At 60.9% G+C, this 57671-nt stretch carries 50 protein-coding genes, 1 tRNA gene, 2 rRNA genes and 3 pseudogenes (1 of these 56 running past the window's edge); 14 read left to right on the top strand and 42 right to left on the bottom strand.

Going from position 1 to position 57671, the window contains the following annotated elements; translation table 11 throughout:
* The 5 genes and pseudogenes from VIZ63_RS02350 to VIZ63_RS25330 all read right to left on the bottom strand — a co-directional run.
* Positions 1-184 carry the 5' portion of a hypothetical protein gene (locus tag VIZ63_RS02350; RefSeq protein ID WP_331607877.1) on the bottom strand. The gene continues 20 nt to the left of window position 1, outside the view, so only the first 184 of its 204 coding nucleotides appear in the window; the start codon lies at positions 182-184; the stop codon falls past the left edge of the window.
* A gap of 445 nt (positions 185-629) precedes the next feature.
* The gene (locus VIZ63_RS02345) at positions 630-1397 is read right to left on the bottom strand and encodes an enoyl-CoA hydratase/isomerase family protein (RefSeq protein WP_331607876.1); all 768 of its coding nucleotides are present in this window, start codon (positions 1395-1397) and stop codon (positions 630-632) included.
* Positions 1397-2671 carry an acetyl-CoA hydrolase/transferase family protein gene (locus VIZ63_RS02340; protein ID WP_331607875.1) on the bottom strand — a complete coding sequence of 425 codons (1275 nt, stop codon included), beginning with the start codon at positions 2669-2671 and terminating at the stop codon, positions 1397-1399. The genes VIZ63_RS02345 and VIZ63_RS02340 overlap by 1 nt, the downstream gene beginning before the upstream one ends.
* A complete protein-coding gene (locus VIZ63_RS02335; RefSeq protein WP_331607874.1) occupies positions 2668-3549 on the bottom strand; it encodes a CoA ester lyase in 882 nt (293 codons plus the stop codon). The genes VIZ63_RS02340 and VIZ63_RS02335 overlap by 4 nt, the downstream gene beginning before the upstream one ends.
* A 40-nt stretch (positions 3550-3589) precedes the next feature.
* Positions 3590-3846 (bottom strand): annotated as a pseudogene (locus VIZ63_RS25330) (acyl-CoA dehydrogenase family protein); the annotation flags it as partial.
* A gap of 370 nt (positions 3847-4216) precedes the next feature.
* Between VIZ63_RS25330 and VIZ63_RS02325 the strand changes: the two are divergent.
* Entirely contained in the window at positions 4217-5344 is a 1128-nt protein-coding gene (locus VIZ63_RS02325) for an acyl-CoA dehydrogenase family protein (RefSeq protein ID WP_331607872.1), read from the top strand.
* A 43-nt stretch (positions 5345-5387) separates the two neighbouring features.
* Positions 5388-5563 (top strand): annotated as a pseudogene (locus VIZ63_RS02320) (nitronate monooxygenase); the annotation flags it as partial.
* 327 nt (positions 5564-5890) lie between these two features.
* On the opposite strand, the gene VIZ63_RS02315 reads toward VIZ63_RS02320, so the two are convergent.
* From VIZ63_RS02315 to VIZ63_RS02260, 12 genes are all read right to left on the bottom strand, one after another.
* Positions 5891-6208, bottom strand: coding sequence for an enoyl-CoA hydratase/isomerase family protein (locus tag VIZ63_RS02315; protein WP_331607870.1), 318 nt, complete (start codon positions 6206-6208; stop codon positions 5891-5893).
* 163 nt (positions 6209-6371) lie between these two features.
* On the bottom strand, positions 6372-8492 hold the full coding sequence (locus VIZ63_RS02310) for a CehA/McbA family metallohydrolase (protein WP_331607869.1): 2121 nt from the start codon (positions 8490-8492) through the stop codon (positions 6372-6374).
* A 5-nt stretch (positions 8493-8497) separates the two neighbouring features.
* Positions 8498-9763, bottom strand: coding sequence for a M20 family metallopeptidase (locus VIZ63_RS02305; protein ID WP_331607868.1), 1266 nt, complete (start codon positions 9761-9763; stop codon positions 8498-8500).
* Between the two features lie 22 nt (positions 9764-9785).
* Complete coding sequence (locus VIZ63_RS02300; protein ID WP_331607867.1) at positions 9786-11261, bottom strand: M24 family metallopeptidase; 1476 nt, start codon at positions 11259-11261, stop codon at positions 9786-9788.
* 5 nt (positions 11262-11266) lie between these two features.
* On the bottom strand, positions 11267-12991 hold the full coding sequence (locus VIZ63_RS02295; protein WP_331607866.1) for a DUF885 domain-containing protein: 1725 nt from the start codon (positions 12989-12991) through the stop codon (positions 11267-11269).
* Positions 12992-13314: 323 nt separating this feature from the next.
* Positions 13315-13980: a GntR family transcriptional regulator gene (locus tag VIZ63_RS02290; RefSeq protein ID WP_331607865.1), complete on the bottom strand. Its 666-nt coding sequence runs from the start codon at positions 13978-13980 to the stop codon at positions 13315-13317.
* A gap of 106 nt (positions 13981-14086) precedes the next feature.
* A complete protein-coding gene (locus VIZ63_RS02285) occupies positions 14087-15532 on the bottom strand; it encodes a M24 family metallopeptidase (protein WP_331607864.1) in 1446 nt (481 codons plus the stop codon).
* Between the two features lie 53 nt (positions 15533-15585).
* Positions 15586-18483: an FAD-dependent oxidoreductase gene (locus tag VIZ63_RS02280; RefSeq protein ID WP_331607862.1), complete on the bottom strand. Its 2898-nt coding sequence runs from the start codon at positions 18481-18483 to the stop codon at positions 15586-15588.
* 2 nt (positions 18484-18485) lie between these two features.
* Positions 18486-19676, bottom strand: a complete 1191-nt coding sequence (locus tag VIZ63_RS02275) for an ArgE/DapE family deacylase (RefSeq protein WP_331607861.1) — start codon at positions 19674-19676, stop codon at positions 18486-18488.
* A gap of 8 nt (positions 19677-19684) precedes the next feature.
* Positions 19685-21103 carry a dihydropyrimidinase gene (hydA, locus tag VIZ63_RS02270; RefSeq protein ID WP_331607860.1) on the bottom strand — a complete coding sequence of 473 codons (1419 nt, stop codon included), beginning with the start codon at positions 21101-21103 and terminating at the stop codon, positions 19685-19687.
* Position 21104: 1 nt separating this feature from the next.
* Positions 21105-22001, bottom strand: coding sequence for a dihydrodipicolinate synthase family protein (locus VIZ63_RS02265; protein WP_331607859.1), 897 nt, complete (start codon positions 21999-22001; stop codon positions 21105-21107).
* Positions 22002-22124: 123 nt separating this feature from the next.
* A complete protein-coding gene (locus tag VIZ63_RS02260; protein WP_331607858.1) occupies positions 22125-25067 on the bottom strand; it encodes a TonB-dependent receptor domain-containing protein in 2943 nt (980 codons plus the stop codon).
* A gap of 380 nt (positions 25068-25447) precedes the next feature.
* Here VIZ63_RS02260 and VIZ63_RS02255 point away from each other — a divergent pair, with 380 nt between their 5' ends.
* Positions 25448-26440, top strand: a complete 993-nt coding sequence (locus tag VIZ63_RS02255; RefSeq protein ID WP_331607857.1) for a DUF1028 domain-containing protein — start codon at positions 25448-25450, stop codon at positions 26438-26440.
* Positions 26441-26473: 33 nt separating this feature from the next.
* Here VIZ63_RS02255 and VIZ63_RS02250 read toward each other — a convergent pair whose 3' ends face one another.
* Entirely contained in the window at positions 26474-27208 is a 735-nt protein-coding gene (locus VIZ63_RS02250) for an amino acid ABC transporter ATP-binding protein (protein ID WP_331607856.1), read from the bottom strand.
* Between the two features lie 159 nt (positions 27209-27367).
* Between VIZ63_RS02250 and VIZ63_RS02245 the strand changes: the two genes are divergently transcribed.
* Together VIZ63_RS02245 and VIZ63_RS02240 are read left to right on the top strand one after the other, a co-directional pair.
* Positions 27368-28144, top strand: a complete 777-nt coding sequence (locus tag VIZ63_RS02245; protein WP_349261104.1) for an ABC transporter substrate-binding protein — start codon at positions 27368-27370, stop codon at positions 28142-28144.
* Positions 28145-28175: 31 nt separating this feature from the next.
* On the top strand, positions 28176-28880 hold the full coding sequence (locus VIZ63_RS02240) for an amino acid ABC transporter permease (RefSeq protein WP_331607854.1): 705 nt from the start codon (positions 28176-28178) through the stop codon (positions 28878-28880).
* Positions 28881-29037: 157 nt separating this feature from the next.
* Here VIZ63_RS02240 and VIZ63_RS02235 read toward each other — a convergent pair whose 3' ends face one another.
* Both VIZ63_RS02235 and VIZ63_RS02230 read right to left on the bottom strand, forming a co-directional pair.
* Positions 29038-29424, bottom strand: coding sequence for a cytochrome c family protein (locus VIZ63_RS02235; protein ID WP_331607853.1), 387 nt, complete (start codon positions 29422-29424; stop codon positions 29038-29040).
* Positions 29425-29772: 348 nt separating this feature from the next.
* The gene (locus tag VIZ63_RS02230; protein ID WP_331607852.1) at positions 29773-30405 is read right to left on the bottom strand and encodes a hypothetical protein; all 633 of its coding nucleotides are present in this window, start codon (positions 30403-30405) and stop codon (positions 29773-29775) included.
* Between the two features lie 506 nt (positions 30406-30911).
* On the opposite strand from VIZ63_RS02230, the gene VIZ63_RS02225 reads away from it, so the two are divergent.
* Positions 30912-34421 (top strand): amidohydrolase family protein, encoded by a 3510-nt coding sequence (locus VIZ63_RS02225; RefSeq protein WP_331607851.1) that lies wholly within the window; start codon positions 30912-30914, stop codon positions 34419-34421.
* Between the two features lie 72 nt (positions 34422-34493).
* Positions 34494-35282: a uracil-DNA glycosylase family protein gene (locus VIZ63_RS02220; protein ID WP_331607850.1), complete on the top strand. Its 789-nt coding sequence runs from the start codon at positions 34494-34496 to the stop codon at positions 35280-35282.
* A gap of 15 nt (positions 35283-35297) precedes the next feature.
* On the opposite strand, the gene VIZ63_RS02215 is transcribed toward VIZ63_RS02220, so the two are convergent.
* Together VIZ63_RS02215 and VIZ63_RS02210 are read right to left on the bottom strand one after the other, a co-directional pair.
* Positions 35298-35867, bottom strand: coding sequence for an RNA polymerase sigma factor (locus tag VIZ63_RS02215; protein ID WP_331607925.1), 570 nt, complete (start codon positions 35865-35867; stop codon positions 35298-35300).
* A gap of 23 nt (positions 35868-35890) precedes the next feature.
* Positions 35891-36304 (bottom strand): hypothetical protein, encoded by a 414-nt coding sequence (locus VIZ63_RS02210; RefSeq protein WP_331607849.1) that lies wholly within the window; start codon positions 36302-36304, stop codon positions 35891-35893.
* A gap of 197 nt (positions 36305-36501) precedes the next feature.
* Between VIZ63_RS02210 and VIZ63_RS02205 the strand changes: the two genes are divergently transcribed.
* The gene (locus VIZ63_RS02205; protein ID WP_331607848.1) at positions 36502-36738 is read left to right on the top strand and encodes a helix-turn-helix transcriptional regulator; all 237 of its coding nucleotides are present in this window, start codon (positions 36502-36504) and stop codon (positions 36736-36738) included.
* A 55-nt stretch (positions 36739-36793) separates the two neighbouring features.
* On the opposite strand, the gene VIZ63_RS02200 is transcribed toward VIZ63_RS02205, so the two are convergent.
* The 6 genes and pseudogenes from VIZ63_RS02200 to VIZ63_RS25560 all read right to left on the bottom strand — a co-directional run.
* Positions 36794-38212, bottom strand: a complete 1419-nt coding sequence (locus VIZ63_RS02200; protein WP_331607847.1) for a carotenoid oxygenase family protein — start codon at positions 38210-38212, stop codon at positions 36794-36796.
* Entirely contained in the window at positions 38209-38844 is a 636-nt protein-coding gene (locus VIZ63_RS02195; RefSeq protein WP_414703737.1) for a lactoylglutathione lyase, read from the bottom strand. The genes VIZ63_RS02200 and VIZ63_RS02195 overlap by 4 nt, the downstream gene beginning before the upstream one ends.
* Before the next feature lie 204 nt (positions 38845-39048).
* Complete coding sequence (locus VIZ63_RS02190; protein ID WP_331607846.1) at positions 39049-39660, bottom strand: hypothetical protein; 612 nt, start codon at positions 39658-39660, stop codon at positions 39049-39051.
* Positions 39657-40769: an SMP-30/gluconolactonase/LRE family protein gene (locus VIZ63_RS02185; protein WP_331607845.1), complete on the bottom strand. Its 1113-nt coding sequence runs from the start codon at positions 40767-40769 to the stop codon at positions 39657-39659. Before VIZ63_RS02185 ends, VIZ63_RS02190 begins: the two co-directional genes overlap by 4 nt.
* A 138-nt stretch (positions 40770-40907) precedes the next feature.
* Positions 40908-41789, bottom strand: a complete 882-nt coding sequence (locus VIZ63_RS02180) for an AraC family transcriptional regulator (RefSeq protein ID WP_331607844.1) — start codon at positions 41787-41789, stop codon at positions 40908-40910.
* Positions 41790-42462: 673 nt separating this feature from the next.
* Positions 42463-42549, bottom strand: a pseudogene (locus tag VIZ63_RS25560) (VPDSG-CTERM sorting domain-containing protein); the annotation flags it as partial.
* 1010 nt (positions 42550-43559) lie between these two features.
* Between VIZ63_RS25560 and VIZ63_RS02175 the strand changes: the two are divergent.
* From VIZ63_RS02175 to VIZ63_RS02165, 4 genes are all read left to right on the top strand, one after another.
* Positions 43560-43883, top strand: a complete 324-nt coding sequence (locus VIZ63_RS02175) for a hypothetical protein (protein ID WP_331607843.1) — start codon at positions 43560-43562, stop codon at positions 43881-43883.
* A 257-nt stretch (positions 43884-44140) separates the two neighbouring features.
* Entirely contained in the window at positions 44141-44278 is a 138-nt protein-coding gene (locus tag VIZ63_RS02170; protein ID WP_331607842.1) for a hypothetical protein, read from the top strand.
* Positions 44279-44392: 114 nt separating this feature from the next.
* Positions 44393-44500, top strand: a complete 108-nt coding sequence (locus VIZ63_RS25320) for a YbhB/YbcL family Raf kinase inhibitor-like protein (RefSeq protein ID WP_349261102.1) — start codon at positions 44393-44395, stop codon at positions 44498-44500.
* 188 nt (positions 44501-44688) lie between these two features.
* Positions 44689-45741, top strand: a complete 1053-nt coding sequence (locus VIZ63_RS02165) for a hypothetical protein (protein ID WP_331607840.1) — start codon at positions 44689-44691, stop codon at positions 45739-45741.
* A gap of 281 nt (positions 45742-46022) precedes the next feature.
* Here the strand turns inward: VIZ63_RS02165 and VIZ63_RS02160 are convergent, their stop codons facing one another.
* From VIZ63_RS02160 to VIZ63_RS02145, 4 genes are all read right to left on the bottom strand, one after another.
* The gene (locus tag VIZ63_RS02160) at positions 46023-46622 is read right to left on the bottom strand and encodes a plasmid pRiA4b ORF-3 family protein (RefSeq protein ID WP_331607839.1); all 600 of its coding nucleotides are present in this window, start codon (positions 46620-46622) and stop codon (positions 46023-46025) included.
* A gap of 368 nt (positions 46623-46990) precedes the next feature.
* On the bottom strand, positions 46991-47566 hold the full coding sequence (locus VIZ63_RS02155) for a hypothetical protein (RefSeq protein ID WP_331607838.1): 576 nt from the start codon (positions 47564-47566) through the stop codon (positions 46991-46993).
* 70 nt (positions 47567-47636) lie between these two features.
* Positions 47637-48101, bottom strand: a complete 465-nt coding sequence (locus tag VIZ63_RS02150) for a hypothetical protein (protein WP_331607837.1) — start codon at positions 48099-48101, stop codon at positions 47637-47639.
* 270 nt (positions 48102-48371) lie between these two features.
* Positions 48372-49115 (bottom strand): hypothetical protein, encoded by a 744-nt coding sequence (locus tag VIZ63_RS02145; RefSeq protein WP_331607836.1) that lies wholly within the window; start codon positions 49113-49115, stop codon positions 48372-48374.
* 65 nt (positions 49116-49180) lie between these two features.
* On the opposite strand from VIZ63_RS02145, the gene VIZ63_RS02140 reads away from it, so the two are divergent.
* Entirely contained in the window at positions 49181-49660 is a 480-nt protein-coding gene (locus tag VIZ63_RS02140; protein ID WP_331607835.1) for a hypothetical protein, read from the top strand.
* A 305-nt stretch (positions 49661-49965) separates the two neighbouring features.
* Here the strand turns inward: VIZ63_RS02140 and VIZ63_RS02135 are convergent.
* From VIZ63_RS02135 to ctlX, 7 genes are all read right to left on the bottom strand, one after another.
* Positions 49966-50041 (bottom strand) — tRNA-Thr (locus tag VIZ63_RS02135).
* Positions 50042-50136: 95 nt separating this feature from the next.
* Positions 50137-50868 (bottom strand): hypothetical protein, encoded by a 732-nt coding sequence (locus VIZ63_RS02130; protein ID WP_331607834.1) that lies wholly within the window; start codon positions 50866-50868, stop codon positions 50137-50139.
* 22 nt (positions 50869-50890) lie between these two features.
* Positions 50891-51211 (bottom strand): hypothetical protein, encoded by a 321-nt coding sequence (locus VIZ63_RS02125; RefSeq protein ID WP_331607833.1) that lies wholly within the window; start codon positions 51209-51211, stop codon positions 50891-50893.
* Positions 51212-51235: 24 nt separating this feature from the next.
* Entirely contained in the window at positions 51236-51988 is a 753-nt protein-coding gene (locus VIZ63_RS02120) for a type III pantothenate kinase (protein WP_331607832.1), read from the bottom strand.
* A complete protein-coding gene (locus VIZ63_RS02115) occupies positions 51985-53007 on the bottom strand; it encodes a biotin--[acetyl-CoA-carboxylase] ligase (protein ID WP_331607831.1) in 1023 nt (340 codons plus the stop codon). The genes VIZ63_RS02120 and VIZ63_RS02115 overlap by 4 nt, the downstream gene beginning before the upstream one ends.
* A 7-nt stretch (positions 53008-53014) precedes the next feature.
* Positions 53015-53659, bottom strand: coding sequence for a glycerol-3-phosphate 1-O-acyltransferase PlsY (gene plsY / locus VIZ63_RS02110; protein ID WP_331607830.1), 645 nt, complete (start codon positions 53657-53659; stop codon positions 53015-53017).
* A 59-nt stretch (positions 53660-53718) separates the two neighbouring features.
* Entirely contained in the window at positions 53719-54621 is a 903-nt protein-coding gene (ctlX, locus tag VIZ63_RS02105; protein WP_331607921.1) for a citrulline utilization hydrolase CtlX, read from the bottom strand.
* Positions 54622-54781: 160 nt separating this feature from the next.
* Between ctlX and lexA the strand changes: the two genes are divergently transcribed.
* Complete coding sequence (gene lexA, locus VIZ63_RS02100) at positions 54782-56017, top strand: transcriptional repressor LexA (RefSeq protein ID WP_331607829.1); 1236 nt, start codon at positions 54782-54784, stop codon at positions 56015-56017.
* A gap of 767 nt (positions 56018-56784) precedes the next feature.
* On the opposite strand, the gene VIZ63_RS02095 is transcribed toward lexA, so the two are convergent.
* From VIZ63_RS02095 to VIZ63_RS02085, 3 genes are all read right to left on the bottom strand, one after another.
* Positions 56785-57063, bottom strand: a complete 279-nt coding sequence (locus tag VIZ63_RS02095) for a hypothetical protein (RefSeq protein ID WP_331607828.1) — start codon at positions 57061-57063, stop codon at positions 56785-56787.
* A 6-nt stretch (positions 57064-57069) separates the two neighbouring features.
* Positions 57070-57185 (bottom strand): 5S ribosomal RNA (gene rrf, locus VIZ63_RS02090).
* Between the two features lie 144 nt (positions 57186-57329).
* Positions 57330-57671 (bottom strand): 23S ribosomal RNA (locus tag VIZ63_RS02085); the annotation flags it as partial.

The following is a 57671-nucleotide window of genomic DNA, read 5'->3' as shown; positions in this document are numbered from 1 at the left end:
CTGCCGTGGCCATCGCAAAGCTGTAGCGAAGGTGATCGATGTGCCCCCACGGCACGATCGAAAAGACTCCGGACGAATCCGTGCTGCGAATGGTGTCGATGTTGCTCGTCACGTCCCCGATCGTCCAGGCAGGACGACAGGCGCCGCAGGATTCCACCGACAACGCCCGCGCAACCCGACCCACGACGGTTGATCAGTTCACCCGATATGGCGCAGCTCTCGCGCCATGCAGGTAACCGCCGGCGCGATCATCGCGGGATCCATCGACGGAAACGCGCTGGTATCGCCCCGCGCCCGTAATGACGGCGACACGCTTGCAAGAGCCGAGTTCCGGCACGGATACATTCCCCCAATGCTGACGTTATAGCAGCTGGCGCGTGCACGAACTTCTCAAGCCACGACCTTCGAGGCACGTAGCTTGGTAATTTTCGCCAACGAGAGACCGCATCTGTCTCCTGGATTCGCGCCCCCCGAGGCTCGGGCCGCGAGTCTACCAATGCGAGCCTTCTGCCTCATTCCTCCGCCGCAGGCAGACGAAGCCGCAAAAGACCGCATGCCTTGGGCGCTGCCAGAACAGGCAGTCCCTTGTCCGGTCTCCGGCCAGCAATCCGGAGCCCAGCTGCCTTTCGTCAACGACCCTTCCACTGCGGGCGCCGCTTCTCGGCAAACGCTTTCGGTCCTTCCTGCGCATCCTCACTGTGATACGCATATTCAGACGCGTGTCGCGCCGCCTGCAGGGCCGCCGAGCGGCCCATTTCGGTCGCGAGCATTACCGTATCGAGCCCTGCCTCCACGGACAGCGGTGCACCGTCGAGAATCTCGGCAGCCAGCTCCAACGCCACCTCCATGAGCTTGTCGGGCTCCGCAAGCCGGTTGACCAGTCCGATCTCGTAGGCGCGCTGCGCGGTGATCGGCTTTCCGGTCAGGATGATCTCCATCATGATCCGCTGCGGGATCATGTGGATCAGTGGCGCCGCCCACGGCGAGCTGCGACCCACTTTCACTTCGGTGATTGCGAATCTGGCGGACGTGCTCGCGACGCAGAGATCGCAGGCCTGCGCAATCATCCAGCCGCCCGCAAAGGCCACGCCGTTGACTGCTGCGATCGTTGGCTTGCTCAGCTCGATGTTGTCGCCGGGCACCGGGAACATGTCGCGCGGCGGCACGCGCAGCTGGCGCTCGACCATTTCTTTGAGATCCCCGCCGGCGCAGAACGCCTTGTCGCCGGAACCCGTGAGAATCGCCACGCGCAGTTTGGGATCGCGCTCGAACCGATCCCAGGCGGAAAACAGCCCATCGCGAATGTCCCTGATGAGCGCGTTGCGCTGCTCCGGACGATTCAGAGTAATGATCGCGATCCCGTCGTCGCGCGCCTCGAACAATACTGCGTCGTTCATCAGAAACCCCTGTGCTGAATGGCGTGAGCCGCTTTGTCCAGCTCCTCGCGAAAATCAGGATGCGCCACGGCGATCAGTCGGCGCGTGCGCTCTGCGAGCGTCTGGCCCTTGAGTTCGGCGGCGCCGAACTCGGTCACGATCACGTCGACATCGGAACGCGCCGTGGTGACGGGCCCGGACAAGGTCGGCGTAATGCGGCTGATCTTGCCGCCCTTGGCCGTCGCTGGCAAAGCAATGATGGAGTGACCGCCGCGCGAGCGCATGCCCGCACGCACATAGTCCACCTGGCCACCGGTCCCGCCCAGGTAGTGCGCCCCACTCTGCTCCGCATTCACCTGACCGGTCAGATCGACTTCGATCGCCGAATTGATCGTGATGAGCTGCGTCAGTTGCGACAACGTGGCTTCACTATGCGTGTAAGACGTCTTGCGCATGCCGATCTGCGGATTGCGCTGGACGAACTCATACAGGCGTTTCGTGCCGATCAATGCGCCGGTGATCGACACGCCGGTGTCGATGGTCTTGCGCGCATTGGTGATGGCACCCGCTTCGACCAGGTCGACCAGGCCGTCGCCGATCATGCCGGAATGCACGCCCAGGTCGCGGCGGTCGTGCAGCAGCCGCAGAATCGCGTCGGGTGTCGCACCGACGCCCGTCTGCAGCACCGAACCATCGTCGATGTAACCCGCAACGATTCTGGCAATCGCCAGATCGGTATCACTGATCTTCGCGGGTGCCACCTCGACCGGTGTGCGCGAGACGTGCACCGCACAATCGATCTTCGAGCCTGGCAGCACGCCATCGCCGAGCGTGAACGGCACTTGCTCGTTCACCTCCGCGATCACGACACGCGCCTTCGCCACTGCGGCCTGCACGAAATCGCTGATCAGACCAAAGCTGTGATTGCCGTTTGCATCCGCCGGACTCACCTGCACGAACGCGACGTCGCAACCGATCAGCCCCTGCTCGATCATCGGCCCCACCTGGCTCACATGACAGGGAATGACGCTGAGGCGACCGGCGGCAGTGAGCGTGCGCAACGCACCGATGGCCCCCATGCTGGACAGAGTGAATTTTGCCGCCGCATCGGGCGTCAGGATTCCGGAGAAGCTGGTCGCAGCGAATGCCGACAGATCGCCGATGCTCTCGGCCTGGGCGATCAGCGCCTCGACCAGTGTCGTCGGTTCACCGCAGGCCTGGCCCCAGACGATGCGATCGCCGCGACGCAGGAACCTGCCCAGGTCGAGGCCCGCGGCCTCGGTCCTGAGCGTCATTTGCGTTGCACCAGCGCGAGCAATGCCTGCGCGCGCGCCAGATGCGGCCGATCGAGCATCGCACCCTTGTGACCGATCGTGCCGGCGCCGGGATTCGCGGCGAAGACAGCGACGATTTCCTGGGCATGTGCGATCTCATCCGCACTCGGCGAGAAGGCTTCATTGATGACATCGACCTGCGCCGGATGGATCGCGAGCATGCCGCGCCAGCCCGCGCGACGCATCGCCGTCGCACGCTTGCGCAGACCTGCTTCGTCCTTGAAATCGCCATGAATCGTTTCGATGGCAGCGATGCCTGCGGCCGCAGCGCCGACGAGGCACAGGCTACGTGCAAGTTCATACGTGTAGTCGTAACCGCCGAAGTCGCCGCGGTTGTCGCTGGCGCCCAGCGCGGTTGCGAGATCTTCGGCGCCCCACGACATGGCAACGACACGCGGCAGGCCCGCATAACTGCCGATCGCAAGCATGCTCGATGGCTCTTCGGTGGCGAGCAGCATCACTTTGGTCGAGCCCACCGGCACGCCAGATGCAGCTTCGAATGCAGTGAGGTAGTGATCGAGCAACTCGGCGTCGGCACGGCCGCGCGGCTTCGGAAACATGATGCCAGCCGGCGCGCCGGGCATGACGGCCGCGAGATCGTCCAGTGCGTAGGGACCCTGGATCGGATTGATGCGCACCCACAGGCGCTCGCGATGTTGTGCGTTCGCCTTCAGGAACGATGCAACCAGTGACCGGGCTTTGGGCTTCTCCGTTTCGGAGACCGCATCCTCCAGATCGAAAATCACGACATCCGCCGTGCTGGCGGTGGCCTTCTCCATCTTGCGTTCGCTATCGCCCGGCGCAAACAGCCACGAGCGTGCGTTGAACACTGCTGTCATCAATTCCCCCCGAACCAACCGCTGACGCGGCATCAATATGCTTTTGGAAGTCCAGAACTTTCCCGGCGAGGAAGTTCTGGATCATCTGTGGGCTGACCGGCGCCGTTCCCGGAATGAGAACTTCGCGCAGCAGACGCCCGACATGATACTCCTGCGCATAGCCCATGCCGCGCAGGGCCCGCATGGCGGTGTGACAGGCCTCGAAACCAGCCTCGCCCGCGAAATATTTCCCGCATTGGCCTCGGCGTCGCAATCTTTTCCCAAATCGAACAGCGTCGCCGCCTTCATCGCCATCAGGATTGGCGGCCGCGGGCTGCGCGCCGTTGACTTGCCGCTTACGACAGACATCACGCGAGTCGCAAACAGCTCCGGCAACACGGCCGGCAGCGCCGTGCTGGATCCTGTCGCACTTGCGGTGCAACACACCGAGCCTCTGCTGAGCTGCGCCAGCGGGTACGTCGGTCAACACCACATATCCGCGTGTCGTGCGACGAGTGGCAGGGTGAATTTCTCGCCACCACGGTCACGGCGCAGCCGACCGGCAGATCAAAGTCTCGGGGTTCTTGTGCAAAGAAGCCGTTGCACGCGCCCGGTTCAGCGGCCATTCTGCGCGTCCTGATTGCGGAGGCCACCCCGGCCTGCCCGCTCGATGACACGGTTGAAGATCATGCTTTTGACAGAGACCCAACAGACCATTGCGGACTCCGTACGCGAGTTCGCGCAGGAACGAATCCGCCCCCACGCGATGCGTTTCGAAGCCGAGCGCGCCTATCCGTCCGAGCTGTTTCAGGAACTCGCCGAACTCGGCCTCATGGGCATGATCGCCCCCGAGGACAGCGGCGGCGCTGGCGCCGACTATGTGAGTTATGCACTCGCATTGATGGAGATCGCGGCGGCCGACGGCGCGCTCTCCACGATTCTCTCCATTCAGAACAGCCTCATCGTCTCCGCGTTGTTGAAGGACGGCACGCCGGAGCAGCAGCAGCGGTTCCTGCCTGATCTGCTGAGCGGTCGCATGCTTGGCGCCTTCGCACTCACGGAAGCCGAGGCGGGCTCCGATGCTGCTGCGCTGCGCACGCGCGCCACCAGGACGAGCGATGGCTATGTGCTGAATGGCAGCAAGCAATTCATCACCTCCGGGAAAATCGCCGGCCTCGCCATCGTCTTCGCGGTCACGGACCCGAGCGCCGGCAAGAAAGGTATTTCGGCGTTCCTGGTCCCGACGGATCGCAAGGGCTATGTCGTTGACAAGGTCGAGCACAAGCTCGGTCAGCTGGCGTCCGATACGTGCAGCCTGCGCTTCGACGACGTGCAGATCGAAAACGCGCTACTGCTGGGCGCCGAGGGGCAGGGCTATCGCATCGCGCTGTCGAATCTCGAAGCCGGCCGTATTGGCATCTCTGCCCAGTGCATCGGCATGGCCCAGGCCGCTCTGGAAATCGCCGTGGAATATGCCCGGGACCGACGCTCGATGGGCAAGGCCATCATCGAGCATCAGGCGGTGGGCTTTCGTCTCGCCGATCTTGCCGCACGACTGGAAGCGGCAAAGCAACTCGCGCTGCACGCAGCCAGCATCAAGGATTCCGGTGCGCCGTGCCTGAAGGAAGCATCGATGGCGAAGCTCGTCGCCTCCGAGACCGCAGAAGCCGTGTGTTCCGGCGCGATCCAGACGCTCGGCGGTTACGGGTATCTCGAAGAGTTCGGGCTCGCGAAAATCTACCGCGACGTGCGCGTCTGTCAGATCTACGAAGGCACATCCGACATTCAACGCATGGTCATCGCACGCTCGCTTTGATGAACGCCACAACAAAACTCGACACCGGACAGCAGGGTCTGCAATGCAGCTTCGAACCCGTTTCACCGAACTCGTCGGCATCGATTATCCGATCGTGCAAGGCGGCATGATGTGTGGATCGGACGCGCCGAACTCGCGGCAGCTGTTTCCAACGCCGGCGGTCTCGGCATCCTGACCGCGCTGACGCAACCGACACCCGACGCTCTGCGACACGCGATACCGGGTTCCATCACTGCGGTCGCAATGCGCTTGAGTTCGAGATTCGTCAGGATCTTGGTCCAGCGAATCGCCTTGGTGGCACCCTGCAACAGGCGATTGCAGAAGGCATCGACCGCTCCATCGAGTTCGCCGGCGGGCACGCAATGATTCACCAGGCCGATCTCCTCGGCCTTTTTCGCAGTCAACAGCTCGCCGGTCAGCAGGTATTCCTTGGCGCGACCGAGGCCGATGCGCTAAGCCCAGATCACCGCACCGCCATCGCCAGCCACCAGGCCCAGCGCCACGTGCGGATCGCCGATCTTCGCGGTGTCGACAGCGAAGATCACGTCAAAGAACAACGCCAGCGTGGCGCCGAGACCGACCGCATGACCGTTCCGGGCGGCAGACCAGCGGCTTGTCGAGACCGAGCATTGCGAACACGATGCGCTTGGCGACGCGCACTTCGTGATCGAAGAGATGTGGATTCGCCACATTGTGCGAAATGTGATCGAGATCGCCGCCCGCCGAAAATGCACGACCCGCGCCGGTGACCACATCGGAATGTGGATCGAACGCCGCATACACGAACACATCAGCGAGTTCTTCGTGCAGCTGCAGATTCACCGCGTTGAGCGCATCCGGACGATTGAGCGTAATCGTCAGCAACCGCCCCTGCGCGTGAGGACCAGCGTTTCATAGGTGCGAACGGCTTCGGTGTCGAGTGTGGTCATGATCGTAAGTCGACGAAGGGCGCGCCAAGACGACCGCTTACGGCGGACATCGGCGCCGCGACGCCCAGGGCCCGATATGTCCCACGCGGCAGATGTCTTTATTTCGCTGCGCGCCCGGCTTCACGCTGCAGCGCTTCGAGCGCCTCTTTCACCAGTGCAATCTGAGGCTGCAGCTGGGCTTTCTGCTGCGACCATCGCCGCCGCCACTCGGCCTCTGTCTCGAACCACTCGTCCAGGTGACCCGCATCCTGCAGCGGCTGTTGGTAGAAGGCATCGAGCTCCGCCAGCAATCGCTGCGCGATTGCTGCGACCTCCTGTTGCTTCCAGGTTCTTTCGCCGTTCACCGATAGATAAATGGGCGCGCTTACTGCGGCCACATTGCCGAGAAGGTTGCCCTGTTTCCTGCCGAATGCCCGTACGACGAACCAGGTGCCATGTCGTGCGCGCATCTCGTGCGTAAACTCGATGTGATCTGTCGTCCCATCGCTGACGACCGTGCGAATCACGTCGCCCTGCTCGATGAGTTCGACGCGGTCAAGCACATCGACGTCAGGGTTCATGGACACACTCACCGCAACCTTCACAGGCTCACCTCTGCCGAGGACCAAAGCTTCGCCCATCGATGCGGCGTTGATGGTGAACTCGATCATCGGGCCGTTGGTCGCAAAGGTCGTGCCCGCGGCGAGGCCAGCCATCCACTCGCGCACGCCGCCCGGCTCCCGCACCTTCACGTAACTGCGCACATCCCCCAGACGAGCACCATAAGGCACGTCCGATCCCGCGGCCGGTGCGATCCGGTAGCCGAGATTGAGAAAATCGAACCAGGGCTCGGTGTTGATCTCCCCTCGTTGCAGTACCTCCAGGAACGAGACGAGACCGAGCGGCACATCGAGCGTCATGCCCACGCGCGATCCGAGCCGGTCAAGATGCGCATAACCCGAGACCCCACCCTGCGCATGCACCGCATCGAAGACATCGCGGTAGACGAGGTAGCGTTCAGAATCCCGCGCCGCGCGAGCCATGTTCAGGTGCACCGTGTGCCCTCGCACGGCAGTGCGCGGATCCTCCTGACCAGCCACCAGATGGTGACGCCCCAGAGTACTGACGCCGTCCGCTCCCCAGTACGTCTGCGGAAAATAGGTGCCCGCAACGTTGCCCATCACCAAGGTGTTCGCTACGTGAACGTCCTCCGCCCCAGCCTGCAACAGCAGTGCGCGATTCTCTGCAGCGTCTCGGCGCGGCATGTGGGCATGCACGTCACCCGACATCCATCCACGCGCCGGCATGTCGATCCACCGCACCATGTTCACATCGAGATCCACCGTCGCGTTGCTGCGGACCTGGAAATCGAGCTGCGCGTATCGGTATTCGATGCCCTTCGTGACGACCAGCCGATAGGCGCCGACCGGTAGTCGGGTTCGATACTCGCCGTCAACATAGAAGGCGTAGCGATTTTCTCCGGGCCAGTTGACCGTTCCCGCAGGCAACAAGACGGTACGCCCGAAATTGGCAAAGTCCCTGACCTCGACGGCCGCTGTATCCGGTAGCGGCATCCTGCCGGTCTCATCGACGATCGACACGCGAGCCGGGCTGCGATCGCCGCCTTCATCATTGATGCGCAGGCTAAGCCAACCGTGTTCGCGCGGCACGGCCGAGGTGTGGCTTCGCTGCACCTCGACATCGCAGACCGTGACGCTCGGCTTCTCGCTCCTCGGGACATTCGCACCTTCCCCCTCAGCTGCGATCCGGATGTCGGTCGCGAACTCACTCCGTCCGGCGAAGCGGGCGCGCGGCAATGGCACGCGCACGTCGCCGAAACGATCGTCGCCGCGTTCCGGCAACGCGATCGTTTGCAACTGGGGCGTGCCTGCGTTGCTGTCGTATTCGATGCGTATGCGCTTCGCGCTGGTGGCCATATCGACGCGAAGCAACAGGTCCACTGTTTCGTCGATATCGAATGCCAGGTTGTCCAGCACGTCGAGATGGAACTGATAGCCGGTGAAGCAGGATCGTCCCGCAACTTCAGTCACTTTGCCGGGGGACCCGTAGGGCGTGAACGAAACCACGCGAGCGATGCTGGCGCTCTGCCATCCCAGTACTTCGCTGCCCCTGCCGTCCGGGTTGTACGCAAGCACACTACCGCCCGGACCGGCACTCGTCAGTGCGACGAAGCAGGCCAGCAACTTCCATTCGCGCAGTCGCCGGCCCCACCGGTTCATTGCAGTCACACCTCTCCCTCATTCCAGCGGGAGGTTGTCAGTATCAGGACGGCAACCAGCCGGACCAGGTCGTCTACATCCACCCACTCGTTGGGGCCATAGAAATTTCCGCCGAGCGACCCGATTCCAAAGGCCGGTATGCCGAGCAGACGCAGTGGAAAGCGGATGTCGCCATTGTAGTGATTGGTGTAGGAACGTGGTGCCACACCCGCAATCTGCTCGATTGCATCACGGACAGTGCGGCTCGGAGGTGCATCCCAGGCGACAGAGCCGAAGTTCGATCGCATTGCGCCAGGCTCGAGCGAGAAGGCGAATGCGGCGCGCAACTGCGCGAATGCCTGAAGCTCCGCATCGATGTGCCGCACGAGTACCGGCCAGCTCACCGCATCATCGAAGAGCAACCGCAGCTGTGCCTGCGCCTCCAAGGGCACGGTCCCCACACGTTCGCCGGCGTGCAAGCGTCCAACATTCAGTTCGTAATTCTTCAGGACTGTTCCACGCAGATGCTCGATTGCCTGCAGGCAGGTCTGCAGCGCATCCCCGCTCTCCGACCACGGTGCCGAGTCCGGCAAACCGATCTCGCGCGGCTCGCCGAGCCAGCCGGTGACGGTCAGCGTCAGATCGACCACACCGCGCACGACGTGCTTGACATGCGAGAGTCCCTTGCCCGTCTCTGCCGGGTGTGCGTACGCGATGGCATGAATCGGCTCCTGCCTTTGCCGCAGGCGCTCGAAGACTGGAAGGCTACCGCGACTGCCGCCACCCTTCCCATGACAGCAGATCAGCAGCGGAGCACGCCCGCCGCTGGCGGTCAGAGCTGCACTCGCAATCAGCATCGCTGCGACACCGCCCTTACCGTCTGCGGCACCGAGTCCGTACAAACGTCCATCGCGGACTGCCGGCTGATACGGATTGCTGGTCCAGCCGTCCACGACGTGATGCGTATCGATGTGCGCGAAGATTGCGCTGTTCGATCCCGCTTGTCCCCGGGGACGTGCAACGACATTGGCGAAGGGTCCCTCGCCTTCGGGCACAGGCGGCATGAACTCCTCGTGCTTGCTGAAGTCGCTCGGCCGGTCTGCCGTGAGCTCGACCTCATAGGGCAGCGTCGCCAGGAAATCGAGCACGACGTTCTGCGCCGATTCCGCAGATTCGCCAGACAGGCTGCGGACCGACACCAACCTGAACAAGAGATCCTGCAATTCGCCCCGCCGCGATTGCGCCATCGCAACCGCCTGCTGGAACGTGATGACCGGGCCGGGCAAACTCACATCCACCTCCGATGCCGCGCGCTCAACGTATCAATGTGATGGTCTCGTTGGGCGGTTGAATGAACTCCACTCCCTTCGGCGTCACGAGTTGTGGATTGGAAATGTTGATCGAGATCGGGAATTCCGGACGTTCCGGCAGGTTGGTATGCACTGCATACTCGAACGCGAAGATGTGGTTGTCCTGAATCTTCAGGTGATGAACATCCGGACGAAAGTTCGAGATCGACGGCCCGACCACGCCGGTGTTGCCGAAGCTATGAAGATCGACGTAGAACCCTGACTTGTTCGTGGTGCGCAGCGCCTTCTGCAACGTCACATAGTCCTCGTCGGGTATGTCGTCACGCACGGCGCCGACCGAACTGTTCCTGAACGGCGTGTGGATGTAACCCTCCCTCTCCATCGCGGCAACGACCGCATCCAGTACCTGCGCAGCGGTCATACCGATCCTGACGCTGTCGCGCATGATCCATTGACCGCGCTTCGCCTGATCGAAAGCGTGCTGCAGGCTCCTTGGCACTGACGCCTCGCCATCGCGCAGAATGTAGGCATGCGTCTTCGTGTCTGTACCGAACCCCAGGTAGTTGACACCCATGTTGAATGCAAAGAAATCGCCTCGCTGGAAAACGTAGTCTCCGTGAACGATCCACCAACGAGAGTTCGGCACGGTTGTCGGCCTGGATTTCTCCGAGTAGTAAAGACGGATGCCGCCAGGCGACCAGGTCCGGTACTCGCCAACGCCCCGCTTGAACGCCTCCTCCATCGCCCAGCTCGTGATCTCGCGAATGGTTGTCACGCCGGGACGGATCCGTGCCAGCGCCTCCAGCGCGATCTGTCGCGAGATTTCCAGCGTCGTGATCTGAGCCGCCACTTCACGCACCGTGCGCCGCACGATGTAGTCGGTGATCACCTTGTCCGCCGAGACCAACCGCGCCGAGTACTCTGGCCCCAACGTCTTGGTCAGTCGCTGATAAGCCGAATGCGACGCGCCATCCGCCACGGGCAACCAGGTCGAACTGTTGACGGCGATCGTCTTGGGATTTCGCTCCGCAACGAACTTGCGGAATTCGTCGTACACCTCGTCGCCATATCCCTCTGCAAGCCGGTAGCCCGCGTCGTAGCTCGACAATGCGCGCGCGATGGCAGCCGATCCGCGCACATCGATCTTCTCAACCGCACCCGCGCCACCGAACACGGCGCGTTCGATCTTGCCGCCCCGATCCGTGAACACCAGGTAGCCGTACGTTTCACCGAACTGCATCGCCATGGGATCCTGATCGCCCTGCTGGGTGACGTGGATCCACATGTCGACGCCGTTGTCGCGCATGGCGCCCGGCAATACGAGGTCCAGTTTGTCGTTCCTGATCAGACGCAGAACCTCTCCGCCGGACTGAGCGGAATGGCGCAGCAACTCCACACCCTGGAAACGATCGAGTGTCTGGGCTGCCGTCGGTCCACACAGAACCGACGCACAGAGAGCAGGCAATAACGTCAATCGCATGGAAGTCACTCGGTGATGCTGGCGAGCAGCCCCTTGCGCATCAGCGCGGGCGGCATGTTCCCGACCTTGAGCAGCTTCTCGTGGAAGTCCGACAACGTGAACTTGTCGCCCATGAGCTTTTGATAATCCGCGCGCAGGCGCAGGATTTCGCTCATCCCGAGAAAGTAGCCGATGCGATAGACCGGCGATGCAGCGGAGCCGTCCACTTCGAGCTGCGCAGCCCAGCGCAGGAATCCGACGCGATCGCTCAGCAGCGAGATCGCCTCCTCGTAGCTCATCTTGCCGCTGTGAATGCCGACATCCCAGATGACGCGGGCGTTGCGCCACAGTCGCAGCTGCAACGCCCGCAACACGATCCGGTCATTGGGGAAGAAGCCGGTCTCGCGCATCAGCTGCTCGTTGTACAGGCCCCAGCCCTCGCTGAAGATGGAAATGCCATTGGTCCGGCGAAGTTTGCTCGGGTTGTGCATTTGGTAGAGACCCTGCACATGATGGCCCGCATAAGTCTCGTGCGGGGCCGTGACGATGATGACGCCGTAATCGTGTTCGACCAGGTATTCGTTCTTCGTCTTCTCGTCCCACTGATCTTCGAATGGATTAATCATCCATTCCGCCACCAGGACGCCCTGCGCATCGGGCTTGCGTGCGCGCGAAAAGTTTCCGTAGTAGGAATACTTGCGCAGGTATTCGGCGCGGGGCACCACGTTCGCGCGCTCCTTCCACGGAATCGGCACGAGGCCCTTCGAAAGGATGTGCTGCTTCGCCTTGTCCACCCACTCCTGGTGAACTTCGATCATCTTGTGCGGATCCGGATAGTCGTTCTTGATCTCCTCACACAGCTGCTGCCAGGTCTTGCCCGGATCGATCTTTCTGGCAACCGCCTCCATCTCCGCAACCGTCTTGTCGAACTCCTGCTTCGCGAACTCGAACAGCGAGTCCACGTCATAGGAAAGCAGGTACTGGTCCTTCAGGATCGCGTTGTAGGCTGCGGCGCCGATGGCGAAGTCGCCGGCTGGACGCTTGGGCAAATCCGTCTCGAGGAATCTGATGTATCCCTCCATCGAACGCTTCGCGGCGGCAGCTGCTTGCAGCAGCTGCGGTTGCTTGGGACCCGGCACAGTCCTGGCGAACGCCGGCACATCGCGATCCAGCATCGACACGGCGCCAGTGGCCATGAAGACACTGAGTTCCTGGAATCTGGGAACGTACTGCTCGAGATTCTTCCGGCCGTTCTCGATCTGTTCCGGCACCAGTTTCAGCCGGCTCAACACGTCGTCCGCCTTGGCGGAAATCTCACCCGGCTGTCCGATGGCGCGCGCGATGTCATTGAAGCGCATGTAGACGCGCGGATCCTTCTTCCAGGGCTGGGTCAACTGCTGTTCGATTTCGTCGCCGCGCAGAATGCTGTGACCGAATTCCCAGTCGATCTGCTCGTCGAGCGTGAGTTTCGTCGTGTCGATCGCGCGCAATCGCTTGAGGTCCGCCTGCGTCTTCGCCAGCTCTTCGGTAAACGACTGCGCACTGAGCGACGTAAGTTTGGGGTGTTCGTTCTCCGCTACGTAGGAGTCGATGAACGCCTGCAACTGCGTCGCCGCCGTTGATTGCGCCGCCGATGGCAGCGACAGACAGCAAAGCGCTGCGAAAGCGGCCGCAAGAACTGCCGTGGAACGCAGCGGCCGAGGAAACGCATACGAGGGCTGTGTGGCTACGCCTGTCGTCCGGTGCTTCATTTCGTAGGCTCATGACATTGGGGATTCCATATGTATACCACCCGGATACCTCCATGCAACGGTTGCTATGCGCAGGAAGATACGAGCGTTTTTGCACTGAAATGGGCCGGACGCACCGTGGCCACGTGCAGTTTTGGCACGCGCGGAAGCTGGCGTGTATGCGCTGGAAATTTCGACGCGGAGCGCGGCGATCGGCATCGCCGGTGCGGATGCATTCTGCGCGTCAGCGCAGGGTTGCGCTGAATTGGAGCGCTCAGAGAAACGACGTTCCGGATGTAGCTCCGCCGCTCGCGCAACGGACGGATGTGGCTGCGCGAAGAAACCTACTGATCGAGCATGCCGAGAACGTTTTTTCTCGACACCACCAGGTGAACGCGCATGGCTTCCGCAGCCTTCCCGGGATCACCACGCTGCATGGCCTTGATGATTTTCAGATGCTCTTCGGTGCCTGGCGACCACGTCGGCTGCGGCACAGCCATTTCCTCGAACATTCGGGTCGTACGACGCAGTTGCGCCACCGTATCGAGAATGGCCTTGTTGCCGCTGTATTGCGCGATGGCAGTGTGCAGATTGTCATCGAGCGCCCAGTGCATATCGCGGCTGGGATTCTTGGTAGTCGTGAGGTCGCCCAACTGACTCTTCAATTCTTCAAGCTTCGGCGCAGGAATTCTTCCGGTGGCAAGACGCGCTGCCTCCGGCTCGATCAGCAGGCGCACGGCCATCGCATCGAGGCACTCCTGGAGTGAAACCAGCTTCACCGACAGCAATCGGTCGGTGAGGCGGATCAGCAGTCCTTCGCCTTCGAGTTTGGCCAGCGCCCGGCGCATCGGAGTACGGGAAATTCCGAAGGCGTCCGCCATCTTGCGTTCCTGGATGACGGCCCCTCCGACCAGCGATCGATCCATGATCTTGCGCATCAACATTTCATACGCCGCCTGCTCGAGCGTATCGCCCGGCGGCTGCGCGCCCTTCTGTGATTTCCGTGCCATCGTCGACGCTGTGTCCTGCTGCACGCTGCGCGTGGTGTTGCGGGCATAGTAGTCTCAATGCAATCAATCGCAAGAGCCACCATGCACGCAACCCACCGAAGCCTGCTCAGCCAGCGGGCTGGATCAGAAACAGATCCTTCTGAATCGGCACCAGCCACTTGATGCCGTCGCGGGTCAATTGCCCCGTCTCTTCGAATCGCGCGTACCAAGTCTTGCCGTCCCACTCCTCCACCGGCGTGCTCACGTGAAACTCGATGGAGACCCATTCGCCTTCCACGAGCGGATAACGCACCCGGTCACCATAAGCGAAGGGGATGTTTGCAGCGATTCGTGCGCCAATATCGTGCGCCACGGTACCTACCGAGTGCCCATAGATGCCGACCTCCGGTCGGTTTCCGGTTACGGCGTCACCACCAGCATCGGGGCCGACTGCGTGATAGCCCAGCGATTCAGCCTGGGCGTTAACCGCGGCCCAGATCTCGTGACCGACTTTGCCGATCTGCATGTTCTCGACATATCGATCGGCCATGTCATGCGTAGCTTTCCAGGCTGCCTGCAGACCTGCCGGCATGGCGTTCTCGCCGGATCGAAGGATGTAGGCCGTCCGTTTGATATCGACTTTATAGCCGTTGTACTCCAGCCCGCCGTCGATGCCGATGATGTCGCCCGGCTCCATGGCAATGTCCGGATCGTGCACGGGAAGCAGCTCACCGCTTCGCACGACCCGGACCGTTCCGCCACCCGTCAGACCCAGCTCCAGCGCACGATCCTTCAGCCACCACGCTATGTCCGCTGCAGTCGTCTTGCCTGTTGTCACATTTTGCGTGCTCAACGCTTCCTCCATCCACATCGCCGACCATCGCACCAGGTCGGTGTAGAGTTCCGTCTCGAGCGCCGTGCGACTCAACCTGAAGTCCCGTATCACCAGTTCCGCAGACACCAGGCGCTTGGCGAACTCCGGTCCGATCGTCTGTGCGAGATAGTCCCGCAATGTCGCGGTTATGCCATCCGCCGAGGGCAGTGTCGGCGACATGTTGATTCCGATGCGCTTGGGCGCGCGGTCGAAAACTGCTTTGCGCAGGTGCGGTGTCAGGCCCTCCTTGCTGTAACCGTAGTAACCTTTAACGTCATACACGCGCGCAATGACCGAGTTGGCCGGTTGCTCGTGCGAGCCGAAGTAGATTTTTTCCGGCTTGTCGCTGCCATTGTCGTAGAAAATGTACGCAGCTCGCACACCCGTGCCGCGCCCACCGAGTTCGACATGGACCGGGTCCGGGTTGTACTCGCGATCCAGGACGATCCACATATCGATCTTCTGATTGCGCATCGCGGGCAGCAGGGCCCGATCCAGCTTGTCCGCGATCAGGCGCGTCTGAATCTCGAAGCGTTCTTTCGACTGCGGGATACCATACGTGGTCACGCTCGCTGCCTTGCCAGCCGCCGTCTGCGACTTGTCCGCCGACGGGGCCGATATGCCGGAGCCACACGCACTCACCGTCATCGCACAGCACGCAAGCAAAGCGATCCGGACCGAAACGGGTTGTATCAGCATCGTCATCACCTCATCGTTGTAACGCATGGAAATGGATAAGCGGGACCGCTGCGTCAGCGCGCACCAAAGCGCTCGACCGCGAACGGGCGGACATCGGTCGATGGCGCACCGGTAGTCACGAGTTCTGCCGTGATGCGGCCCAGAATCGGGCCCATCGTGTAGCCATTGGCGCCGACAGCATTGAAGAAGCCGGGACGGCCGGGAAGCTCACCGAGAATTGGCGCGCCATCGATCATGACGCCGACAGTCGCCCAGCTTCGCAGCATGCGCAGTTGCCCGATGGCGGGGACGACCCGCTGCGCTACCCATAGATTTCCTTCGATGCTGTCGCGCAAGGTCACTGCCTTGCCGAGCTGTGCATCGAACGCCGCGGGCCAGCCACCGCCGATGAGAAGATTGCCGTTCGGCGCCTGCTTCATCGTCAGGTGCCGCTGCGACAGCGCAAGCAGGTAGTCGATCTTGAGATCCGTCGGCTCCGTAACGATCATCTGCTGCGCAGCTGCCTGAACGGGCAGGCTGGCGCCGACCAGAGCCGCGATTCCCGCACACCAGCCACCGGCCGCATTGACGATCTTGCCGCAGCGAATCGTGCCGCGAGTGGTGGCAACCCGATAGCCATTGCGGACCGGCTCGATACCACAGACCGCGACATTCGCTTCAAATCTGGCGCCCGCCTGCAGCGCCTTGCGCAGAACCATGGGCGTGGCCAGCATCGGATTGATCTTGCCTTCGCCGCCGCAATAGGTTCCGCCGATCATCGTATCCGCGACCGCGGGAATCATCCTTTGCAGATCGCTGCCGGAGAGCATTTCCACGGCGACGCCGAACTTGCGCTCGAGCGCCGCTTTCTGCGCGAGGAATTCCATCTGGGCGTCGGTTTCCGCAACGACGATGCCGCCACTGAGTCGCATTTCGAAATCCCCGTCGACTTCGTGCTGCAGCTCCTGCCACGCCGCGATTCCGAGCTGTTGCAATCGCACAGTCTCGGCAGCGATGGCGCGCGCCGCGGGTTCTTCTGCGAGGTCCCACGACAACAACTGGAGATGCAGACTCCCGGCATTGGCCCCCGACGCCTGGCCGTTGGCCGCACCCTGATCGATGAGGAGCACATCGACACCCGCCCGTGCCAGATACAGCGCAGTAGACACACCGATGATTCCGGCGCCGATGACCAGCACCTGTGCGTCCTGAAAACCGCCGTCGTCACCCGCACTCGCGGCCGTCGCCGGCAGGTGTGTCGTGCGGTACCCATGCCACTCGGGTTTCTCTGCCGCGATTCCCGCAATGAGCGTCGGCTTCACAGGCATTCTCGCAGTGGCGATCGAAGTGGGCCCGGCATTGGGGAGCGTGTGTTCGGCAATGAGGGCTGCGATCCGACGCGAGCAGTAGCGTCCCTGGCACATGCCCATGCCTGCGCGCGAAATACGCTTCAGGCTGTCGCCATCTCGAATGCCGCTCGTCAGCAAGCAAGTCAGTTCGCCAGCGGTGACGCGCTCGCAGCGACAGACGATCACGTCCGCAGCAGGCCCCTTGTCGTGCGTCGACTGATAGAACGTCCATAAATGGCGCTGAAACCTGCGATGTCGTTGCAGTTGCCGGCGATAGCGACCCGGCGGTGCAAGCGGCTTGGACAATTCGTTCGCGATGGCGGCCGCCGCGATCGCGCCTTCCGCGATTGCGACGTGCGCGCCGCCGATCCGGCCGGAATCGCCCACAACGAAAACGCCCGCCTCGCTCGATTGCCCATTCTCGTCGCGTACCGGTACGAGAACTCCCGTGTCATTTGCGACGTGACGGCAGCCGAGCAGACGTGCCAGTTCGTTGGCAGGCTGCAGCGAATAGCCGACGCACACAGTGTCTACGTCGAATGTCATCTCATCGCCGCCAGGCGATGAGATGGTTGCCGCCTTCACGCGATCCCCGCCGATGGCAGCGACCACGTGGTAGCCGAACCAGAGAGGCACCCGGTGTTTGCGAAGCGTCGCGAGATACCCGGCACCGCGCACCATGAGTCCCGGAGAAGCCAGGAATGCGCCGAGCAACGAACGAGCGCTGCGGAAGGACGGCCGGCGCGCAGCTTCTGCGACACCCACTACTTCAACGCCGCCGTCGAGCAGCTCGGCCGCCAATTGCAGATTCAGGGGGCCGTTGCCCGCGATGAGCACCCTTCTGCCCGGTGCAACGCGATAGGAACGGACGAATCCCTGCGCCGCGCCGGTCGTCAGAACACCAGGAAGGGTCCAACCAGTGAACGCCGGCACGGATTCGAACGCACCGGTCGCCAGAATGACGTGGCTCGTCTCCACAGCGAACGTGCGTTGCGCCGCGCCGATCTCGAACCGCAGCCGACCACGCTGCGATAACCGCGACGCACCCCAGACAGTTGCGCCTGTGATCAATCTCGCCGTCGTCTCGGCAAGGCGACCGATCAGTCGGCGCCCCTCTGCATATTGATTGTCCGCATCTTTCTGGAAACGCTGCGACGGAGCGAGCTGCTTGAAATATTGTCCGCCCGGTTCTGCTCGCTCTTCCACGATCACGACGGCAATGCCCGCGTCAGCCAGCGCGACTGCTGCCGTCATCCCGGCCGGGCCCGCGCCGACGATCAGGACTTCACAGACGATCTCTTCATGCCGAACGACACCACCGCCCGGCTTGATACCGCCGACACGGTAGTGCGATGACCGTATCTTCATGCCCGCACGCGCTTTCGTGAGACACGCGCGCTGACGCACACCGTCTATGTCGACTTCGCAGTCAAAGCACACGCCCATCCCGCACAAGGGACCGCGCGCCACACCGGCCCTGTCGCGGCGGAACTGGACCTTGCCGGCAGCGAGCAGCGCTGCCGCGACAGTCTCGCCCTCGATCGCGGTGACCGGCACACCGTCCATGTCGAAGGCGATCTCAGCCCCACATGCCTGAATACTGCTGCCTCCGAGCCGCGTCATAATCAGTCGCGAGGCAAGTGGCCGGGCTCGTCCCGGTAGCCCATCAGCGCACCGACCATGCGCTCCAGTATCATGGCGCTCGATCGCAGCGAGTCGATCGAAACGGATTCGTTACTCGCGTGTCCTTCGCTGCCTTCGCCAGGTCCAAAGTTGACGATCTCGATACCGTCCGCCGCGAAGTACCGTCCGTCGCTGACACCGATCGCACTCGCAAAGCTGGCTGGATCACCGGTAACCGTAGTGATCGCAGCGCACAGCGATTCGACCAGTTCCGCAGCGATCGATCGAAAACCGTCAGTACCGCGCAGTTGTTCGACGCAGACCGCCGCCCGCGGCTCACCCGCCGATCGAACGATGGACTCAATTTCTGCGAAAGCCTCCTCGACGGATTCCCCGGGCAGCAGTCGCCGATCGATCTGCACAGAACAACGTGCTGGCACTACGTTGGTGTTGGTGCCGCCATTGATCTGTCCGATATTGAACGTGGAGCACATGTCCCCGTCGGTGCGGTCCTTCAGTAACACCTCCATTCGGGCTGTGAGATGCTGCAGTACTCGCATCATGCGAGCGATGGCGTTGTCGCCGCGTTCAGGAGCACCTGCATGAGCCGGTCGTCCCGTGGTGGTGACCTGTGCCCATAAAACGCCGCGCTCGGCGTTGATCACCGCGTTCGCGGTCGGTGCGCCGAGCAGCAACATGTCCGGCCTGATCAAACCCTGCTCGCGCAACGCATACATGCCGTGCTGCCCAAGACTTTCTTCATCGGTCACGAACGTGAAGACGACCTCACCTCGTCGCGGCCCTCCCCTGCGCGCCAGCTCCGCTGCCAGCCACAGCTGTACTGCGGCGCTGCCCTTGCAGTTCGCGGCACCCAGACCAAAGCAGTACCCGTTCTTCACAGACAATTCCAAAGGCGGATGCGTCCACAGCGTTGGATCGCCAGTACCGACCGTGTCGACATGAGCATTGAAGACCAGCGAGGGGCGACCGGCTCCCATGCGTGCGATCACGTTGTCCAGGCCGGGCGCTGCTGCGTAGGTTTTCGTCGCGTATCCCAGCGCTGCGAGCGTCGCATGCAGATATGCGGAAATCGCCTGTGTATTGCCGGGCGGGTAGACCGTCGGGATCCTGACCAGGTCTTCGAGAAAGCCGAGGATGACTTTCGCGGGATCGTTGTTCGAGTGCGTGCTCATCAACAGCATCAGGCGACGGCGGAACGGCCGGCACTGCGTCGTGCCGATTTCAGGTACTGGCCCCGACCGCGCTGACCCAGGCACTCGCCGTTCTCGATGATCAACTCCCCGCGCGAGAACACCATGTCCGGCCAGCTCGACAGCTGCATGCCTTCATAGGGGGTGTAGTCGACGTTGTGGTGAAGTCTGTCGTTGGTCAGCGTGAACGGACGTTCCGTATTCCAGATTACCAGGTCGGCATCGCAGCCAGGCACGATGGATCCCTTCTTTGGATAGAGCCCGTAGATCTTCGCGGGCGCCGTGGCGGTGAGCGACACGAACTTGTGGATATCGATGCGCCCTTTCATCACACCTTCGGACATCAGCAGCGCCATACGCGTCTCGATTCCGGGAACGCCGTTGGGCACGGCGCGAAATTTTGCGCTCGCGCCGGCAACCCGCTTGCCGCTCGTTCCCTCGAAGCTGTAAGGCGCGTGGTCTGACGAGAAGACCTGGAATACGCCGGTGCGAAGACCGCGCCAGATGTGTTCCTGGTCATCGCGCGTGCGCGGTGGTGGACTGCAGATGCACTTGGCTCCCTCGAATCCGGGAGCGGCCAGATCGTCAGCAGTCAGAAAAAGATACTGCGGGCAGGTCTCGGCAAAGATCTGGATTCCGCGCGACTGGGCTTGTTCGATCTGGGACATGGCCGCATGACTCGACACGTGCACAATCAGCACCGGGACGTCGATGAGTTCGGCAAGCGATATCGCGCGATGCGCCGCCTCTCGCTCGATCACCGTCGGTCGCGATTCGGCGTGAAATCGCGGCGCGGTTTTACCGGCCTCCTCGAGCAGATCCGTGAGCCAGGCGATGCAATCATCATTCTCCGCATGGATCATTGGCATCGCGCCTTCGACACGAGCCAGCGCCAACAGATCAAGAATCTGCCGGTCGGTCACTTTCAGATCGTCGTAGGTCATGTAGATCTTGAAATGCGTGTAGCCCTCGCGAATCAGCGCGGGCAACTCCTCTCCCAGCACGGTCGGCGTCGGGTCGCTCACGATCAGGTGAAAGCCGTAGTCGATCACGGGTTTGCCATGCGCACGGCGGTGATAGTCCTCTATTGCTGCACGGAGGGTGTTGCCCTTCTGCTGGCATGCGAACGGCAGAACCGTGGTGGTGCCGCCGAACGCCGCCGAAAGCGTACCGGTGGCGAAATCGTCGGCCATCACCGAGCCGTCCGAACTCGGCTGATCCAGATGGCAATGACCATCGACGCCGCCCGGCGTCATCAAGCGTCCTCGCGCATCGATGATGCGCCGTGCGTCCGCCGTGACGGTGCCGAGCTGGGCCACTTTGCCGTTTGCGATGCCAATATCGCCGACGAACACATCCGTGGCCGTTGCGACTTCGGCATTCCTGATAATCAGATCCAGCTCAGACATGTCAGCCACCTCCGCGAAACGTCAGGCCCATCTCAGCAACGATGCGTTTGGCCCATCCAAGATTCCCCCCATCGAACGGCAGTCGCGGCGGCCGTGGCGGTCCGACCGGCAGGCCCATCAACTCCAGAATCATTTTCGTAGCACTCACGTAGCGATGTTTGCCGACGATCTCGATCACCGGATGAATCTTGCGGTACAGATCCCGTGCCGCCTCCAGATCGACGCTCGTCACACACAGCCGATACATCGCTGCGAAATCCCGAGGCATGACATTCGCACCTACGGCGGTCCACCCGACCGCCCCATTCATGAACGATTCGAAACCCAGGATGCCGCCGAAGACGCCCATGCGATTGTCGGAGAGCCGAGCGATGTCGCGCACTCGCGTCGCGTCCATGGTCGATTCCTTGACGTAGGCGACGTTCTCGATCTTCGACAACCGCGCAAGCAGCTGCGGCGACATGTCGACATTCGCGGTCGCCGGATTGTTGTAGACCATCACCGGAATCGAGACCGCTTTGCCGACGAGTTCGTAGTGACGCTCGATCTCGTCCTCGGTGGGCGTACTGTAGAACGGAGGAATCACCATGACGCCGGATGCACCGAGCGCCTCTGCATCGCGACTGAACCGCACGACATCGGTGGCGCACTCCGCGCCCGTACCGATGATCACCGGCACTCGTCCGTTGGCTTGCCGGATGACAACGCTCGCGACGAGATGTCGCTCCTCATCCGACAGTGAAAGAAACTCCCCTGTGCTTCCCAGGGGAATTAACCCTGCCACTCCCTGTTCGATCTGCCAGTCGACGAAATCCCGGAGCACCGCCTCCTCTATCCGGCAACCATCCCCCGAGAAGGGGGTGATCATCATCGTAAAGGTCCCTTTGAATTTCTGCATAACTCACATGTTGTCGCCGTCTTGTGAACGATTCTCCGCCGCTTGCGTCGCGACCCGGGCCGCATTGCCGGAGACTTTCGCTGCAGACGGCCGGGGGCGATCACCTCCGGCCGTCGTCCGCCTCTAGTTGAACTTGTAGTTGAAACCGACCATGAAGCGTCGACCCAGCACGTCGTAGAGACCCACGTCCACACCCGCATCGCCGGCCAGGCCCTGACCCAGTACCGTCGGCTGTCCGTCGTTGACGTTCTTGATTACTGCATGGAGATTCAACGAATCCCGCAGGTTGTAGCTCGCATCGAGATCCCAGTAGTTCTCCGCAGCGACCTTGCCGTTGAACACGGCGGCACGAGCGTCACCGTCCACGAAGCCGAACTCACCGATATGACGCAAGGTCGCACCAAGCGACAGATCGCCGCTGACGTATCGGAAATCAATCTTTGCGGTGAAGTCCGGGATCGGACGGTTGCCGAAGCCACTACAGTTCGTACCCATCTTGCCGGCACAATCGACGACAGGCGCAATGTCGATCTGCTGGCTCTTGCGTTCGAACATCCAGCCGAACAGCCCGCGGAACTTGAATGCCGCTCCGTTGGTGCCGATGCCCATGAAGTCCGGCAATCCCATCGAGTAGTCGAAAGCGACATCCAGTCCGTTGACCTCGAAGGTGGCGATGTTGCTCGACAGTGCCAGCACTTCGTACACCAGCCCGTTCGGCAGGCGCGTGACAGCACGGCAGGAGGGGTGATTGATATCGAGCAGTGTGTAGCACGTCTGCAGCATCGTTTCGGCGGTCACTGTGCTGATCGAGTCGTTCACCTCGATATTGAAGTAGTCGACCGTGAGGTGGAAATCCGGAATGAATGACGGCGAAGCAACAAAACCGACCGTGATGGTGTCGGACTCCTCGGGAACGAGGTTCGGGTTGCCGCCGCGCCGGCCGCTCAGATCCACGCTGGGCACGAAGTTCGCAATGGTGTCGGCAGGCACACCCGTGAGAACGCAGAAATCCTGCACGGCTTGGGACGGATTCAGCTCGGAATCACAGGGATCCTCGCCACCTTCGAATCCTCGGGTCTGCGGCGCATAGAGCTCGCGCAGATTCGGTGCGCGCACCGCCCGATTGTAAGCACTGCGGAAGCGCAGCCAGTCGACCGGCGCATACTCGAGACCGCCCTTGTACGTACCGACTCCACCGCTGGTCGAGTAGTCGGAGTATCGATACGCAAGTTCAAGCGTCAGCGAATCGATGCCCGGAACGTCGGCGATGATAGGTACGCGCGCCTCCGTGAACACTTCCCACACATCGGTCGAAGCGTCGATCCTGGGCTGCTGACTGCCCTGCGGTCCGCTTTCGTTCAAACCACCGGGCAGGAAGCGATAACCCTGCTCACGCCATTCAAAACCGATGGCAGTCGCCACCGGGCCGGCCGGCAGATTGAACAAAGTGCCATTCGTTGAAATCTGGAATACATCGCGATTGAAATACTCCTGATCGCCCTTCTCCGGCGTGAGGAATGCCAGCATCTCGGGCGTCGCCGCCTCGATGCCGAGCAGATTGATCGGAATGCATCCGGAGTAGGCATTGCGGCATCGGGCTACGCCGGTGACCGGATCGACAACGACATCCAAGCCGAGAGACATGCGCAGCGGCGACACGCCGCCAGTCTGGTTCTGCGCCTCCGTTGCCTTTTGCACCTGATAGAAGCTGTCCCATTGCCAGTCACCGCCAACGAACGGCACCTTGCCCCGCAGGCCGCCGGTCATGCTGTAGGAACTGTTGTCGTAGCTGTAATTTCGATAACCACCTTCCGCGAGGTTGCGTCCCGCAGCGAAGATCTGCGCGTTGCCGTCGCCATCCGGATCGAAGATCGCGGCATTCGACACCAGGAAGTCACGGGTCGCAGGGAACAGCACCGGATTGATTGCATAGTTCGGCAACAGCAGCGAGTTGTAGCCACTCGTCTGTGGCATGAACGAGGCAACGTTCAGATTCCACGAGTTCTGATTGTTCGTGTAGAACAACTCCGTGTATGCGCTTATCGAATCGTTGATCGCGTAATCCGCTAGCGCGCTGATGCTGTGGCTCTTGTAGGGCCGCATCATGTAATTGCCGGTGTTGTAGTTGAAGCGATCCTGCGGATCGCAATACGGCAGCGGGACACCATCGCGCCCGAACCGGATGCCCTGCACCTGCGTACAGCTCCCCGCTCCGCCGCTCGAGTAATCGCGATCGGTCGTGAAATCGGCGAGATCCACGCCGACCAGCTGATTGATCTGCGTCGGCGTCAGAAAAAAACTGGTACCGGGATTGTTGGAGGTACCGGCCGGAACCAGCCGTCCATTGCGCACGTCGATATTGATGCGCGAGAAGTCCCGATCCTGGAATACCACAGACTTCTGATCGTAAACGCCCGCGTGCAGGACCATGTTGCCGCGACCGCCGGCAAAGTCAGTGCCGAACAGGATATCCAGCTTCTGGGTTTCACCGTCGCTTTCGAATGTCTGGCCGTAGTCGTACTTGACCTCGAGCCCGTCGATGTCCTTGCGCATGATGAAGTTGACGGCGCCCGCGATGGCGTCGGATCCGTATACAGCCGAGGCACCGCCGGTTGTCACCTCGACACGCTCGACGAGTGCTGAGGGGATGCGTGAAAGATCCACCAGGCCGCTTTCATTGGCAGGGGTGAACCGCTTTCCGTTCACGAGAACCAGCGTGCGCTCGGGTCTGAGTCCACGAAGGTCCGCGGTGTGCAGACCTGCCTGACCAATATTGGACGTGGTCGCGCCGGTATCTGGATTCACCTGAGGCAGTTCGTTCAACATGCCTTCTAGCGTGCCGCGACCGGACATCTGGATTTCCTGAGACGACATGATGATCGTCGGGCTTGGAGCCGACAGGTCATCGCGCCGCAGCCTCGATCCCGTCACCACCACTTCGTGAACGACCCCATCGGCCGCCACATCCTGCGCCTTACTGTCTGAAGCGCCCGTCACCATCAACGTCAGGAGCGCCGCTGCTCCGACCACCAGACTGTTCTGGCCGGCGATTGTTAGTTTCTGCATATATCCTCCGGTCGCACACATTCGAGATACCAGTGGTATCCCACCGGCGTACCGATCGTGCAACAGCCATGCCAGCTCAGGACCATCGTCGGGATGTGGGAATCCCCCGTGAATTTTCCGGTTGCACGGATTTCTTGCCTTCCTGTCGGCCTGCGGCACTGTATCGCTCTGGTGCGGCTGGCTTGCTCTCTGCACAGTTATGGCGACAGTTCGTGCCCGCTTTACGGAGAGAACGTGTCCGCCAGTGACGCGAAGGTGGGATCGGTAGGCGTCAATCAACGGCTTTGCGCGAGTTCACTCTGCGTTTGACAGTTGGAATCCCGCTGGCATACCACTTGCATTTTCTGATCCAGCTATTGACCGCACTACGAGGACAGACAATGCAAGCGCGTTCCCTGTGTAAGGTATTCATGGCGGCGATCGTGTGTTTTTTCGCACAACCGGCGCTCGCCACGTTTTCCATCGTTGCGTTCGACCCGGAGACTGGCGACCTGGGCGTCGCAGTGGCTTCGCTGGTGTTCGGCGTTGGCAATCACGTGCCCTGGGCTGAACCTGGAGTGGGCGCTGTGGCTACGCAGGCGCACATGAATGGCAGCTATGGTCCCCGAGGACTGGAACTGCTCAAGCAGGGACTGAGCGCTCAACAGGTGGTCGACCAGTTGCTGGCGGAAGATCCCTACCCCCGCAAGGAGGGTCGCCAGGTGGCCGTAGTCGACGCGAAGGGCAGTGTTGCTGTCTACACGGGCCCGTTGGCAAACGAATGGCGAGGCCACATCACGGGCACTCACTACAGCGTTCAAGGCAACATTCTTGCGGGCCAGCACGTCGTGCAGGCGATGGCCGCGGCCTTCGAGTCTTCGCGAGGCGAACTCGCCGAACGTCTATACGCGGCCCTGAAGGCTGGCGATGACGCAGGCGGTGACCGGCGCGGCAGACAGTCCGCCGGATTGATGGTCGTGCGCAAGGGAGGCGGCTCCGCCTTCGCGAATGACCGCCTCGCCTATGTAAACGTCAACGACCACAAGGACCCTGTCCACGAACTTGGACGGCAGCTTCCGCTGCAACTGGCGTGGAGCCTGCGCGGAAAACGCGCGCCGCTCGTGGCTTTGGGAAAGTATGCCGACGCGATGCTGCTCGCGGACAATCTGGTGCGCTGGGAACCTCACAACAGCGCCGACCGCATTCATCAGGGTTTCATCGCTTATCTGATGGGAGACGAGCAGAAGGCCATCGATAGCATTCAGCAGGCGAAGGCCATCGATCCCGACAAGTTTGCGGCGAACTGGACCCGGGCAATCGAAGCAAGCGAAACCAAAGCGGCCTATGACCGATTGCTGTCCGACAAGAAATTCGTTCCGAAGCTGGCTCTGTGACGATTCCTTCCGGGACAGCGCGCCACGCTCGCGTCAGTGCTTCAACACCTTCGACAGAAACTGCTGTGCGCGTTTGGGACGCGCAGCGGTGTTCCCGAAGAATTCATCCTTCGGGCAGTCGTCGATGATTCGACCGGCATCCATGAAAATCACCCGATCAGCAACTTTCTGGGCAAAGCCCATCTCATGGGTGACACAGAGCATCGTCATCCCGTCGCCGGCGAGCTGCACCATGACATCCAGAACTTCACTGACCATCTCAGGATCGAGCGCGGATGTGGGCTCGTCGAAAAGCATCGCTGCCGGATCCATTGCCAGCGCTCGCGCAATCGCGACGCGTTGCTGCTGTCCACCGGAAAGCTGGCTCGGATACTTGTGCGAATGTGCACTCATGCCCACCCGCTCCAGCAACTCTCTCGCCCGTGCAAGCGACTCCGCCTCGGTGCGGTCGAGCACTTTCATCGGCGCAATCGTGAGATTTCGTTCGATACTCAGATGCGGGAACAACTCGAAATGCTGAAACACCATGCCGACGCGGGACCGCAGTGCATTGACATCCACGGCAGGATCACGCAGCGAGATGCCATCGACATTGATATCCCCCTTCTGAAACGGCTCGAGTGCATTCACGCACTTGATCAACGTCGACTTGCCTGATCCGGAGGGCCCGCAGATGACGACCACTTCGCCTCTCGCGATGCTCGCGGAACATTCGCTCAACACTTGGCTCGCGCCGTACCACTTGCTCACTCGATCGATCACTATCATTGCGCGCTCCCGTACACCTGGTCTCGCATGCGCCGCATGCGTGCCTCAATACTATACGGGCCGCGCGCGCGATCAATCATCTCAATCGCAAAACTTCAGGACCTTCAAGTGAAACTACCACCCGTTGCCGCACTATCGATCGCGCTTCTACTGACGACGATGGAAGCGCGCGCCAGTCAGTGCACGACGACTATCCCGGATGGGGCGCTCGTGAAGAAAGGCAGTCTCGTCATGTCGATCAATCCCACGCTGCCTCCGATGCAGTTCGTGGACCGATCCGGGGAACTCAAGGGAATGCGCGTCGCACTCGGCCAGGAAATCGCCAAGCGGTTGTGCCTGAAACCTGAGTTTGTACGCACCGAGTTCACCACGATGATTCCCGGATTGCGATCCGGACGCTGGGACGTGATCAACACCGGAATCTTCTATACGCGCGAACGCGCGAAGCTGATGCACATGCTGCCGTACGAAGCGCAGGCGATCAGTATCAGCACGGTGAAGGGAAATCCGCAGGGCATCCGGACTACCGACGACCTCGCGGGAAAAAGCGTCGGCGTGGAGATCGGTGGCTTCGAGGAACGCAAAGCGCGGGAACTTCATGCACAACTCATCGCCAAGGGGATGAAAGGCCTGACGATCCGTACGTTCGAAAACTTCTCCATGGCGTTTCAGGCGCTGCGCGCCGGGCAGCTCGATGCGGCAGTGTGCATCGATGCGACGAGCACGGAGTATGCGCGGCGCGGAGGTTTCGACACCGTCTTGCACGGCCTCTTCCCCACTCCCGTCGCGCTCGCTGCGCGTAACAAGGAGCTCGCAGAGGCCATGGCACGAGCGATAAACGACATGAAGAGGGACGGCAGTTTCCAGAAACTGCTCGATCAATACGGGGTGCAGCCGATCGATGGTGCTCAGGCAGTTGACGGACCGATGACCTGAACTTCAGATCGTTTGCGTGGAGACCGACTCGATGAATCAAGGCTGGAACTGGATGGGATTTCTGGACTACCTGTTCAATCCCTATCTACTCGGGGGTGCGCTTACCACCTTGTGGCTCACACTGGCCGCCATTGCGGGCGGATTGATCCTGGGAGCAGTGCTGGCCTTGGCTCGCGTTTCGAAGCTAAAACGGCTTTCCTCCATCGCCGGGTTTTACATCTGGATTTTCCGCGGCACGCCGCTTCTGGTCCAGTTGATCATCATCTACACCGGCCTGCCACAAGTCGGGATCAAGCTGTCCGTCATACAGTCTGCGCTTCTGGGACTGATCTTGAATGAAGCGGCGTACCTCGCCGAAATTATCCGCGGCGGGATCCAGTCCGTGCCAGCAGGGCAAACCAATGCAGCCAAAGCGCTTGGCCTGAGCCATGCACAAGCCATGCGCTACGTCATCCTGCCTCAGGCCACCCGATTGATCACTCCCGCGCTAGGGAACAGCATCAATGGGCTGCTCAAGACAACATCGATAACCTCAGTGATCTCCATGGAGGAGCTGCTACGCCGCACGCAGGTGCTGATCCAGGAGGAATTCATGGTGCTGGAGCTGTTCCTGGTGGCCGCGCTGTACTACTTGCTGATGACCAGCATCTGGGACATCGCGCAGCGCCATATCGAACGTCATTTCGGACGCGCATATGGCCCCGCACGGCCCCCGCAGCTGAGCGAGCAGCGATAGCGCGCACCGTAGTGAGGGACATCTTCCGCTCCCCTGCGCCTCCGTCCAGGATCGAATGGCGGTTTGCTGGAACGGCGAGAGACCAGCGGATATGTCACATTGCGACATCGATTCTGGCCGGCACGCTCGCTCCACCGGCCAGCTGACATTGCCTTCGCTACTGCACCGCTTCTTTGAGATAGGCAATGATGTCGGCGCGAGCCTGGTCCTGGGGAACGCCGAAGAAGACCATCGATGTGCCCGGCATGAACGCCGCCGGCTTCTTCAGGTACTCACCGAGTTCCTGTTCGTTCCATACGACGGCCGAGTTTTTCATCGCTGCCGAATAAGCGAAGTCCGGAACCGCTGCGGCCTTGCGGCCAACGACACCGTACAGATTCGGCCCCATCATGCGTGGTGCATCGGCCTTGACCACATGGCATGCCATGCACTGGCCAAACAGACGCTTGCCCGACGCGGCATCACCCACACTGTCAGCACGTACCTGCGAAACCTGAAACAACACCGGCAGCATCGCGACGCTCAACAACACTCTCGATCGCACTGACTTCGTCTCCTGAACCATCAAAAATAAACTCACGCGACAACGCAAGGTATAGCCGTACGACAGGATGAGCGTGGAATCGTTCAGCTCACTCGCAGGGATCGGCATCGTAACCCAGTCTGCCGGAACGATTTACACCACGGACACGCAGGCTTCAGGGATTTCACTGAAGCCTGGCGCAGCAAGTCTACGGCGCAAAGCGCCAGCCAACCCTCAATGACTTTATTGGCCATCGCAGACGGCTTGCAGTCTCGCGCCGCGTTGAACATTGCCGCACAGAACGGCCTGTGCGGCATTGATTTTCACTATAGATATGACGCTCGCGGATTCAGCCCGAGCTCCACAGTTTTAGCGCGCTGCCGCTGCGGCCCGCTTCGCCTTCAACTCACGCAGCAGCGATTCGGCAAGCAGCGTCTTGTAGTAATCGGGCTTCGAGTCCAGCACCGCCTGCAGGAACACGACCAGCTCATCGTAGTCGGTTCGCGGCGAACACTCATCGAAACGACCTTCGATGAAGCGCGCGGGATATCCCACCTGCCCCGCGAGGCGTCCGTAAATGGCCGACTCGCGAATCAACCTGGCAGCGCGACACACATCCTTGGGTGCGCCGAAAGAACCGTCGAGGTACAGGAGGCTGGATACGAACATCGCCTGTGGGTACTTCAGCTCGGCTGACTTGTCGATGAACGTCAGACCTTCTGCGGTACGACCCGAATAGACCAACGAGCGCGCGAGCTGGTACAGCAGACGCGGATTCTGCGGATCCTTTTGCAGATCTGCCTGACATGCCGCAATCGCTTTGGGGAGATCCACGTCCACGACACCGGGAGCAACATGGTTCGGATCGTCGGCATGCGAGGTCAGCCGATCGCATTCAGTCACTGCCTGCGAATACGTCGCAAGATCGAACTTCTTCAGCTCTACGCCAAAAGCCTGCGTCGACAGCAGCATGCCAGCCAGAACCCATGTACAGCGCGTCATACCTTCCCCTTACGTTGTGGATCGTCTGCGACCGTCAATTCGACCCACTCCATGATGTGCAACGGGCGAGTCACGGCCGCGCGGCCACGATACGCAGTTGCAACTGCGTAACGAAGGCTTGTGCCACGGAATTCGCAAATATCATCCCCGTTCTCTTTGCGCATACCGGGGAAGCGAATACCGGGCGTTGGAATCGCAGAGGCATGCGAATGCATGTACCCCACGCAACGGCAAAGAAGATGGATCGGCTGTCGAGCGAAGCGATCGGACTTCCAAAAAATTCGCGATCGTTCGAGCCGGGCTGTTCCGGTTTACGCACATTCGTACTTCAGTGCGATTGTTGCCGTTGGTTCGACGGACTATAGAAACAGTCAGCCTTCCGGCTATCGTCCTGCGACGCACGCTGACGTCCCATCACGGAACAGGAAGAAGCAATCCCCCTGATCACGCACTGATGCGCACACCGGTGAATCAGCGTCGCAGCGTCGAGCGCGGCAAGGTTCAGCATGGCACCCACGAAAAAGACACCGATCGATCCGCTATCCGGCCCTCGTTATGTGCTGGACGGTCGCATCGTCACCATGAACGGTGCGTCCAAGGTCATCGCGCGCGGTCGCGTCTACGTCGCCGACGGCGTCATCCGCGCCGTACGCGACGCTGCCGCTGCCGCGCCTGCCGACTTTCAGGATGCACCGGTCATTGCCACTGCCGGCACTATCTTTCCGGGGCTCATCGAGCTGCACAATCACCTGAGCTACAACGCGCTGCAGTTGTGGCAGGTACCGCGCATCTTCGCGCACCGCGGGCAATGGTCCGGCCATCCTGACAAACGCCGCCTCATCAGTCAGCCGATGTCGGTACTCGCCAGCATCGGCGGCACCATCGAAGCGCTGGTCCGTTACGTCGAATCCAAGTGCCTGGTCGCTGGAGTCACCACCTCGCAAGGGCTGACGCTCGTCGCCGATGCGGGCATCCAGCACAGCTATCGCGGCATCGTGCGCAACGTCGAGAACACCGATGACCCTGCCCTGCCCGAGGCCTTGACACGCATTGCAGATGTGGAGAACGCCGCGGCCTTTGCGAAGCGACTGAAGAGCGCCGGCAACGCCTCGCTGCTACTGCATCTGTCGGAAGGTATCGGGGATATCGCGCGTCAGCACTTCCTGCGCCTGAAGCTGCAAGGCAACTCGTGGGCGATCACGCCTGCACTGATCGGCATCCACGCAGCAGGATTGTTGCCGCAGGATCTGGCGGTGATGGCTGAGAACGGCGGCAGCATCGTCTGGTCGCCGCTCAGCAATCTGCTGCTGTATGGCGGCACCGCGGACGTGAAAAGCACGAAGGCAGCCGGTGTCGCCATCGCCCTGGGCTCCGACTGGTCGCCTTCCGGCAGCAAGAATCTGCTCTCGGAACTCAAAGTGGCCCGCGCCTTCAGCGATCGGGCCGGAGGCATTTTCTCGTCGCGCGATCTGGTCGCCATGACGACCATCAATCCGGCACGCATGCTCAAGTGGGACACAGTGCTGGGCTCTATCGAACCCGACAAGCGCGCGGACTTCGTGATCATCAAAGGCAGGACCGGCGATCCCTACGAAAAACTGCTCAAGGCGCTCGAGGACGATATCCAACTGGTCGTGATCAATGGCATCCCGCGCTTCGGCACGGCGCCGCTGATGGATAAAGCCACGACCGCGCTCTTTGCCGCACCACGACCGATACTCGAGTCACGCAAGGTTGGTGGCAAAGCCATGAAGTTCAACTTCGTCCAGGAAACCGCAGATCCCATCGTTGCCGCGGTTCCCCTCGCCGTCGCCGAACAACGGCTGCAGGACGGACTCAGGAATCTGCCGGATCTCGCCTCGGGGCTCGCCGTTCCGATGCTGGCGGCATCGTTGCTCGGCGTCACTGGCGCTGTCGCCGCGTCGACGCCGGTGCGCCGCTGGACCCTGGAACTCGAGAATGAACCGCCAGCGCAGGCACTGCCCGGCAATGAAACATTGCGCCCGCTGGCGCCAGCGCAGATCGAACCGGAAAGCTCTGCTTTCGGCGGCGATGCCCTGGCCTTCAATGCGGCGGCAGCCGCCAACCTGGTCTCAATGGAACTCGATGCACTCACCGTCATCGACGACAGCGACTACTTCGATCGCATCGCTTCACAGATCAACCTGCCCGTGGGGTTCGCGGCCGCCGTCGCACGCTTGCACGGCGCGCCCGCGCCAGCAGCACCCGATGCCCGCTCGATCCATCTGCCACCGGTAGCGGACTCTCCGGCGCAAGTCGAAGCAGCATTGCCGCGTTCGCTCACCGAGTTGCGTTCGCTACGCGATACGCTGAGTCGCGAGGAACGCATCCAGCTCGTACGCCAACTGCGCCTGGTGCTCGAAGAGATCTACGTGCATCTGCCTCTCAAGCGCGCGGCACATGCCATCGATCCTCTGCAAGGCCTGCGACTCCTGCAGTACTCGCTCGAGGAAGCAACGGTCGGCGGCGGCAACGAGAGTCTGGACGGGATCGCGTTCCATGAACGCGTGATGACTGTCTTCACGCAGCTGCGCGACCTGCATACGGTGTACCTGCTGCCAGCACCCTACAACGACCTGATGGCTTTCCTGCCATTCCTTCTGGAGCGTTGCTACAAAACCGGCAATCACAAGGACGATCTGGAACCGCGTCCGATGTACCTGGTCACGAAGGTCGCGACTTCGCTTCAGCATCCGACCTTCAAGGCCGGCGTCGAAGTGCTGTACTGGAACGGGATGCCGATCGTCAACGCGATCGACCAGAATGCACAGCGACAGGGAGGCAGCAATCCCGCGGCTCGATTTGCGCGTGGCCTCGCCGGCATGACTGTACGACCGCTTGGCAGCGTGCTGCCGCCGCAGGAAGAATGGGTCCTGATGACCTATCGGTCGCTCGATGGTCGCATCCTGGAGATTCGTCTGCCCTGGCAGATCCGCTCCTCGACGGGCAGCGTCAACTTCGAAGTGCCACCGCTGTCGGCACGATCGGTCCAGGCCGCCAGTGGACGCGACGCATCGCGCCGCCAGCCGCGTCGATCATCGCGCATGGCGACACTCGGCTCGCTTGCCGCCTTTGGCTTCGACGTGCAGATGGAGGCCGTGAACTCGGCACGGCGCGATCTGTATGCGCGCGCCGCTGCGAAGCGTCGCCGGGGCGCACGCCCGATCGCCGTTGGCGAAGACCTCCCTACCCGCTTTCCATCGGCATTGCGGGCACGAATCGTGGCCACTCCCCGCGGCAAGTTCGGGCACTTGCGGATCTTCACGTTTTCAGTGAGCGACGCGGATCGCTTCGTGGACGAGGTGGTGCGCCTGCTCGGGCTGCTGCCGGCGAAGGGACTCATTCTCGATGTACGCGGCAATGGCGGTGGCTTGATCTGGGCGTCCGAACAGTTGTTGCAACTGTTCACGAATCGCACCATCGAACCGGAGCGCGCTCAGTTCCTGAGTTCACCGCGGACACTGGATCTGGCGCGGCGACATGCCGGCGCACCGCTGGACCTGCAGCCCTGGATCGATTCGATCGCGCGATCGACAGTCACGGGCGCCGTGTACTCCGAAGGCTTTCCGATCACTCCTGCGGCAAAGGCCAACGCCCTCGGACGACGCTACAAGGGACCCGTCGTGCTGATTACCGATGCACTCGCGTACAGCGCTACCGATATCTTCGCCGCAGGTTTTCGCGATCACGCGATCGGTCCGATTCTCGGCGTCGACGACAACACGGGCGCCGGCGGCGCGAACGTGTGGTCGTATGCCTTGCTGCAGGATCTGTTCGCCGACAAGGAACCTTCACTCGCAGCGTTGCCCGGCGGATGCGATGTGCGCGTCGCCATCCGACGCACCTTGCGCGTGGGCGCGAGCGCTGGCATGCCACTGGAGGATCTCGGCGTCGTGCCGGACGCCCGGCACTACCTGACGCGCCGCGACGTGCTTGGCAGCAACGAGGACCTCATGGCGCATGCCGCCGGGCTACTCGCAAGAAGAACTGCATGAGTCACGCGGAGTCGCACCAACGATCGAGAGCCACGCACATTGCGTTACAGCCAGTTATAGAGGAGCAATGACATGGAATGGGATCCCGGCCCCGGCGGCACGCTCAAGACCCTCTTCGAACAGGCTCCGTTGAGTGACTACCAGAGCATGCCGGAGCGGTTTCGCCTCGAATGGGGACCGATCTTCTATCGTGGACGCACGGACGGCACGGCGCGCGTCATCATCGTGGGCCAGGACCCGGCCGCGGATGAGAACGTTGCCCGTCGCGCACTCGTCGGCGATGCCGGTCAACGCCTGCAGGGCTACCTGCGCAAGCTCGGTCTCACGCGTTCCTACATCATCGTCAACGCATTTCTCTACAGCATCTTTGGTCAGTTCAACACACCGATGCGCGCATTCATGGATCGCAGCACCGTCACTGCGTGGCGCAACCAGCTCTTCGACGCACTGGTGAATCCAGGCACGCAGGCGATCCTCGCGTTCGGCAATGCCGCGAGGCATGCGGTAGAGACCTGGCCCGGCTCATCGGGGTTGCGATCGCAGGGGCGGGTGTTCGAACTGTTGCACCCCACGGCGCGCCCGACTTCTGATGTGCTCACCGACTGGAGCAGCAAACTCAACGCCATCAGTGCGAAGGTGACCGCGGACCCGGACGGACAGCGTGACCTCAGCGCCTACGTCGGTCCCACGTTCAAACCCACGGATCAGGAGCGCATCCCACACCGCGACCTGGGCTTCGGCATGCCGGCGTGGATGGGCGACGGCGACATGGCCCGCCGCATCAAGCCCTCCGGATCGCTGCCGTTGCTGGCAAAGACCGGCAGCAGCGTCGCTGTCACACCGACTGCAACGCTGGGCTGAAAGCGATGCGGCACGCTACTCATCACAGCAGGCAATCCTCCTGCCCCGCTCGCGTGTCGCCTTCTTGATTGTTTCCAGTTGCCGCACCTCGCGTGATAGCCGGCACTCTCGCAACTGCACCTTGGCCTGGGTCATGTACTTCTTCACCGTCTGTATCGACAGACCCAGGCGCGCGGCCGCCTCGACATAGGTGTACCCGTGCAGCTTGTACGCCGTGAGCACCGCGCGGTGCGTCCGAGGTAGTTGCCCAAGCCATCGAACCAGATCCATGTCGGTCGCGCATTGCTCCGCTGGGTCCCGACCATTGCCATCCTTCGCATCTGTCTCTACCAACTCTGAGTCCACCACCAACACGCGCTTCTCGCGCATCGACTCTCTGTAGAAAGTTGCCAGGACGCCCTTCGCGACCGTCATCAGGTAGGCGACCGGAGACTCGAGCGTCTGACCTCGATAGGACTGGAGGAATCGCATACACACCTCCTGCGCCAGATCATCAGCCTCCATTCGATGATTGAGATGACGATACAGATATCGACGCACATGCTTGTAGTGCCGAAGCAGAATAACCTCGGCCCGCCCAGTCACCGAATGCACCGCGGGGCCCACGACTACCGCCGAAGAGCAGCAGAACGCCGGCGCGTCTGCGTTGACGTGCCTGCGCTCAATGCATCGATAAGCGGCTGAAGGTACAGCGCATCGAGCCGACTGATCGCCTGACGCACCAACCGCAGACCCATGGCCAGAACATCGGCGGACCCGGGCTCGTGTCGGCTCTCCTGTTCGGCTACCAGAAGCGCCGTGTGCAGGCAGCTCAGCATCGATTGCGCCTGGGCAAGGCGTCCTCGCTCGGATTCAATCAATTCGTTGAGCGATTGCGCGACAGGCTCGCTGTCAGCGGCGGAGCTGTCGCTCGGGCGGGTCCTGAAGCCCGGATCTTTCGGCAGCCCGCTAGCGCCTGGAGGCGGATCGATCCGTCGATTCTTGCGGGCGCGCGCGCCCGACGTAGACTGTGGCTTAGCCATCGTCTTACCTCATGCCAGGTAGGGCTGTGGTTAGGCACCGGCGGTGTTCTTACCACCGCCGGTTGCCGTCTTAGCGTTCCAAGTTTCCCAACCAGATGCTCGCCTCCACCACCAAGTCCATATCGATGCGACGTGTGGGAGAATGATGACTATAGTCCGTCGACCGTAAGTCTGCAAGGCGGATAACGTGTGGCTCTATGCCAACACCGACGCTCCAGAATGCCTTTGGAAAGGTGCTGCGTGAGTACCGATTGAAAACCGGTTACTCGCAAGAAGGCCTGGCCGATGCAGCGGGCTGTGATCGTACGTTTATTGGAATGCTGGAACGAGGGCAGCGCCAGCCAACGCTCGAGACGCTGTTCAAACTGTCGCAGGCACTCGACGTGGCCGCTGCCACGTTGGTCTCCCGCACTGCAGCCGAATGGAAGGGTTAGCGCACAGTTCACCGACTTGCGTTCACTTCCACCACTGCCCTGTTCGAGAAAATGGTCATGAGCTCGTCACGATATGACCAGAGGGTTCCTGCACCCAGTTGCCGTGAAATCCTGGCGGCACAATGTGCGGAATGTGGATGCTCGCCTGTGGGGGCCCCTCGAAGTTGCGTGCATCGAGGACGACCAGATCGGTCGCTCGTGCATCGGTGTCGATGACAAAACCGATCAGCCAGCCCTCGTCCTCCTCCGCCTGCGAGTGCGCCGGCACGAACATGAACTCGCAGGGATGGCGCTGCGGCCCGAAGTCATGTGTCTGACGCGTGCCTTCCTGCAGGTCGTGTTTATAGAGGCCCGATCCGAGAAACCAGCCCGTCATCGCCATCGTGTAGGCATAGCGATACGACTGACCCAGGCGGCGTTCATCCGGGCGAGGAAATTCCTGCGGTGTCGGATCGAGCGTGATCCGTTCGACTTTCCTTGCTGCGGGGTCAACGATCCATCGTTCCAGCCCGGTTCGCTGCGAATCCGGTCCCGCCTTGATCCTGGAAAACATCCGGTCATGAACGATGACATCCAGGATGACACTGCCATCCGGCGCGTCGTAGCTGTTAACGGCGTGAAAGACGTAGCAGGGATCGATCGGGCACCAGATGATGTCTCGCACCTCGCTTTCCCGCGGCAATAGTCCCACGCGTGCTGAATGCGATTGCCGCCAGCGATACGGGAACGCCTGACCTGTAACTGCCGCCCACAATGAGAAAGTGACGGGCAGATCGAGAATGATCGCGAAGCGCTGGGTGAAGGCGCTGTCGTGAATCATCGGGCCGTGCCTGGTCGGGATCGTCACCTCGCGCCGGACCCTGCCTTCGGGCGTGACGACGACATAACGAATCGCACGCCGGCGACTGACGTCGTAACAGATACCGAGCATTTCGCCGGTGAGCGGATCGACATGCGGATGCGCAGTGAAGCTGCCGTGCAGCGTGCCGCCGAAATCGGTGTAACGCAGCGTCTTGAGGGTCTCACCGATCTCCACCGGCGTACTGCCCGCTTCGACCAGTCCCAGTGTCTTCCCGGCGAAATGGACGACATTGGTATTGACCGTGTCGAATGCATTACGCGGACCCTCGACCCGCTCTTCGCCGAGCGCCTTGCTTACCGCAGTGGAGCGGATCCAGCGATTGCGGTACCAGAGTGCACGACCATTCTCGATCCGGATTCCATGGATCATGCCGTCACCGGCAAACCAGTGATACCTGGCGGGATTGGGCGTTCTCGGGTTTGGACCCATGCGCAGATAGCGCCCGTCGAATGCCGGCGGAATCGTGCCCGTGACGGGCAGATCCTCAATCGTCAGCTCCTCCCGCATCGGCGTGTGAACGCCAACCAAGTACGGATTCGAGCGATCGGCCGATACTGCACCGATGATGCCGGAGGCATGCATTACTGGTTCACCCTGGATGATGGCGCTCATAGGGCCACCATCCGCCGGCGTGCCTGCAGTGCGTTGTCGAAGGTCCGCTTCACTGGCCCCAGGGCCTGGACGAACTCCAGTTGTTCGCCTTCCGGGCCTTTGCAGTAGATCAGCCTCCAGCCGTTCGACAGGCCTTCGGTGATGCCGTTGCTATTGGCCTCCAGCGGAGCCGCCAATCGTTCACTCTCCGATCGCACCGTGATCACTCGATTGGACCGGACCTGCGTCATGCCGCGCCGTGTGGCTTCCGCCTCGAGATCGGCGATGAACTTGTTGAAGTCGACGTCGTCGCAAATGTAGAAGCAGATGTGCATCATTCGCGGAAAGGCCGGACTCATGTGATCCAGGGGTTCGGCAAAGGCAGCGCCGCTGCCGCTGGGCTGCTCCGCGTCGCGGTATTGCAGGAGCTCGATCACGACGTTGTCGAACTGAACGAATCTCACGTCCAGCCGCTGCGCACCGCCGCGCAAATCCGGAATGCCCATCGTGCGCGGATTGACGTTGCGCACACGCGCCTCGATCTCCTGATCTGTCAGCAGCGTGTTGTGAATGCGCTCGCCCTGGAAGTTGCCGTCGCGCATCACCTCGGTGCCGCCAAGTACCTCGGTATAGAACGTGAAAGCGCGATCCATGTTCTGCACGGTCAACCCAAAGTGCTGGACACCTTGCAGCCGTGCGCCGAGTGGTCCGCTGTTGCGAGCGGCGCTGGGGGGCGCGTATCTGCTGCGATGCTTGTCGGTGAGATGGTCGACGCCAACAATCCACCGGCGACGAAGAGGCCAGCCCCTTGCATCACACGCCGGCGCTCAACATCTGTTTCTGCAGCGGTTCGCGGGTCAGTCATGGTCGGGCTCCTTGCTTTTCCATAGACGGATCGTGGCAATCGATGCTTGCGTGTACCCGGGCGGCTGCGTGTCCGCGCCGAAGTTCGCGCGGCTCGTCAGCGTATTGGTCGTCAGAATCCCACCCACGAAGGGCGCCGGCAGGCCGCTGAGAATGAGCTGGCAGCGCACCGGGAAGAGATCCGTCTCGGGCGTATCGATCAGCAGCGCAAGGCATTCGCCACGGCCGCGGAAGGAGATCGCATTCAGCTGGATCTCCGCATAGAAGTTCTGGCGTGCGCGATCTTGCGTTGGACCGAAGCACCCTCGCAGCTCGGCGACGCGGCCGCGCTTCGCATCGATGACTCTGCCGTCACCGGGCTCCGTAACGACACTCCAGAACGAGAAGAAGCGGTAGGCGTCGGTAGCAAAGGGATCGAATCCTGTCTGCGCGGCAGCACAGTCCCCCATGTCGGAGGCCTGTTCTCGAATGCTGCGCAGAACATAGATGTCCTCGAGCGGCGCTGGAGGCGTTGGCGCGGAGCGTGGTGAAGCGCAACCGGACGCAAGGACCGTGACAACGATCGACGCGACAAGGTGGGAGCGCTGACAAGCGTGGCGCGTCATCGCGGCACCCAGGCAATTGTCGGTGCGTGCAGGCTGTGAATGTAGAGCCGCTCCGGCGTCTCCGTGGCGCCGGTCGTTTGCGGATACGCACCGCTCGCATCCTGCAGGTCTTCAGTGATTCGACCTTCCTCGTCGAAAGCGAAGACATGGCCGTATGGATCGCCGACTGGCAACAGCGATCGCGGCAGCCGCAGCAATACCTTTCGCATGAATGGCTTCTGCGACAAGGCATCCGCTGCCGGATTGCGCGGTCTGAAGAGTCCTACCCAGATGCGACCCTCGCGCCCGCGCATCAAGTTGTCGGGATACCCAGGCAGGTTGTCGAGCAGCACTGCAGCCTGATCGGAGTTACTTTGCACGTCGATGTCGCGCGCGCGGCTGTCGATCTTCCAGATGCGATAGCGACCAGTTTCCGCGACGAACAACCCTTGGCCATCGGCAGACGTGGCTATGCCGTTCGCGAATGAGAAGCCGCGAGCGACAACGTGTGTGCTGGAAGTCCCCGGATCGTATGCGAGCACACGGCCGGAAGCCGCCTGCTCCAGGATGTCGAGCACGCTCGCTTCGTACGTGCCGCCCCACTCCGCCGGCGCGAAGCGCGTGGACGCGTCGGTGAAGTAGATGATTCCATCCGGAGCCACGACGACAGAATTCGCATAGCGAACGGGGTCGTTCGGCCCCACTCGGTCGGTGAGCATGGCAACATGACCTGCCTCGATGACGAGAAGCCCCTTCATGGCATCGGCAGCGATGAATCTTCCGTTGGCGTCGAAGTCGAAGCCGAGTACCCGTCCCTGCGTGTTCGCGAACACTTCCTGATGCGCACCGTCGGGATCCATGCGCAAGAGATTGCCACTCGTCATCGCGGCGTAGAGCTTGCGGTCCGGTCCGATCGCCATGTGCTCGGGACCGAACTCAGCGCCGATGTCGATCGTGCGCAGACCGGACAGGCGCGTGTTCGGCGCATGGGCACCAATGTAGCCGGGCGGCGTCGGCGCGACCCACGAAACGGGGTCGGCGGGAACGGGCCAGAGGCAGAAGTAGGCGACGAGGCCCACCAGCAGGAGGAGTGTAGCTCCGCCGATTCTTCGAACAGTGGATGCGCTCACACCAGCTCCCCGGTCGTCGCCAGTTCTGATGTGACGAGCGTATCCCGGCGAACGCGTGGCGTATTTACATGTCTTGCGCAGCTTTGCGCAGACCTTGCTATCGCATGAGTACTGCCGTTCGGCTGCGATCCGCTCGCATCAGCGGTGCGACTGCTCGCGATACTGGCCGGGAGTGAGACCGGTCGTCTTGCGGAACACGCGCGTGAAATTGGCTTGCGATCCAAGCCCGGTGTCGACGGCGACCTGCACCAGGGAAACTTTGTTGCTCGCGAGCATTCGTCGCGCGGCTTCGATGCGGCGTTCCGTCACGTAGCGGTGCGGCGACAGTCCCGTTGCGGCACGGAACAGGCGGGAAAAATGGAAAGAACTGAAGCAAGCCTCGGCGGCAAGATCGTCGAGCGAAATATCGCTCGCCAACCGTGCTTCGATGAAGTCGAGCACGCGCTTCAATCGCTTTGCGTTGAGCGCCGGACTGCGCTCCGGTAGTCGCCAACGTTCGACGGTGTAACCGCCGATGAGATGCGCTGCGAGCGCAGCGCGGATACCGTCGACGAAAAGACGATCGGTGGTCTGAACGCCGCGGCGGAGAAATTCCTGCAGTGCACGCCCAATGTGCGCAAGTACGGGATCGGCGATGCCACCCACGTAGGCCAGATGCATCTTGTCGGGATCGATGCCGAAGTCAGCGAGGGCACTGTGCTCGAGCAGCGTGGCAGGCAGATAGAGATGAAGACAGGCGAGCGGATCGTCGAGCTCGAGCTGCGTTTCATGCGTGCCAGCGGGCACCAGCCAGCTCGTCCCGGGAAGCGCGAGCCCCTCCTGCTTCTGTCCGTCGCCCGTGCGCCTGACGATGGCTTGGCCCGACAGAATGACGACGAGCTCGGTGCATTGCGACGTCAACGGATTATGCGCACCCGCCGCCACCTGGCGATGCTCGACACGCAGAGCGTCCGAATGCGTCGATCCGGCAAGCAGCTGGCTGCCGGGGTACTTCACGTCACCATGAGTAAGCAACGCCATCCGTCGCCTCGTGGAGCAAAGTTGCTGAAGGCGGAACGACCAGCATCGTGCGGTGCCAAGGATCGCAGCAAGTATAGCGCTGTGAAAAGCGGTCTAGTGCACCCCAAGGTGGCGCATGACGAGTCACGCGGCCCCGAGCACTGAAGCTCGTGTCGCCTGAAAATGCGGCAAAATATCACTGCGTGGCCAAGGATAGCAGCGACCGAAAAAGTGGCACAGGTATCGGTGCCGGTAAACCGGGAAAAACCTGTGATTCGCTGAACGATTCAGTACTGCGTTTTCCCGGCCCGGCACTGTTGCCCGTCAATGCCCCCCAAAGCCCGGGGACGGCGAACAACACGACTTTCACGACTGACTTTGGAAGATGAAACGGGCGATGTGAATATCATCGTCAGGTCGCGCGTCGCGCAGGACTAGCGCTCCGCATTCCTCTCATCACAACTATTGGAAGTGCATGACGAACTTCAGAGAGAAGCGGCGTACTGCATCTCATTGCGAAGGCGCTCTACAACCGCAGCAACTGCCTGGGCCAGTTACAAGTGCAGTCGCTGGATTTTCATTGACTGAGTAGGTGACCCTCCCCTTTTACATGACTTGAAAGAGGAGGCTTCAAGATGGCCCCTCAAAAGGACAGGAGCCCCGAGCCGCCAGCCGCATCCCTTGAAGCTGAGACTTATTTCTTTCGACGGCGGGCAACCATGACGCCCAACACGCCGATGCCCAAGAGCGCCAGCGTCGAAGGCTCAGGCACTGACACTGGCTGGCACTTCTTCGGCGTATTGCCCGAGGGACCGCAGCCATTCTGATTCTGGGCAAAAGCAGCGGAACACAGCATCACTGCCAATCCAGTACCGCAGATCGATCGGGTCAAGAGATTCATAGTTCAATGCTCGATATGTAGCTAAACCGGTCTATACCTCTTTACCGAAGCAACAATCACGCCACTCTTTGCAAGATACTGATTTTATTGAGCCAAGATTCTTCAGTGGCAAACTGTCGTGCGAACGGAAGGGAATATGTAAAGACTGTCGACATCCTCAGGCTCACTGCCTTAAAGGCACCGCAGGATGACGGACGAATCGTAATCCGCCCGGGCAAGCTTTCGCGCACGCATCGCGAGCGTTTCATTCGTGAGGTGATGAAGGGATGGTATGCCCCAGTCGCCCCAACGAGCCCGAGGGCGAGAGCACTTCCTGGTACGCATCGTTCTGGGACTTCGCGGCAGCCTATTTGAACGAGCTCTTTGGAAACGACTGGTGCCCAAGCCGGAGCCATGGATCAGTCTTCACACCGGTGACTCGGTTCCAAAGCAATTGCTTGTTCGCTCGCCGCGCGGCGGGAACAAGCCAGTCAACTTGCTCTACGACACGTCGATCTTCGATGTTCAACTGCAACTCCCATCTGCAAACGACATTGAAGTTCGCCAGGGCTGGCGAATCTATACGCTTCCGGCTGTGCTAACAGCATGCGCAACTTCGCAATTCAGTGTACATGCGTTCTCGTTGCCTGCTGCGTTGGCAATGATCCGCGATGCGTCCGACGCCCTCAATCGACTGCCCGAAGGTGGTCATAGCAAAGTGGCAGGACGATTCGCCGGAGCATATCGAAACATCGGCCGCGGCCAAATCGCGCACAACATTGTCGCAACGATGAAAGCTGCGGGCTATTCCGTTCAAGAAAGCACTCCGTTCGAAGCAGCCTCTCCTATTCAATTCGGCGCACACGAAACATCTCCGTTGCATCAATCGGCTCCGACTGAGCTGGATGACCATGCGCGAGGACATTCTGAAGATCTTCCCTCCGCCGCCTGGCCTCGCGGGCGATATCAGCGGATGCCTTAAGCGAATCGACGAGATCTACGTCGGACGCGCACAACTCTCTCTCGATCAAAGGTTACAAAGTGAGCGCCCAGTTGATCGAGCGCGTTCGCTCGGCAACTGGAATCCAGACTCGATCAAGGGTGATCGCGATCATCGCGACGCGCTAGCGGCTCGCGGTTACTGGCAGGCGTTCCAAACGGTCAAGGACAGTGTCGAAAGAGTCCTGCGGGGCAAGAACGCCGGCAAGATTGCTGATGAAGATCACGCGGTGTGATATCGCGAGGGCCGGGCCAAGCATTACGGCCGACATCCTCAGGCCTAGCGACCTCGCAGGCTATCGAAATGGACCCGTGTACATACGCCGCTCAATGCACGTTCCACCGAGCAAAGAGGCAGTGCGCGATCTCATGCCCGCATTCTTTGAACAGCTCGCAGAGGAAAAGGAACCGGCTGCTCGCGTTGTCCTCGGTCATTTTATATTCGTCTACATTCATCCCTACTTCTCATCCCTACTTCGATGGAAACGGCCGCATGGGCCGCTTTCTCAAGAATCTGATGATTCCGGTCGAGCGCCGCGCTGACTACATGGCAGCACTCGAGGCTGCAAGCGCAGGGCAGGACATCAAGCCGTTCGCTGCTTTTCTTTCGGCGTTACTGACGAAGACCTAACCGGCCCGAACGGGCCATCCTCACCGCACACGGACGCGGATTGGGATCGCAGGAACGTTGCAAATCCCTTCACTCCGACCAATCCCATAGTTATAGGCGCGGGCGTGGTGTGCCTTGCGTCGAGAGAGGCGGACCCATTATCCAGCGCCCGACCCACCGCCTGGACATGGCGCACATCGGTATGTCTTTCAGATCTTTCGCTGGATACTCCACTTGAGCTGAACGAGGGCGCCGGCAGAAAGGCCTTGGCCGAGGCAATGCGCGGACACCTGCTCGCGAAAGGCTTACATATCGGCACCTACGAACGGCGCTAGCGAGCGGTCATGAAAGCAATTCTTGCCCACTGACAACGTCGCGAACCACAGCGCTCTCGACGCACTGATTGCTGCATACGCACCCTCTCAGTCTTTGTGGACCTCTCAACCAGATGCGGAAAGGCACAGCAGCGGAACTGCCGGAACTTAAAACACATCCGTGCATTCCCTCAGCACTCCATTGCTGGCACTTATCGAGGGTACGGTCATGGGTCGCGGAATCTTGCTCTGGCTCCTTGGAATTCCGATTCCGATAATCCTGCTTCTGTTGCTCTTCTGGCATTGAGGGAACGCTCTATGGCTGCTCGTCCTGAAGCGATCCTGCCTGCGGCATCGATCGCAGCAAATGAATCCCCCGTATCTGCAGTCTCGTGGGGCGCGATCCTCGTCGGCGCGGTGGCTGCGGTCGCTGTTTCTCTCGTGCTGCTCGCACTGGGCACCGGGCTGGGATTTGCGTCCATATCGCCGTGGCACAACGATGGACCGTCCGCTATGACCTTTACGGTGATGAGCGCGATCTGGCTGATCCTCATGCAGTGGTTTTCCTCCGGGATAGGAGGTTATCTGACGGGTCGCCTGCGCACGAAGTGGGCGGGAATCCATACCTACGAAGTATCCTTCCGCGACACCGCGCATGGGCTCGCCGCTTGGGCGGTGGCCACCCTGGTGACCTCGATCATCGTCGCTCTCGTAGCCACCGCTGCGGTGACCGGTACGGCAAAAACAGTCTCCACGGTTGCCGGTGGCGTTGCCGAAACAGCCGCGTCTGCCGCGATGTCCAACAGTGGGTATGAGATCGATTCGTTGTTCAGGTCCTCACCGCCGACTGCGACGGATACCGATGTTCGCGAAGAGTCCTTGCGCATACTGACGAAAGCCATCGGCGAAGACGAAATTGATTCTGCGGACCGCGCCTACCTCGCCGATCTTATTTCTACCAGGACCGGAATCTCGCAGCAAGATGCCAATCAACGACTCGACACCGTCATCGAACAGATGCGAGCGGCCAAAGTGAAGGCGCAAGAACTCGCCGATGCTGCGCGCAAGTCTGCCTCTGCAGCGTCCATCATCACCGCCCTGTCGATGCTGATAGGTGCATTCATCGCGTGTGTGGCAGCAGCACTGGCCGGCAGTCAGCGCGACGATTGACTGGATTGACTACATACGAGCGACGCCCTTGCGACGATCCGGTCGCGAGCATCCACCATCCAACGGCCTCACCGACTCGTGACTGTCTCACGCTTTGCGCAGCCGATTGACGATACGCGTCGCGTACATTGGCGTCCCGCTATACGCAAGCAGTTTCATGCGCGGTGCCGGGCCGGGAAACCGGGAAAAACCTGTAATTCGCTGAACGATCAGTACTGCGTTATCCCGTTTTCCCGGCCCGGCATTGGACACGCGCCACTTTTCGGAATAGCGCGCTGCTTCTATCTGCGTCGCCCAGGTCGCCAATCGCGATTCAGTCGATTGAGGTCGAAGCCCTTCGGATCGAACACGCCACCAGCCCATCGCAGCATGTCGGCGTGCTCCTCGTTGGATACATCGGCGAGGCATTCGAGGAAGCGCTGATAACCATGCGGGCCACCAACATCCTCCGGCGGGCACGCATTCTCGCCCGCCACGCAAAGCGGTGTACGCAGCTCGAGATCAACCCATCTCGCAGGCGCCGGCTCGATGACAATACGATGTTCCCAGCCGTCGCCCATGTCGTAGTCATACGCGAACTCACCCCCGATGCCGAGCTCGCGCACGATGGCCGCAATGGAGGTACGGCGCTCGTCCTTATAGGTCTTTAGGTCGCGGTCTTGTCCGACCTCCTGTATCAACCAGTCTGGCGCTATGCAGCCCTCGCCGACGCGAAACTCGTGGGCATGCGAGTCTTGCCAACCCATGATCCATTGCAAGTAGTTGTGAAGCGCGGCGAACGTCCACTGATTGGAAACGACGATGCGCCGCCAGATAAGCGGCTCGATGCTCAGCAGTTCGATTCGCAAAGCCACAGGAGATGATTTCGGCGGCGAAGGCATGACGTTAAATCTCTACAAGACCAAAAAATGCAGCGATTCTGCGTCAAGAGGCAGACACACAACACTCGTGAGTGCACTCGGGTAACGCGTTACAGACAAAGATCGTGACGGTCTGGAACCAGATGTGTCGCACCAACTGGTGGACGACCGCGCACGCGTATCAATGAGCTCGTGCTCGCGCCTGCAGAGTACCGCGAGACACAGACGTCCACCTTGTTGCGAGGGGTATAGCAGCGCTTCAAAGCCCGCCTCCTTCGCCAAATAGCCGAATATTTGGTTCGGTGCGGGAATGCCGAAACTGGATGGCTCGGCGCGCCATGCAGACGGCGCCGCGAGCAAGCGCTTGTGCAGTTCACGCATGGTAGTGATCAGCAGGCGCGCCGGGAATCCTGCCGACTTGCCAAACTTAATCGTGTCCAGCGAAAGCTGAAACCGCCTAACGATGTCGACGAACTTCTTGAGCGGTTTCGGGTCTCGCAATCAAGCACCAGATCGACTCGCCCCTCCAGCGGGAAGGTCACGAATGCGTCGGCCCGACGCAATGCGAAATCATGGGTAGATAGTATGCGATCGGAACCGTTGCTCGTTTTGCCGAACTTTTCAGCCCGCGCCGTCGCCTCGTCTTGAGCGATGTATAGACACGGAAACGCTCGCCCGCGTGCGCGATCCAGCTGTCGACCGATGTTGAAGCGTCCGCCAATGCCGAAGAGGCTGCCGGCCGGCGACAGCGGTGTGAGATTCCACGTCCAGTCCGTGACACGACACCACGGCGGGTCGAGCTGGATGCTCCCTGGATCGATATCGCGCAATGCCCGGCAGAGCGCGTCATGATGCGCGGCGCGCTGACGCTCCAGGTCATAATAAACTCGATCGTGAAATGCCTGCTCCGCCAGCGACAACTGATCCCAGCGGTCGACATCGGCGGCGGAGAACTGATCGAGCACCGCCGATGTGCGGCGGGTCGGTGACTCTGATCGCTTGCGAGGGGTCTTCTTACGCGCCAAGCAACACCGACTAGGCAGTCACAGGTCGGGATGCTACTTCTCGCTGAGCCTCGGCCTTCGCCTCGGCGGCGGTATGCTCTGCCTCACGCGCTTCGAGCACGAAGTTCAGCAGTCGCTTATAGCGTCCGGCGCGAATCATCGTGCGCGGCGAGATTCCACCAAGCTGCGGATTTGCGAGCTCGAACCATAAGCCGACTTTGTGCACGTCACCCTCGAAGAACTCGCCAACGAGGTTGGCAATGTTCGCGATCTCACGCAGGCGTTCAGCGACCGCCTGCGGAATGTCTTGGTCGAAACGTACTGAGGCGAGAGAGACGCCTCCCAGTTTGCTGAGATCCTTCTTCGAGAGCTGAACCAGGTCCGCGATCTTTTTGTAGTCTGGCTCGTCCGCGCGCCAGAGGCCCAGCACGTCGCTTGCGATATGGGGGGCGAACTGCGACCGACGTTCATTTAGCATTCTGGCTGCTGTGATCATTACCGCTCTCCCGTTCCGAACGGACCATACCATGAATGGACCATGATTGGACCACGGCCAAGAAGAGGAGCTTTCTCCCGTGACGAGGCTCATGAGAGAGCAACAAGCGGCCTAGGCCCCACCGAGCTTAGGCACGTTTCGGGGACGCGGCCGTGCTAAGCCGCTGATTCTTGTCGTCAAAAAGATTGCCAGCCCGAAACGCGTAGCACCCTCACTTCCCGCTCGAATCAAATCCACGAATCCGCGGCCCGGCACCGAGATGTCGAAATCTTACGGAGTTGGCGACATGCCAAGCTTTCTTGAGGTAGTGGTTTGAATCTCGTTTGAACGCTTAGCGGGCCTGCGACTCGTGGTCCGCGCGCCGGCCTCGCTCTGCGATTCCGGCGCACCGATGACGGGCGGCAACTTGCCGGTCCGTTCATACTCCAGCATCACGGCAAGTGTCATCTTGTAGTAATCCGGCAGAGCAGTTGCGACAACGACGGGGTTGTCCGACAACACCTGCGGTCGGATCTTCGCGTATGCAAAATCCCGCACAGCTCTTTGAGCTGCCGGGGACAAACGCTGAAGGGGCGCGCTGCACCGTTCGAGCTGCCGAGCCTCACTCTCATCGGATGCCTCTTTGATCTCGATCGCCAGCTGCAAGCCCGACTTGCCATCTGCGTGGCTTGCGATCTCCATCCATGCCTGCCGATGTAGATCGATTTCGATCTGCCAATCCTCCTGGGCTCGGCTGCTGTGGCTTAGCATGATCGACTGCTCGTCAGCCGTTAAGACCCCCGCCCGTTGAGCCTGGAACCCTGTGCCCTTGTCTCCATAAGCACTGAAGAAATGCTTGCAGCGAATATGTTCTGGCACCAGTTCCGGATTCACCTCACCATCGACGAATGTAACGCTGGCGTTGATTGCGTCTTCGATTTGCTTCTGCGTTGGCGTGTCAACCGCAAAGACCGCAGACGTCGCGGCGAGGAAGGCCAGAACGCCTACCGAAGCACATGCACGACGGGTTTTCATTGCAACACAACTCCCTTTGTTACCCTGAAGCGCCTATTGGTATTGAACGTTTCGCCCGATGGTAAGTGCCCGAAACTCTTTTTTTTCAAGACGGGCTTTCACCGAAAGAGATCCGCTTCGATGCTTCTGACGCTGTTCATTGCTCGCTCCATAGTGAGCAAACGTATATGGAGATTCGCAATTTTCTCTCGGAGAATGACGAGCGAATGTTGTCCCAGTATGCAGATCGCCACCAGCAAGCGATTGCCTCAGACGAATCGCTTCGCGAGGTCAAATATCATCGAATACTTTCGCGAGCAGAAGGCCTGAGCGGTCTTGAGATTGCCAACGCGTTCGAGTCGTTTCACCAAGAGCACCAATCGCAGGCCGAAGGAAGATACCGCGCGCAGTCCTCAAATCAACTTTCGCCGGAAGGCCGCAAAGTCGTTGAAGATTTCGCATTTGCTCGAGTCCGACCGGTGATGTCACTTGAGAACCAAGTAGGCATCGCAACCGCAGCGCCCGAACTTTTCAAACAACGTGGATTAGACGAACGGGAAGTCTGAATGACCTCGTGTATCGGTATGGTCACCTTCCCCCCCAGCAACGACTGTGTGATCACTCCTGCAGACGGACGCAGTGCACGTTCGTTCGCCGACTTCGTGCAGCGGGCGTGTCCTTCGAGGATTGACAGGACTTGCTCGGCCCACAAGAGCAATCGCATCGCGACGCACTACTCTGCTGCGGAGGTCGGCAATCTGATCGCGGCTGCGGAAAAGGCGTGCAGCGTAAAGTCCCACAATTCCCCAACAGTCACCTTATGGTGGAGGCATGCGACGAGCGCCAAATAACTGATTTTGATGAGAGGGAATGGTGCCGGCTGCAGGATTCGAACCCGCGACCCCCTGATTACAAATCAGGTGCACTACCAACTGTGCTAAGCCGGCGCCTTGAGAAGCCCGGGTGGATGCCGGGCGGGCGCAATTGTAGCTGCTGGGGCGTTGCGAATCACCCCGAGACTGTGGGTTTATGAGCTCAGCGCTCAGCCATTCCCCGATTCCTGGGGGCAGGCGCGCAGTTCGAGCCGGGTGATCTTCCCGGGGTCTGTCTGGAAAATGCTGGTATCGATGGCCTGCCCGGGTTCCTGGAGGTCGGCATCGATCCAGTAAACAGCGCCGGCGCGCTTGCGGTCGTCGATACGTGGCTCCAGGCCCAGCACGCGGATTTCCTCGGCCCGGCGCTGTGCGCGCTGGTAATCGGAAAATACGCCGAGTGACAGTACGCTGGTGGGCTCTGAACCGGGCATGAGATACACATCGGTGACGCCGCTGTCGAGTAGTGACTTGAGTGCACTCTCAGCCGCCGCGCGCGATTCGAAGTTCTGCACACTGACCCAGTAGCCTACCCAGAGTTCGCCCTGCTCGAGGCGTTGGCGCGATTCGAATCCCACCCCCTGGAGGGCAGCCTGCGCATGCGCCGCATCGGCCAGATCCTGGAATGGGCCCACACTCGTGCAGGCAAGTCGATCCGCGACAGCCGTTCGTTCAGAGGGCGGTGTACTGGAACCCAGCGGCGCGACGCGCGGCGGTTGTACCCGATTGATCACCGCAGGTTCAGGCGGACTCGTTACTTCCTGCGCGAGCACGATGCGCGGCGGTGGCGCGACGTTCGCTATCGGCTTGCGTTCCAGATCGCTCACATGCACATCGATCAGCTGGGACCAGCTGAGGAACAGCGCATTGGCGAGGATCATGACGAGACAGAAGGTTCGCATGTGACGACTGCGACAAAAAAACTCAGCGTGTCTTGCCGCTGTTACCCCAATAGGCCGCGATATCGGCAATCTCGCTGGGGATCAGGTCCAGCTTGTTCTTGTGCTTCACTTTGCCGGCGACTATGTCGCGAATGAGGCTTTCGAGGGAGGCTGTACTTTCACCTTCCCAGTCATCCGCTTCATGGCACTGGACACACTTGGCATTCGCCGCGGTTTTTCCAGCGGCGACATCGGCTGCGCCTGCAACGCCGAACCACAGCGCGAACGTGGCAATCGCCAAGGTTCTGGAGAGCATTCCCGGCACGCCGATTCCCTCTTCTGCGATTTTCGCTGCCGCGATCATACACGAGGCCCGATCCTGCCTCGCCTATTCCAGCGCTGAGGCGTAGCGAGCCAGGCCGCGCAGAACCAGATCGGGAATGGACTCGAATGACACGTCAATCAGTCGTTCGATGATGGGAGCCGCGCCACCGGTCAACAACAGCGACGGTTGCGCGCCGTACTGGCGCTGCAACGTATTCATTGAGTGCTCCACGAGTGCAGCCAACGCATGTGCTGCTCCCTGGTGGATGGCACCCAGTGTGTTGTCGGCGAACAGAGCGTCGCCGCGAACGCCATGCTCCGCACGCCGCGCGATCTCACTCGTATTCCGCAACAGGCTACCGACCATGAGGTCCGGGCCGGGCACGATGACGCCGCCCAGATGCTGACCCGATGCATCGACGCCGTCGATCGTCATGGCGGTGCCGACGCCGACGACGCAGGTAAGTCGCTGCTGCCGCGCATGCGCTGCAATCACACCAAGCCAGCGATCGACACCAAGGTTCGCTGGCACCGGGTAGGCGTTGCGCACACCACAGGCAGCGGCGGACGATGCGACGAACTCCACATCGAGATTCCAGCGCTCTGCAATGCACTCGCGCAGCAGGTCGCCGATGCGCTGACCGCCAACGTTGGAGACCAGCACGCGATCGGGGCGCGGCAACTCCGCGACGGTTTCGCGAATGAATGTGGGCGCGTCCCAATCGCCATGAATGCCTGCGCTCTGAGAAGCCAGTCCACGCTCATCCAGCGTGGCCCATTTGATGCGCGTGTTGCCGATATCGAAAAGCAGGATCATCGCGCCACCGCGCGCAGACTCACTTCACCCGACACGAAGCGCCGCAACTCGCCGTTCACATCGACGAGCAAGGCGCCGTCGACTTCGACACCGCTGGCGATACCGGTGATGGTTTCCATACCGTTGATCACTTTGACGGATGCATGCGCCAGCGTGTCGAGCCTGCGCCACTCGTCGACAAACGGTTCGAAGCCTTGCGTTGCGAAGATCTGCAGCATGCCAATGACTTCATCCGCGATCGCACCGGCGAGTGCGCTGCGGCTCGGCGTCTGATTGCCAAGAATCTCGTGAACATCGGTGATGAGCGCGGCCTGCTGTTCGGCCAGCGCGAGGCGTACCGTCGCCGGCATACGCATGTTCAGTCCCATGCCGATGACCACCGTGGATGGGCCGCCGGTCTCGCCGCGCATTTCGATGAGCACGCCGCCGAGCTTGCGGTTCTTCCAGATCAGATCGTTCGGCCATTTGAGTCCGACGTCGCTGGCGCCGAAGCGACGCAGCGCTTTGACCACGGCCACGCCTATCGCAAGACTCAGGGCGGAGAATGTCGGCGGAGCTTCGTGAAACTGCCAACCCACCGACATGGAAATGCCGCAGCCGAAAGGCGACATCCAGGTACGGCCGCGACGGCCCCGACCCGCCGTCTGGATTTCGGCAATACAGACGTGGGCGCGCCCCGGCGAAAGGCTGATCGTGTCGTAGATATGCCGGTTGGTCGAATCGACCGTCAGCATCACTTCGGCATTGTCGAGCACCGCGCGACTTTCCGGTGATATCGCTTGCAGCAGCGCTTCGCGTTCGAGCAGGTCGACCGGGCGCGGCAACCTGTAACCTTGTCGCGCGACCGATTCGATCTCGATGCCCAGGTCCTGCAACGTATGAATGAGCTTCCACACGCCACCGCGCGATACGCGCAGGCGTTTTGCCAGCTTTTCACCGGAGCGGAATTCGCCGTCGGACAGCAACGAGAGCAGTCGCAAACGACGGGTCAATGCCTGGGAACGGCGCGGTAGCGGCATCGTGGATTTAACGAGGGCGGAACAACCAGAGCTTGCGAACGCGATTCTCCGAACCCCGCCACATACGATCGATGTTCGAACGATGCGTGTAGCAGACGAAAACCAGCATTGCGCAGCCGAACGTCAGGTATGCGGCAGGCGGGTTCGATTCGGACAACAGCAGATAAACGGGGAACGACGCGACGGCCAGCAGCGTGGCCAATCCCACGAACCCGGTGAACATCACTGTAACCAGCCAGACCAGCAGCGTTGGCACCAACGCAACCGGCTGCAGACCGGCAAGCACGCCCACCAACGTGGCCGCACCCTTGCCGCCGCGAAACCCGTACCAGACGGGATAGACATGCCCCATGACGACCGCCGACGCACAGGCGACCGCAAGCCAATCGCGACTCACCGCAGGGTCGATGCCGACGACGGGAATATTCATGGCAGGCAGCAGCGCTGTCGCGACCCAGCCCTTGCCGATGTCGATCACCATGACCCAGAACGCGAAGGCGTATCCCTGTGTACGCAGCGCATTCGTGCCACCGGCATTACCACTGCCCAGCGTGCGAATGTCGATTCCGCCGCGCAGTTGACCGACGATCAGGCTGCCGATGAGCGCGCCCAGCAAGTAGGCGATGAGCGTTTTGACGCCGAGTTCAAGCATGGGGAAATTGTATGCGATGAGGATGATGTGATCGAGCGATCGTGCAGGCGATCAATCCATCACTTCTGCGGCAGATGCACTTCAGCAATCATGCAACGTACGCTGCCCCCGCCGAGTCGTTCGATGGTCGGAATCGGTACGCTGACGATTCGTTCGCCGTGCGCAGTCAGGGTCTCGATCTGCGCGGCATCCAGCGAACTGAGGGCACTCTGCGACATCGCGATGACCGGCTCCCCGCCCTGGGAACGAAGCTCGAGCATGTTGCCGGCAAAATTCTGCATCTGATCCAGGGTCAGATCGACGATGCTGCGGCCACTGGCTCGCAGCAGATCGAGCACTGCCGCACGGCGCGGGGCTTCGATGCACGCAGCGCAGATGGCCACAGAACGACTGCCAACCGACATGAGCACGTTGGTGTGATAGATGGGAGCGCCTGCGGCATCGAACGCCTCGAATGCAACGATGTCGTAGTCGAGCCGCTGCGAGAACTCACCCAGCACGTCCATGTCCGTACGCGGCGAAAGACAGGCATAGGCAATGCGATTGACACGATCGAGCACCAGGCTGCCCGTGCCTTCCAGGAATTTATCCTCCGCTTCCCGATGCGCCAGATCGACCGTGCGCGCCACATGGAAGCCGTGCTGTCGATCCAGTGTCTCGATGATGTCGAGTCGACGTTCGAGACGCCGGTTCGGCGCCATCATCGGATAGAGCACCACCGTTCCATCGGCGTGGAAGCTCACCCAATTGTTGGGAAAAATGGAATCAGGCGTGTGCGGCTCAGGCGTGTCTTCGACGACATGCACATTGACGCCAGCGCTTCGCAGGGCCTGCGCGAGTTCATCGAATTCCGGCAGTGCCGCGGCCTGAGAGGCGTCCATTAGCAAAGCGTCGTCGAGCCGCTGAAAGCGGTTCGAAGCAGCCGTTTGCACATTCCCGGCAAAGCGCGCTGGCCGGATCATGAGGACGTGGGAAGCGGTCTGAAGCTCTGACATCGGTAGGGAGAATTCAAATCGGGGTGTGCAGGATGCGTCCTGATCTGCCGCTGTCAACAAAACCGTGCTTGCCTGACCCGGCTAAGGCTCCTACAGTCGCGACCAGACATCTGTATGGTATTCCCCCATGCCCTCTCTCACCTCCAAGCAATTGGAAGTACTGGCTTTTATTCAGAAGTTCATGGGTACGCATGGACTGCCGCCTACCCGTGGGGAAATTGCCGCCGGACTGGGGTTGAAGAATCGCCAGGGAATCGATCAGCACCTGCGGGCACTGGCCGCCAAAGAAGCGATCGAGCTGACTCCAGGCATTTCGCGAGGCATCAGGCTTCCCGGCACCCAATCCGGCCTTCACACACGCGCAGTCCAGGCGGATGGCCTGCCCCTGCTCGGGCGGATCGCCGCCGGATCGCCCATCCTCGCGACCGGCAACATTGAAGACCGCATTCGGATCGAACCTGCGCTGTTTCGCCCACGCGCGCATTTTCTGCTGCGGGTGCGCAGCGACAGCATGAAGGACGCAGACATTCTCGATCGCGATCTGTTGGCGGTGCATCAGACCACCGAGGTGCACGACGGACAGATCGTCGTCGCGCGCATCGGCGAGGAAGCCACCGTGAAGTATTACCGGCGACTCGGCCAGCGCGTGCTCCTGGAGCCAGCGAATGCCGCGTATCAGCCGATAGAAATCGACCTGAGTGAAACGGAGGCAGCTAAAATCATCACCGCCAGACTATCGCGGCCATTCATCTCGATTGAGGATTTCTCTGCGCGTGCGCTGATTCCAAAGCGCCCCATCAGGGTGTTGGCCAACGGCGGTGCATTTCGCAGTCTTTCCGACCACGGTAACGTCGCCTTCTGGGATGCACTCGGAATCGAACGCCTCCCCGGCATACTCGAAGCGCTACCCGCGCCGGTGGAGTCGATCCATCTGCCCGTACCGAGCGAATGGGAAGAAATTCAGCGTGATTATCAGCAGCTCGGCTTCAGCAGCGGCCGACATCCGCTGGCACTGATGCGCTCGAACCTGCGCAGACTTGGGCTATCGAGCCGGCAGGAACTGAACGCCATCAGATCTGGCAGGACAGTCACCGTCGGCGGGCTCGTCACTCATTTGCAGCACCCGCAAACCGCTAACGGTGTGGTCTTCGCTTCCTTGGAAGATGAAATCGGCATCAACAACATCATCTTCTGGCCCACTGTCTTCGAGGCGCACCGACACCGGATCCTGCAAACGAAACTGATGATCGTCGAAGGAGAGCTGCAGAGCCAGGAAGGCGTGGTTCACGTCGTCGCGCAACGTGTGCATGACTTCTCACACTGGGTCAGGTCGCTGCCTCGCAATTCGCGAGACTTTCATTGAACGGTCGCAGCCATGCTGCAATTCCCATTACCTGGAATGGATCGCTCGACGCCGCAGCCTAGCCTACCAAGGTATCGCCTCTTTCTTGCCGTCCTGCTGCCAGACGACGCCGGTACGCAGCTAGCAGCCTTGGCTCAGGAACTGCGGAGCGAATACGAACTCTATGGCACGGCCCTCGATCGCAACCGCATGTATGTGTCGCTGCTGAGCCTTGGGGACTACATCGAGTTCCCGTATGACGTCTCGAGGTGGGTACAAAATCACTTGAAGGCCATGCGGCTGACACGATGCACCGCGAATTTCGATCGCGTATCCAGTCTGGGCGACAGATCGCATCGGCCATGCCGGTGTCCAATAGCAGTGAGAGCTGGTGCAGGGGGCCGCGGCCTCAAGGAAATGCAACGAACGATTGCATCTTCGTTCGGCATCGCTCGGCGTTCATCATTCACGCCACACGTGACGCGATGTTATGACCACCAGAACATTCGCTAAATGTCCGTTCGCAAAGTGAACTGGGAACCTCACAGTAAGATCGACCGGAGACGACTGCAGCCCTATTCGATACTAGGGTCGCTGGCCGCTGTATTGAATTGCAGCGGCACGTAGAACACGTAGAAATTGAAGAGCGAGCAGCGACAAACGCGCGCTCACCCGAGGTAGTCCATGAAGGGACCAAGTAAAACGATAATTGATATTCGTATCCGTCACGCAGCAACAGTCACCCATGCTTCAACGCAGAAGCGCGATCACACGGCCTCGCCAACCGGTCAACCGGTGGCGTGTCGAGGGTAGGAAACAGTTTCGGATTGAATGGTAGAGGCGAAATGACTTGCAGCCATTGCCTTGCGAAGCTTTTTTGCTGCGTCCGCCCGCTGGCGACGCGATTTGTTGATTGCGACTTTTGCGATCGACACATCGATCACATGACTTCTGACGATCCGGCGCCTTTCGAGTGTATTCATCGCCGACTCCGCTGCACTGCGATCAAATCGACTAGCCCAAACGGAAAAAGCCCTGCTGGTTTTATCCAGCAGGGCTTCCGTCATTTAAGAGCCTGGCAGTGACCTACTCTTGCATGCCCGAAGGGCACACTACCATCGGCGCACAGCGTTTTCACTTCCGAGTTCGAAATGGGATCGGGTGGTTCCCGCTTGCTATTGCCGCCAGGCAAACTGGCTCACGTGTGCACGTTGATCGCTCAACGCGCTCCGGGAATTCGAAAGTTGTTTGACGCTCATGTCACATTCATGAGTATCCAAGTCGCCCAAACCTGCAGCAGTCTGGTCGACTGCCCAAGCTAATTGGGTGTTATATGGTCAAGCCTCACGGGCAATTAGTACTGGTTAGCTCAATGCATTACTGCACGTACACACCCAGCCTATCAACGTCGTAGTCTTCGACGGCCCTTCAGGGGAATCGAGTTCCCAGGGAAACCTAATCTTGGGGGGGGCTTCGCGCTTAGATGCTTTCAGCGCTTATCCCGTCCGTATATAGCTACCCGGCAGTGCCACTAGCGTGACAACCGGAACACCAGAGATACGTCCATCCCGGTCCTCTCGTACTAAGGACAGCTCACCCTCAAGTTTCCAACGCCCACGGCAGATAGGGACCGAACTGTCTCACGACGTTCTGAACCCAGCTCGCGTACCACTTT

The sequence above is a fragment of the Povalibacter sp. genome (genome assembly GCF_036520495.1).
Classification (GTDB): Bacteria; Pseudomonadota; Gammaproteobacteria; order Steroidobacterales; family Steroidobacteraceae; genus Steroidobacter.
Note: the sequence above shows the minus strand (reverse complement) of the source record. Positions and strands in the feature narration are given on the sequence as shown.

What these genes read in the sequence shown, in the direction of transcription:
- VIZ63_RS02180 (WP_331607844.1), bottom strand. Translation starts at nt 41,789, where the DNA reads ATGGCGTTGCTTACTCATGGTGACGTGAAGTACCCCGGCAGCCAGCTG.
- VIZ63_RS02345 (WP_331607876.1), bottom strand. Translation starts at nt 1,397, where the DNA reads ATGAACGACGCAGTATTGTTCGAGGCGCGCGACGACGGGATCGCGATC.
- VIZ63_RS02340 (WP_331607875.1), bottom strand. Translation starts at nt 2,671, where the DNA reads ATGACGCTCAGGACCGAGGCCGCGGGCCTCGACCTGGGCAGGTTCCTG.
- VIZ63_RS02240 (WP_331607854.1), top strand. Translation starts at nt 28,176, where the DNA reads ATGAATCAAGGCTGGAACTGGATGGGATTTCTGGACTACCTGTTCAAT.
- VIZ63_RS02290 (WP_331607865.1), bottom strand. Translation starts at nt 13,980, where the DNA reads ATGGCACGGAAATCACAGAAGGGCGCGCAGCCGCCGGGCGATACGCTC.
- VIZ63_RS02125 (WP_331607833.1), bottom strand. Translation starts at nt 51,211, where the DNA reads ATGATCGCGGCAGCGAAAATCGCAGAAGAGGGAATCGGCGTGCCGGGA.
- plsY (WP_331607830.1), bottom strand. Translation starts at nt 53,659, where the DNA reads ATGCTTGAACTCGGCGTCAAAACGCTCATCGCCTACTTGCTGGGCGCG.
- VIZ63_RS02160 (WP_331607839.1), bottom strand. Translation starts at nt 46,622, where the DNA reads ATGCCTTCGCCGCCGAAATCATCTCCTGTGGCTTTGCGAATCGAACTG.
- VIZ63_RS02280 (WP_331607862.1), bottom strand. Translation starts at nt 18,483, where the DNA reads ATGACGCGGCTCGGAGGCAGCAGTATTCAGGCATGTGGGGCTGAGATC.
- VIZ63_RS02335 (WP_331607874.1), bottom strand. Translation starts at nt 3,549, where the DNA reads ATGACAGCAGTGTTCAACGCACGCTCGTGGCTGTTTGCGCCGGGCGAT.
- VIZ63_RS02210 (WP_331607849.1), bottom strand. Translation starts at nt 36,304, where the DNA reads ATGGCTAAGCCACAGTCTACGTCGGGCGCGCGCGCCCGCAAGAATCGA.
- VIZ63_RS02300 (WP_331607867.1), bottom strand. Translation starts at nt 11,261, where the DNA reads ATGCGATTGACGTTATTGCCTGCTCTCTGTGCGTCGGTTCTGTGTGGA.
- VIZ63_RS02285 (WP_331607864.1), bottom strand. Translation starts at nt 15,532, where the DNA reads ATGCTGATACAACCCGTTTCGGTCCGGATCGCTTTGCTTGCGTGCTGT.
- VIZ63_RS02130 (WP_331607834.1), bottom strand. Translation starts at nt 50,868, where the DNA reads ATGCGAACCTTCTGTCTCGTCATGATCCTCGCCAATGCGCTGTTCCTC.
- VIZ63_RS02245 (WP_349261104.1), top strand. Translation starts at nt 27,368, where the DNA reads ATGGAAGCGCGCGCCAGTCAGTGCACGACGACTATCCCGGATGGGGCG.
- VIZ63_RS02175 (WP_331607843.1), top strand. Translation starts at nt 43,560, where the DNA reads ATGCGCGAGGACATTCTGAAGATCTTCCCTCCGCCGCCTGGCCTCGCG.
- VIZ63_RS02230 (WP_331607852.1), bottom strand. Translation starts at nt 30,405, where the DNA reads ATGACGCGCTGTACATGGGTTCTGGCTGGCATGCTGCTGTCGACGCAG.
- VIZ63_RS02170 (WP_331607842.1), top strand. Translation starts at nt 44,141, where the DNA reads ATGGGCCGCTTTCTCAAGAATCTGATGATTCCGGTCGAGCGCCGCGCT.
- VIZ63_RS02310 (WP_331607869.1), bottom strand. Translation starts at nt 8,492, where the DNA reads ATGAACCGGTGGGGCCGGCGACTGCGCGAATGGAAGTTGCTGGCCTGC.
- VIZ63_RS02220 (WP_331607850.1), top strand. Translation starts at nt 34,494, where the DNA reads ATGGAATGGGATCCCGGCCCCGGCGGCACGCTCAAGACCCTCTTCGAA.
- VIZ63_RS02095 (WP_331607828.1), bottom strand. Translation starts at nt 57,063, where the DNA reads ATGACGGAAGCCCTGCTGGATAAAACCAGCAGGGCTTTTTCCGTTTGG.
- VIZ63_RS02120 (WP_331607832.1), bottom strand. Translation starts at nt 51,988, where the DNA reads ATGATCCTGCTTTTCGATATCGGCAACACGCGCATCAAATGGGCCACG.
- VIZ63_RS02190 (WP_331607846.1), bottom strand. Translation starts at nt 39,660, where the DNA reads ATGACGCGCCACGCTTGTCAGCGCTCCCACCTTGTCGCGTCGATCGTT.
- VIZ63_RS02255 (WP_331607857.1), top strand. Translation starts at nt 25,448, where the DNA reads ATGCAAGCGCGTTCCCTGTGTAAGGTATTCATGGCGGCGATCGTGTGT.
- VIZ63_RS02145 (WP_331607836.1), bottom strand. Translation starts at nt 49,115, where the DNA reads ATGAAAACCCGTCGTGCATGTGCTTCGGTAGGCGTTCTGGCCTTCCTC.
- hydA (WP_331607860.1), bottom strand. Translation starts at nt 21,103, where the DNA reads ATGTCTGAGCTGGATCTGATTATCAGGAATGCCGAAGTCGCAACGGCC.
- VIZ63_RS02115 (WP_331607831.1), bottom strand. Translation starts at nt 53,007, where the DNA reads ATGCCGCTACCGCGCCGTTCCCAGGCATTGACCCGTCGTTTGCGACTG.
- VIZ63_RS02275 (WP_331607861.1), bottom strand. Translation starts at nt 19,676, where the DNA reads ATGAGCACGCACTCGAACAACGATCCCGCGAAAGTCATCCTCGGCTTT.
- ctlX (WP_331607921.1), bottom strand. Translation starts at nt 54,621, where the DNA reads ATGATCCGGCCAGCGCGCTTTGCCGGGAATGTGCAAACGGCTGCTTCG.
- VIZ63_RS02325 (WP_331607872.1), top strand. Translation starts at nt 4,217, where the DNA reads ATGCTTTTGACAGAGACCCAACAGACCATTGCGGACTCCGTACGCGAG.
- VIZ63_RS02150 (WP_331607837.1), bottom strand. Translation starts at nt 48,101, where the DNA reads ATGATCACAGCAGCCAGAATGCTAAATGAACGTCGGTCGCAGTTCGCC.
- lexA (WP_331607829.1), top strand. Translation starts at nt 54,782, where the DNA reads ATGCCCTCTCTCACCTCCAAGCAATTGGAAGTACTGGCTTTTATTCAG.
- VIZ63_RS02260 (WP_331607858.1), bottom strand. Translation starts at nt 25,067, where the DNA reads ATGCAGAAACTAACAATCGCCGGCCAGAACAGTCTGGTGGTCGGAGCA.
- VIZ63_RS02265 (WP_331607859.1), bottom strand. Translation starts at nt 22,001, where the DNA reads ATGCAGAAATTCAAAGGGACCTTTACGATGATGATCACCCCCTTCTCG.
- VIZ63_RS02295 (WP_331607866.1), bottom strand. Translation starts at nt 12,991, where the DNA reads ATGAAGCACCGGACGACAGGCGTAGCCACACAGCCCTCGTATGCGTTT.
- VIZ63_RS02225 (WP_331607851.1), top strand. Translation starts at nt 30,912, where the DNA reads ATGGCACCCACGAAAAAGACACCGATCGATCCGCTATCCGGCCCTCGT.
- VIZ63_RS02205 (WP_331607848.1), top strand. Translation starts at nt 36,502, where the DNA reads ATGCCAACACCGACGCTCCAGAATGCCTTTGGAAAGGTGCTGCGTGAG.
- VIZ63_RS02195 (WP_414703737.1), bottom strand. Translation starts at nt 38,844, where the DNA reads ATGGATCGCGCTTTCACGTTCTATACCGAGGTACTTGGCGGCACCGAG.
- VIZ63_RS02200 (WP_331607847.1), bottom strand. Translation starts at nt 38,212, where the DNA reads ATGAGCGCCATCATCCAGGGTGAACCAGTAATGCATGCCTCCGGCATC.
- VIZ63_RS02250 (WP_331607856.1), bottom strand. Translation starts at nt 27,208, where the DNA reads ATGATAGTGATCGATCGAGTGAGCAAGTGGTACGGCGCGAGCCAAGTG.